Source organism: Phaeobacter sp. JH20_02 (assembly GCF_048056915.1).
GTDB classification, from domain to species: domain Bacteria; phylum Pseudomonadota; class Alphaproteobacteria; order Rhodobacterales; family Rhodobacteraceae; genus Phaeobacter; species Phaeobacter bryozoorum.
On record NZ_JAYMVP010000009.1, the window covers coordinates 1 to 56848 of the forward strand.

The following is a 56848-nucleotide window of genomic DNA, read 5'->3' on the forward strand; positions in this document are numbered from 1 at the left end:
ATAAGCCACTTACCCACAGACTCACCAAACATATCCACACCCCAGAACACCCAAAACCCGTGAATCACACCTAACACCGTCAACCTCAGACGGTCTCAGGAGGACCCGAGGCAAAATCCAGAAGAAGGGATGATGCGCCGCTCGATGACGGTACATGGCCGCGCGGGGTAAGTCTGCCGCGCAGATGAGGGTCGGACATATCGAGCCACCTGGATAGACTTCCCCCTGCCTATCGGTGCCTGCCGCAGCCCGTTCGTCATATGTGTCTACTATATGCGTCAGATGTGTGAGCCACGCAGCCGGGGTCGAAAGGCACAGTCCTTGCAGTCCAGCGGAACACGGACAGCACAATATGCTGTCCCCTCAATATGCGCACGCCGCGCCCCCGGCAGGGGACGCGGCGCTTGGCCCAACGGAATTGGGAGCTCTTCCCAATTCGGGCGGGAGGCCTCTGCGAGGCGGCAGGCATAACCCGCCGACAGCATCCGCCGATTATTGCAGTTGAGCCCAGAACAGCTCGAGATGACGTGAAACGATTTCCTGGAAGCGGCCATCCGCCTTGAGCGCCTTCAGCCCCGCATTGATGCGGTACAGATGGGAGGTGCCACGCCAATGGCGTTTCGAGATCACCACATGCAGCCCTTCTTCTGACAGTGGACGCTCCAGCGGGATCACCTGATCGCGCAGCCCTTCGGCAATCAGCGTATTGGCCCCGAGGAACAGGTTCAGCGAGACGGCATCCACCTCGCGCGCCATCAGTTTGCGGAAACAGGCACCAGGATCAGCCGCCTGCACAAGAGTGACCTGACCGCTGCTCAACCACTTGCGGTCGCTGCGTTCCAGATCATGAGTGTAGTAGCCTTCGGGGCGGCAGAGCCTCTTGCCAAGCATGTCGGCGTCGCTGTCGAAGGCAAAGGGTGCATCCGCCCGCACAAAGACCATGATCGGAATGGTCATCAGCGGTTCCGAAAAATGAAAGTTCACACACCGCTTGTCGTCAGGCGTCGCCGAACAATCCGGTTTCAGCCAGGGAAAACCCATGTCGAACTGCTTTTCATCCAGCATCGGGAACAGATGCTTTGACCAGTCCTGCTCCCAGGTGATGGAATAGGAGACCGGTGCCGGGGTCAGCTCCAGCGCCGCGTTCACCAGTTCGGTGACCATGCCCTGTCCGGGCAGCGCCTGATCGGTGAAAGGCGCAAAACCGCCACCGGTCAGAAGCTTCATTTCGGCATCATCCTTACGCAGAGGTGTGGCATCGGGTTCTGAGGCCTGCTGCGCGCAAGGGATATGCAGGGTCTTGCCCGGGATGACGCTGGGTCCTGCGAGCACATGCTGGTTGCTGTAATAAATCAGCGTCCAGCGGCTGCGGTCATTATAGTGGGTTTCGGCAATCGAGAAGAGCGTATCGCCGGGCTGAACCCGGTAATCGACGTTGCAGATGGCATGGGCCGCGCCGGGCGCAAGCCCTGTGGCCATCACCAATGCGACCGCCAGTGTTGAAAGATGTCTCAGCATGGCGCCCTCCCTCAGAAGCCGGCCCAGATCCTGGCCATGTGGTCTTCTATGATGGCCTGATACTGACCATTGCCGCGAATATTGCGCAGGCCTGTGTTGATCATCGACAGCATATCGTCAGCTTGCGGGTGGGTTTTGTGAACCACCACATGGATCCCCAGCACGGACAGGGGCAGCGGCAGCACATCGAACTGGTCCAGCAGGTCATTTTCCTTCATCACGCTGCGCCCGGTGAATTCGTTGATCGCGACGGCGTCGGCCTCTCCCCGGGCGACCATCTCGAAGCAGTCGGCCACCTTATGCGGCTGCTTCAGAGTGATTTTCTTGTCTTCCATCCAGCGGCGACCATAGCCATCCAGATCGAAGGTCAGATAACCAGCCGGGCGGCACAGGGTCTTGCCCTCGATATCGGCGTCACTCTCAAAGGTGAAGGGACGTGACTTATCCACGAACAGCAGCATCAGTGTTTCGAACATCGGGTCCGAGAACAGGAAGTTCACGCAGCGATAGCTCTCCGGCATGGTATCGCAATCCGGGCGGTACCAGGGAAAGCCGAGGTCCAGCAGCGCGTTCGACAGCAGTGGGTCGAAATGGGACGCCCAGTCATCCACCCAGTGGATCGCAAACCCCTGCGCAGGTGCCGCATCGGTCATCGCTGCATTCACCACCTCGGTGATCAACCCGCCGTTATGTGCCGTCTTGGCGGTAAAAGGCGCATAGTCGTCGCCGGTCAGCAGGTTGATCTTGCTGCGCACGGCGGCGGTACCGGGCTTCACCCTGACCGGCGCCGCGACGACGGGCTGTGCATCCGCCACCGCTTTGCCGCCGGGCAATCCGGTGGGCAGCCCGTTCAGGCAGGCCATGGTCAATTCCATCCCGACGCGGATCGCGTCTGGGCGCGGGCCGATGGCGTCGATATTGCGGCTATGGATTGCGCTCCACATGCCCACATCCTTGTAAAGCCGGTCGGCAATCAGCGACAGGCTATCGCCGGGGCGCACCTTATATGTGCCGCCGCAGGTTTCCGCCGCCACGGGTTTGGCCAGCAGGCCTGCGACGCAACACAGCGCCGCGATCAGGTGTTTTCTCATCTTGTCCCTCTTGGGTTTAGCTGGGCGTCCCGCGCCACTGATGGGCGCCGCCTCTTTGTCTCGTGATTTGTTGAAAGCAGGCATCTCTGCAAAGCATCCGTTGCGGCCAATGCAGAAAACCGGGAATCGCGGGCGCCTTGCGCCGGTATTACTGGCCGACGAACAGCGCCAGGATGGTTGCCGTGTCAACGCGCCCATCGGCCCCTATCAAAGCTGCGGGGACCGTGATCGACTGGCTGCGATAGGCATCATTCACCATCTGGTCGATATAGGCGGGCGATTGGCCCTGCCCAACGGCACGCAGTACCATACTATAAAGGGCCGTGTGCGCCTGTGATGCGGCGGGAGCCGGGGCCGCCGGCTGTGCGGCAGCGGCGGTCTGGCTGCCACGGCGCAGCGCCGCCAATGTCCCGGCAGTCATCTGCGCAACCAACGCATCCTCGGCGCTGAGGGGGGCAGCCGTTTCAACAGCTGCTGTCAGCAGCTCTTCGGCGGCGGCACGTTCGGCAGATGTCGCAGTGGGATCAAGCCCGGCCAATGCCTGCGGAGTCAGCAGCTGGGCGACACGCGGCTTGGCAGCCGCAGGCTCTGTCACCTCATCAGATCCGAACTGCAACACGGCCAGGCCAACGGCAAAAAGCGCTAAAACAGCCGCAGCGGCGCCAAGTTTCGCAATCGGGGACATCCCGGTGCCAAGCCCTCTTACCTTTGGCTTTGCCACATGGTTTCCGTGCGTGCCCGGTTTGGCGGTCGAGCTGGCAGCACCGCCTGATCGGGCCTGACCCGTGGCGACCGAGGACACTGCGGCAATATTTGCCGTGTTGCGGGTTTTTCCCGTCTGGGGCGAGCGAAGCGCACTGTTGCTAGAGGTAATCACACCATCAATCCTGACCGTGCGGGCAGACCGATCACCGGCCTCTGCGGCCTCGGAACTTGTTACACTGTCTTTCTTTAAGCTCAACATCGGCTCAAACTACCCCCGGCTGCTCCGAAAATCGCGGTCCAGCCGCGTTTTGTTAACCGATTCTTAACCTTCGAGCGATTCTGCGTCAACATTCTGCGGTAGAATGGTAAACTTCCACAGAACTTGCGATGAACCCGCCCATATAGAGAGTAAAGCGCATCGCTTCCGCTACATGCTGCCCCGAGCGATAGGCAGACCTCTGACCGCAGGAAAGGCGTCGGCGCGGAGGTGTTGCGATGATCGCAGCCTCTCAGATATGCAATCATAAGATGAACGCCCCTGCGGCTTGCGCCTGTCGAAAGCAAACCTGAATGGCTAGGTGCGAACTGCCTGCACTCAATATCCGCAACAATGACTCCTCGGTCAGGGTGGACCTGAGGGTGCAAAGGGCACTCCTGTCGGCGCTGAACCGCGCGGCCCGAGCATCCAGCCTGTCAACAGGAAGATGCCCCGCAGTGACCTGCGGGGCATCAAAGTCCGAAGGATGGAACGCGCGTCGAGGGTAAACCCGCCGCGCTATCGGATCTCTAAATGCGATCAGAAATCCAGGTTTTCCACGCTGAGCGCGTTTTTCTGGATAAATTCGCGGCGAGGTTCCACGACGTCGCCCATCAGCTTGGTAAAGAGATCATCCGCTTCGACCATATCCTCAACCCGCACCTGCAACAGGGTGCGCGCGTCGGGGTCCAGCGTGGTTTCCCACAGCTGATCCGGGTTCATTTCTCCCAGGCCTTTGTAACGCTGTAGCGCCAGACCTTTTTCACCCTCATCGAGGATCGCCTTCAGCAGACCGAGCGGGCCGTGGATGGCCTGGCTGCGGTCACGCCGCACAAGCGTGGCAGTTGAGCCGTAGATCTCTTGCAGGCTGTTGGTAAAGCTCCCTGTTTTCCGAGCCTCACCAGAGCGCAGCATCGGACCGTCCAGTGTCCTGAGCTCTTCGACGCCGCGCAGGATACGCGACAGGCGAATACCGTTATCCTGAGTGATACGGCCACGCCAGCCGCGTTCATATTCCAGCGCAATCAGGTCAAGACGCTGCGCAACCTTGTCGGCGACTCCCTGAAGATCGGCATCAACGGCGCCGGGTACAAAGGCACCGGCGACTGCCGCCTGCTCAAGGATATGGCGCGGATAATGCGTCGGGAAGGCATCCAGAACGCGCTTCAGCTGGCGCGCCTCATCAACCACACGGGCCAGATCCTGACCCACCAGCTCCTCGCCGCTGCCCAGTTTCAGAACCGCGCCGTCGACACCCTGATTGATCAGATATTCATCCAGCGCAGCCTGATCCTTGAGATAGACCTCGGATTTGCCGCGCGACACTTTATAGAGCGGCGGTTGGGCGATATAGAGATACCCGCCCTCGATCAGCTCGGGCATCTGACGATAGAAGAAGGTGAGCAGCAGCGTGCGGATGTGGGCGCCGTCAACGTCAGCATCCGTCATGATGACGATCTTATGGTAACGCAGTTTCTCGATGTTGAATTCATCGCGCCCGATGCCGGTACCAAGCGCCATAACGAGGTTGCCGATTTCCTGACTGCCCAGCATCCGGTCAAACCGTGCGCGTTCGACGTTCAGAATCTTGCCGCGGAGGGGCAGAATTGCCTGTGTCATCCGGTCCCGGCCGGTCTGGGCGGAACCGCCGGCCGAGTCACCCTCGACCAGGAAGACTTCGCTTTTGGCGGGATCTTTCTCTGAGCAGTCCTTGAGCTTGCCTGCCAGATAATTGACATCCATCGCAGTCTTGCGGCGGGTCAGTTCACGGGCCTTTCGGGCAGCCTCCCGCGCGAGGGCGGCTTCGATGATCTTGCCGACGATCTGCTTGGCCTGATTTGGGTTTTCTTCGAACCATTCGGCAAGCTTCTCATTGACGAGGCTTTCAACCACGGGCCGCACTTCTGAGGAGACCAGCTTGTCCTTGGTCTGGCTGGAGAATTTCGGATCCGGCACCTTGACCGATAAGACGCAGGTCAGCCCTTCGCGGGCATCATCGCCGGTAAAGGAGACCTTTTCCTTCTTGGCGATGCCGGAGGATTGCGCATAGTTGTTGATGGTCCGGGTCAAGGCGCCACGGAAACCCGCAACATGGGTCCCGCCATCGCGCTGTGGAATGTTGTTGGTAAACGGCAGCACGGTTTCGTGGTAGCTGTCGTTCCACCACATGGCGACCTCGACCCCGATATCATCCCGGTCACCGGTGATATAGATCGGCGCCTCCATAACAGGGGATTTTGACCGATCGAGATATTTGACGAATTCCTTGACGCCCCCCTCATAGAACAGCTCCACTTCCAGCCGTTCGGCCGGACGCTCGTCAATCAGGACGATCCGCACACCAGAGTTCAAGAAGGCCAGTTCGCGCAGGCGCTTTTCCAGCGTTTCAAAGGAGTATTCCAGGTTGGAGAAGGTATCTGTCGAGGCCAGAAAACGGACCTCGGTCCCGGTCTGATCCCCGCAGTCGCCGACCGCCTTAAGATGTTCCGCGGTATCGCCACGCTCAAACCGGGCGACATGCTCCTTGCCGTTGCGCCAGATACGCAGCTCCAGCCAATCGGAGAGCGCATTCACCACAGACACGCCCACACCGTGCAAGCCGCCAGACACCTTGTAGGAGTTGCTGTCAAACTTACCACCGGCATGTAGCTGCGTCATGATGACTTCAGCGGCTGAGACGCCTTCCTCGGCATGAATATCGACCGGGATACCGCGCCCGTTGTCGTGCACCGAAACACTGGAATCGGCGTGAATTTTCACAACCACCCGGTCCGCGTGACCGGCCAGGGCTTCATCGATGCCGTTGTCGACGACCTCATACACCATATGGTGCAACCCGGAGCCATCATCGGTGTCCCCGATATACATGCCGGGACGTTTGCGAACCGCCTCCAACCCTTTGAGAACCTTGATGGAATCCGCGCCATATTCTGCGGGGGCCTGCTCGTTTCCGGACATTCACATCTTCCTGTCTTTGCTTCAGGATTTTATACGAAGTCTGGCCGGGAATGTCACGCGCAAGCCCCTTTTTTTCTTGGTTGAATCAAGCCGCTCTGGCGCCCAGGGACGCAACCTTGCGCAGCCAAGAATTTACGGTCCCCTCAGAGGCGTCCGTGGCCGGGGCAAAGGAAGAGAACCGGGTCGGCTTGATGCCCACAAACCCAAGGATCTGACTGCTGATAATCCGCTTGATGGCATTGCCGTAGATCAGCCTCAGCCATAGAGCGGGCGTATCCGAAGTGAGCAGCACCCGCGCGGTTTTGCCGGTCAACATCGGTGCGGGTACGCCCATGAAGTTGACGTTTCGCGTGTCAAAGGCCCGCCCCGGCAATAGCGCCCGGTCAAAAACGCCCTTCAGCTTTGCCGGAACGGCCCCCCACCACATCGGGGTCGCCATTACAACGTGATCGGCCCATTCGAGATCGGTCAGAAATGCTGCCAGATCCGGCTCCAGAGGTTTCACATTCTGATACCCCGCCTGGCCATAGTCCATGTCGAAGCGCATCGCGGACAAATCGTGATACCGGACCGCGTGCCCCTCTCCCTCAGCTGCGGCCTGATAGGCCTGGCAGAGCGATTGCGACAGCGAGCTGGGCGCCGGGTGGCCATTGAGGATGATGATTTTTCGCGTGGACATGAGAACCTCTGAATCTTAAAACTGACTAAGGTCAATTTATTCAAAAACTGACCGTGGTCAATATACAAAATGACCACGGTCAAATTCTATGAAAGGTCGCCATGTCCCGCCCTCCGCAGCAACGTCGATTGGAAACCCGCGCCCGCCTGTTGGAGGTCGCCGACGCGCAGATCCTCACCGCTGGCTACAGCGGGCTGAGGGTCGAGGATGTCGTGGCTGAGGCCGGCGTTGCAAAGGGCACGCTGTTTTCGCATTTCGGCGACAAGAACGGTCTGCTCGCCGCATTGATCGGCCCGCGCATAATGGCCGTGCTCGACGAAACCGAAGCCCTCCCTACCCCCGACACTCTGGACGCGCTGATTGATCGTCTGTTGCCGGTGGTTCAGTTCGTGGCGCAGGATCGGGTGATTTTCGATCTGCTGCTGCGCTACTCAGGCACCACCGGCACCGAAACCGATGCGGTGATCACCCAGAGTTTCTTCCGCCAGATCTCTTTGTGGTCGGGATGGGTGGCAGAGCTGCAAGCCAGCGGCGCCCTGCGCCAGGATCAGCCCGCAAATGTCCTGGCCGAGGGGATGCAGGCGTTCCTCAACCATGTGCTCGCCCTGTCATTCTGTGCAGCGCATGATACGCCCAGCAGCTTCCGCGAGGATCTGCTGCTGTATCTCACACCCTGGCTGGCCCCACAGCAGTGAGCAACGCAGGGCGGAACTGATCAGACAAAGGGAATAAGACAGCCGACACCGATCAGCAGGCAGCCCGACACGATATTGATCCGGCGCAGCGTCGGCGGGGATGTGATGTGCCAGCGCACCCGGTGCACCAGAGCGGCCACACATAGATTCCCCACCAATGGCACCAGGAACGACAGCACCACAATGGCAAGGATATCGAGCCACGTCACAGCGCGCAGGTCAAAGAACCCCGGCAGGACGCCCATGTAGAACAGGATCGCCTTTGGGTTGCCCAGAATGACGGCGATGCCGGCGATAAATCCGGCCCAGAGCCCCGGACGGGTCAGGGCGCTGTCGCTTTCGATCCGGGCATCTGCATGTCGCAACAACATACCCCCCATAACCAGAAACATCGCGCTTGCGACCCAGCGCAGCAGCTCCATCAGCCCGGCAATCTCAGACACAATCCACGACACGCCCGCCACTGCAACCAGCGGCCACAGAATATCGCCGCAGGCCACGCCCAGGGCCAGCGGCCAGACCGCCTGGAACCCGCCCGACATGGCCCGTGCAATCACTGCCAGCCAAACCGGACCCGGCGTCAGGAACAGAACGAATAGCCCACCCGCATAAAGCATCAGATCCCAGACAGAGATGCTCATCCCGCCACCACCTCGGAGCCCATGGCGCCTTCCTCTACGGCAAGCATCTGCGCCTTCCCCTCAAATTCTTCAAACAATTCAGGGCCGGTGCCAGTCATCCAGGCCTGCGCCCCGAGCAGGACGATTTCCTGATAGAGCGCTGCGCGGCGTCCCACATCCAGATGCGCCGAAACCTCATCCAGCAGCAGAATAGGAGGCGCGCCGCCTTCTGCAATGAGCGCGCGTGCGTTGGCGAGGATCAGCGATACCAGCAACGCCTTCTGCTCGCCCGTCGAACATTCGCGCGCGGGCAGCGCCTTCGCCTCATAGGTGCCCAGCAGATCGGTGCGATGAGGTCCGAGCAAGGTCCGCCCCGCTGCCAGATCACGGAATCGCCCTTCCTCAAACGCCTCGCGCAGATCCGACGCATTGTCCGGCAAACCGCCGTCGGACTGGATCAACTCCAGTTCCGCCGCAGGAAAAGCCGTCTCTGCAGCCTGTTGCGCCATACGTAGCCGATCGACCGCCGCGGTGCGCGCTGCATGTATGCGATGCCCGCTCTCAGCCATCTGTGTTTCCAGAACCCGGTACCAGGCGGGGTCGCGGATCTGTTCCTTCAGCAGGCGGTTGCGTTCACGCATCGCCCTTTCATAGAGCAGCGTCGCCTCGGCGTGGCCGGGATCAAAGCTGAGCACGATCCGGTCCAGAAACCGGCGGCGCCCTTCGGCGGCCTCGATCCACAACCGGTCCATCGCAGGAATCAGCCAGACCACCCGGCAGATCTGGCCGAGGTCAATCTGGCTGGCAGATTTGTTGTCGATCTTGACCTGTCGCGCCTTCCCGCCCTCGGACCAGGTCTCGACCTCGTAGCTCCGGCGCGCAACGGTCAGCTGCCCTTTCAGCTTCCATCCCAGCTCCTCCGGCCGCCGCGCCATATCGGCGGCACTGGCCCGCCGCAGGCCCCGTCCCGGCGAAAACAGCGAGACAGCCTCAAGAATATTGGTCTTACCGGCACCATTGGCACCATGGATGGCAACCGGGCGCCCGTCCAAATGCAAATCCGCCCGCAGATGCGAGCGGAAGTGCGACAGTGTCAGCTCAGTCAGCGCCAGCATGGGGCGGGATCCGATGTCATCTTTCCAAAAATACTCAAATCGCCCGTTGCGGCGGGCGGCTCAGCCGCCAGGAGAGCAGGCCGTGCCATCGGCCACGTCAAACACGCATCGGCATCACGACATAAACGGCGCTTTCGTCGCTGCCCTCGCGCATCAGGGTCGGATCGCCGGAGGAGTTGAACATGAACACTGCATTTTCACGATCAACCTGATTGGCGATCTCCAGCAGGTATTTGGCGTTGAACCCGATTTCCAGCCGTTCATCGCGATAGGCCACGGCCAGTTCTTCCTCGGCAGCGCCGCTGTCCGGTGCATTGACGGACAGGATCAGCCGATCCTCATCCAGTTGCAGCTTCACCGCACGCGACCGCTCCGAGGAAACCGTAGCAACCCGGTCAACAGCGCGGGCAAACTCCGCCGCGTCCACTTCCAGACGGCGCGTATTGCCTGCGGGGATGACGCGTGTGTAATCGGGGAAGGTTCCGTCGATCACCTTTGATGTCAGGGTAATGCTGGGCGTGGCAAACCGGACCTTGGTCTCGGACACCGAAACCGCGATATCCATTTCGTCGTCATCCAGCAGCTTGCGCAGCTCGCCCACCGTCTTGCGCGGTACGATCACGCCGGGCATATCCTCTGCCCCCATCGGCAGATTGGCGTCGATACGCGCCAGGCGGTGGCCATCGGTAGCCACACAGCGCAGCGCCTTGCCGCCTTCGACCCCATCCGCCACGTGCATATAGACGCCGTTCAGATAATAGCGGGTTTCCTCGGTGGAGATGGCGAATTTCGACTTGTCGAACAGCCGACGCAACACTGCGGCGTTGGCCGTGAAATTGGAATGATATTCCGAAGAAGCCATGACCGGGAAATCTTCACGCGGCAGCGTCGCCAGCGAGAAATTTGATCGGCCTGCCTCAACCGTGAGACGGCCGCTTGCGGCATCGGCTGTGAGTGTGACCAGAGCGCCATCCGGTAGTTTGCGCACGATTTCATGCAGCGTGGTGGCGGCCACGGTGGTGGCGCCTGCCCGCTCGACCTGGGCCGGGGCCTTGTCGACCACCTCGATATCCAGATCGGTCGCACGGAACTGAACGATGTCCCCTTCCGCTTCAATCAGCACATTTGCCAGGATCGGAATGGTATTGCGACGCTCAACCACAGACTGGGCCTGAGCCACAGCTTTCAACAGGGTGCCGCGTTCGATGCTGATCTTCATGTCCCTAAGTCCTCTAACGTCTGGCCGGGAGAAGCAACGTAACGCTTTACCCCTTCGGCACAAGGCTTTTTATGGATTTGTCCAAGGGATTGCCCGCAGCGTCAAGGGCGGATCACCCCGGGCTCGATTTATCCCCGATAAACGTGGCGCTCTGGCATGGCTTGCCGGTTTCACCCGCCGCCGCGCGCGCCCAGCTGTCCTGACCCGGAGGGCAAAAGACCCCGGACGGGCCGGGGTCATTGCGGGACTATTGGGTTTACCGCCTGGGGCGATGATCAACGCGCGATCTGCCAGAACAACAGGAGTGTCTTACGCCTCCAGAGAGCGGCGCAGCATTTCGACATCTTCGGCGATCTGGCCGTCGATTGTCTTCAGCTCTTCGATGCGGCGCACACCGTGCATGACCGTGGTGTGATCGCGGCCACCAAAGCGCCGACCGATTTCCGGCAGGCTGCGACTGGTCAGCTGCTTGCACAGATACATCGCCACCTGACGCGGGCGCGCATAGGAACGCAGACGCTTGGGGCCGATGATATCGGACATGCGGATGTTGTAATACTCGGAGACCTTGCGCTGAATCTCTTCGACCGTGATTTTGCGCTCGGAGGCGCGCAGAACATCGGCCAGACAATCCTGGGTGAGCTCCATGTCGATCTCGCGACCGACGAGGGAGGCAAAGGCGAAGAGACGTGTCAGAGCACCTTCGAGAACACGCACGTTGGTCGAGATACGATGCGCCAGGAACTCCAGCACGCCGTCGGCGATGCGCAGATCCGGATAGGTCTGCATCTGCTGCGCCACTTTGGACTGCAGAATGCCCAGACGCAGCTCGTAGTCGGTCGGATGCAGGTCAACGACCAGACCACATTGCAGACGCGACCGGACACGATCCTCAAGATCCTTGATCTCACCCGGGGCGCGGTCGGCGGAAATGATGATTTGCTTGTTCTGGTCAACCAGCGCGTTGAACGTGTGGAAGAATTCTTCCTGCGTGCTGTCCTTGCCGGCGATGAACTGGACGTCATCGACCATCAGCACGTCCACCGAGCGGAACAGATGTTTAAAGTCCATCATCTTGCGTTCGCGCAGGGCCTGCACGAAACGATACATGAACTGTTCTGCCGACAAATAGAGCACATTCAACTCTGGATTTCGCGCTGTCAGCTCCCATGCAATCGCGTGCATCAGGTGCGTTTTACCCAGACCAACACCACCATAAAGCACCAGCGGGTTGAACGTAACAGGACCGCCATCGGCGACGCGGCGAGCGGCGGCATGGGCCAGCTCGTTCGGCTTGCCGACGACAAAGCTGTCGAAGGTAAAGCGCGGATCCAAAGGCGCAGCCTGCAGCGTGTCGCCCTGATCCTTGGCAGCGTAACCTGTGGCAGCACGGGCGCGCGGCAGTTCGGTCAGCGCCTCGTCATCCAGGTCCAGCGGCAGATCATCGGCAGCGCCCTTGGTCGCAGTGGCAGCCGGTCGCGCCGTCGTATTGGCCGCAACCTTGAAAGCCAGGCGCTGGACCGGTTCACCCGACATGTTCAGCTCATGCAGAATCAGGTCAGCAAAGTTCTGGCTGACGTAGTTGCCCATGAAGTTCGTCGGCACGTTGAAGATGGCAACGCCATTATCAACACGGGTAAACTCCAGAGGTTCGATCCAAGTTGTAAAGTTGTTTTGCCCCACGGTTTTCAACAAACGCTGTCTCAACCGTCCCCAGTTATCTTCCGTCATTCTGCGCCTCACGCGTCCCAATAGCATCGGCCCTTATTTGGCCTCTTGTTTCATCCCCAGCCTGGCCCAATCCCAGACGACGTTCACGCACAACGGATGTGTGTACTGACCCATAGTTTGGGCAGCACTGCCTTGCAGAAGGCAAAGTTCAGGATCGCGTCTAAATCAACCGGCAAGTCGCTTTGCAGCGGTCGAATGGTCGAACCAAATACATACACAATTGGAACAGGCCCGCCGTCTGGATAGATCCAGAAACACAGCAGGAGCGTGGTGCACGGTGTATCGAAATACCTGTGTACCAGCACAATCAGCCTCCTTGAGTCCCATCAAGGATACCGCGAGCAGCCTGTCCCCCCAGCGAGTGAATCGCTGTAACAGTGGTAGCAATTCGGGAGGGGTGGCAGCAACGAAACTATGATGTTGACTCAGGGATTGGGGACAAAGAATCCCCTGCGCCCGCAACCACCGCACCAGCTGTGACCAAAATGCAAAAGGCGCCGCTGAACGCGACGCCTTTGTGTTTTTTCCGGCTTGTCTAGGGGCGGCTGAACGCGGGTGCGATGGAATCAGCAGGCGCCTACGAAAGACCCGATTAGCCCAGCGCTTTGACGCGCGCTGTCAGGCGGGAGATTTTCCGCGCTGCTGTGTTTTTGTGGTAGACGCCTTTGGTCACGCCACGCATCAGCTCGGGCTGAGCTGCGCGCACGGCTGCGGCGGCTGCCTCTTTGTCGCCGGATGCGATAGCTTCTTCAGCTTTGCGAAGGAAGGTACGGATGCGCGAACGACGGGCTTTGTTGACAGCAAAGCGTTTCTCGTTCTGACGGGCGCGCTTTTTTGCCTGAGGCGAATTTGCCATGGTGTAGGACCTAACTTTGGTTTCGTGTTTTCAATAGGCGCAATGCCAGCCGAACCCGGATCCGATCCACCGGTGTGATTCTAGCCAAGCGGGCTGCACGCGCATGTATGGCGGCGGGTAGTAGCGTCAAAACCGACGGAATGCAAGCCACCTCGTCCGCGCTGGTGAGTGGCTGTCGGAATATCCGCATCTGCACGGAAACGCGCAGTCATTCTGCATAAGGTTAAGCAAGAAAACGGCAGGCCCAGGGCCTGCCGTTTTCATTCATTCGATGCTGTCGGTCACTTGTCGCGGAACTGGGCTTCGCGTTTTTCAAGAAAGGCAGCCATGCCCTCTTTCTGATCTTCGGTGGCAAACATCGAGTGGAACACACGACGTTCGAACAGCAGGCCTTCGTTCAGCGGCAGCTCGTAGCTGCGGTTCACCGCTTCTTTCACGGCCATCGCCGTCAGCAGGGATTTCTCCGCAATCTTGTGGGCAGCGGCCGTCGCCTCATCCAGCAGTTTCTTGGCGGGCACCACGCGAGAGACAAGCCCGGCGCGCTCTGCCTCCTCGGCGGTCATGAAACGACCGGTCAGGTTCATATCCATGGATTTGGATTTGCCCACAAAACGAGTCAGGCGCTGGGTGCCACCAATGCCGGCGATCACGCCCAGATTGATCTCGGGCTGACCGAATTTGGCAGTATCTGCCGCAATGATGAAATCGCAGAGCATGGCCAGCTCACAGCCGCCGCCCAGTGCGTAGCCGGCCACAGCTGCGATGATCGGCTTGCGGATCGCGCTGATACGGTCGTTCACATCGGCAAACAGATTGTTCGAGAAAACCTCGGTAAAGCTCTGTTCCGACATCTCCTTGATATCGGCGCCGGCGGCAAAGGCCTTTTCCGACCCGGTCAGGATAATGCAGCGCACCTTGTCGCTGGCATCGGCCTCTTCCAGGGCGGTGCAAAGTTCACTCAAAAGCTCGGAGTTGAGCGCGTTCAACGCTTCGGGCCGGTTCAGTTTAATTTGGCAAACGTGGTCCTGCACTTCGACGTTGATCGTCTCATAGGCCATGGTATTCGCTTTCGATTGTTCCGTTCAGGGAAGAGTCATTATCACGCGACACCTCGCGATCAAGCTATCTTTGGCATTTGCCGCAGTAGAAGGATGATCGCCCGGACTGGACGAGCCGCGCAATGCTCCCGTCACATCCGGCGCGTCGGCAGGGCTTTCCCTCGCGGCCGTATACATCAAAGCTGTGCTGAAAATATCCAAGTTCTCCATCAGCTTGTCGGAAATCCTTGAGCGATGATCCGCCCGCTTTGATGGCGTCTGCCAGGACCTCCTTGATGATCGGGACCAGGGTGGCAACCCGCTGCGAGGCGATCTGCCCGGCCTTGCGCCGCGGTGATATTCCGGCGCGGAAAAGCGCCTCGCAGACATAGATATTGCCGAGACCCGCGATGATTCCCTGATCCAGCAGCGCCGATTTCACCGGCGTATTGCGCCCCCTGAAGGCAGAAATCAGATGATCCTCGTGAAAGGCATTGCCCAGCGGTTCCGGTCCCAGAACTGCCAGCAGCTTGTGCTCATCCGCCGTGGCCGTATCCAGCAGGTCCATGGCGCCAAACCGGCGCGGATCGTTGAAGGTGATGCGCGCCCCATTATCCATATCGAAAACCACATGATCATGTTTCTGCGCCTGCGGATGATCATGAACAAACTGTCCCAAGGGATCCCCAGATACCGTCATGCGGCCCGACATGCCCAGATGCACCAGCAATGTCTCGCCACTGTCGAGGTCGGCCAGGATGTATTTTGATCGCCGCCGAAGCGCATTGACGCGGCGGCCTGTCAGCCGTTCCGCCATACGCTCCGGGAAGGGCCAGCGCAGATCCGGGCGATTTACAGTGGCCTTTTCGATCACCGCGCCCTCCATCGCGGGGGACAATCCGCGGCGCACCGTCTCGACCTCGGGCAATTCTGGCATTACATCCCTCCTGACACATTGCACCAACATGGGGCCGAAGGGCCGCATTGTACCGCCCTTCCAGCGCCCTATAACTGGGGCGACACACAACAAACGGCAAGCCGCATGACTCAGAGATCTGAAGATACCACCCATTTCGGGTTCGAAACCGTGCCCGAGTCGGAGAAGGCAGGGCGCGTGCAGGGCGTGTTCAACTCGGTCGCCTCAAAATATGACGTTATGAACGATGTCATGAGCATGGGAATTCATCGTATCTGGAAAGATGCGATGATGGACTGGCTGTCGCCGCGCCCTGGCCAGCGACTGCTGGATGTTGCCGGCGGGACCGGTGACATTTCCTTCCGGTTTCTGAAGCGCGCAGGCTATGGCCACTCTACGGTGCTCGATCTGACAGCCCCGATGCTGGAAGAGGGACGCAAACGCGCTGAAGCCGCGCAGATGGCCGATAGCCTGGATTGGGTCACCGGCGATGCCATGGCGCTGCCGTTCAAGGACAATAGCTTTGATGTCTACACCATCTCCTTTGGCATTCGGAACGTCACCCGCCCTCAGGAAGCCCTGAATGAAGCCTACCGTGTCTTGAAGCCGGGAGGGCGCCTGATGGTGCTTGAGTTCAGCCAGCTGCCGAACCCGGCCATGCAAAAGGCCTATGACCTCTATTCCTTCAACGTGATTCCCCGCATGGGGCAGATGATCGCGAACGATTATGACAGCTACCAGTATCTGGTCGAATCGATCCGCAACTTCCCCGATCAGGAGACCTTTCTGTCGATGGTGCGCGCGGCTGGTTTTGCCAATGCCAAATACCGCAACCTGTCGTTGGGAATCGCTGCGCTGCACTCCGGCTGGAAGATCTGATCCATGCGTGGACCCCACAATATTATCCGCCTGATCCGCACAGGCGCCACTTTTGAGCGCACTGGCGCCATGAACGTGGTGCTTGATGCTTTCGAGGCGCCGAAACCGCTGCGTATTCTGGCCCGCACCCTTGGCTGGCCGTTCAAATGGCTCGGCTACAAGGGCGATCCTTCGATGCCGCCCGCCACCCGAGCGCTGACCGCGCTGGGGCCTGCCTACATTAAGTTCGGTCAGGTGCTATCGACCCGACCCGATGTGGTCGGTGACGATCTGGCGCTACAGCTGCGCGTTCTACAGGACAAGCTGCCGCCGTTTTCCCGCGCCGAAGCCATGGCACAGGTCGAACACGAGTTGGGCCAGCCGGTCGAGCATATCTATTCCGAATTCAGCGAACCGATTGCGGCGGCCTCCATCGCGCAGGTCCATCGCGCAAGGCTCGTCGAGAGCGGTCGCGAAGTGGCGGTGAAGGTTCTGCGCCCCGGCATCGAACGCGCCTTCCGCAAGGATGTGGACGCATTCTATTTTGCCGCACGGATCGCCGATTTGTTTGCGCCCGGCGCGCGGCGGCTCAAGCCGATGGATGTGATCAAGCATTTCGACGGCGTGGTGCAGGGTGAGCTGGACCTGCGACTGGAAAGCGCGGCAGCCTCGGAATTTGCCGCCAATACCAAGGATGACGACGGATTTCAGCTGCCGGAAATCCTGTGGAATCACTCGGCCCGCCGGGTCATGACACTGGGCTGGGCCGATGGGCTCCCACTTGGCGACAATGCCGCGCTGGATGCCGCTGGCCACGATCGCCGGGTGTTGGCGGAGCGCGTGCTTTCGCTGTTTCTGCGCCATGCGTTGCGCGACGGCTATTTCCATGCCGACATGCACCAGGGCAACCTGAAGGTCGCCGCCAATGGCGATATCATCGCCTATGATTTTGGCATCATGGGGCACATCGACGAGTACACCCGCCGCGTCTACGCCGAGATCCTCTTTGGCTTCATCAAGCGTGATTACAAGCGGGTGGCCGAGGTGCATTTCGAGGCCGGTTACGTACCGGCCGACCGCGATGTCGATGAATTTGCCCGTGCGTTGCGCGCCGTGGGCGAGCCGATTTTTGGCATGGATGCCACCCATATCTCAATGGGTCGCTTGCTCAACTACCTGTTTGAGGTGACCGAACGTTTTGGCATGGAGACCCGCACCGAGCTGATTCTGCTGCAACGCACCATGGTGGTGGTGGAAGGCGTGGCGCGGTCGCTGGATCCGCATATCAATATCTGGAATTCAGCGCGCCCCGTGGTTGAGGACTACATCAAAAAATCCATCGGCCCGCGCGCGGTGGTCGGCGATCTGATGAGCACCGCCAAGGTGATGGCGCGCTTCGGCCCCCGCCTGCCCGCGCTGGTCGAACAGGCGCTGATCGCGCAGACCCATGAAAACGACGACCGAAGCCGACGCCGCCAAGGGGCGTCCGGCTGGGTTGTGCCCGGTCTTTGCGGATTGGGGCTGGGACTGGCCATTGCCTTTGCATCGGCTGCGCTCGGCTAGGGCCGTCAGCGCAGCCGATTCAATACCGTGAGCGAGGGGTGACCATCGGGTGTCAGACCCATCGCCAGTTGATAGGCGCGCAGGGCGGCGCGGGTTTTTGGCCCGATCCGCCCGTCCGCGCCGCCGGTGCCATATCCCGCCCCTGTCAGCCGCTGCTGGAGTTCGCGCCGCTCCTTGTAGGTCAGGGGGCGGCTATCCTGCGGCCAGCTGGCCAGAATCGGACCACCGCCCCGCAGCCGGTCGCTCAGATGACCGACGCCGATAACATAGGCATCGGCTGCATTGTAACGTTCGATGGCCGCGAAATTTCGATAGACCATGAAGGCCGCGCCCTGCGCGCCTGAGGGCAGCAGCAGCGCTCCCTCGCCATGGTCGGGCAAGGGGCTGCCATCTGCACGGGTAACGCCCAGCCTGCGCCAGCTCTCTGCGGATTTGGTGATCTTGCGATCCGCCTGCGCATAGTCGAAACCGGCTGGCAGTCGGACCTCCAGCCCCCATGGCTGACCTTTTACCCAGCCAAACCGCTTGAGATAGGCTGCGGTTGAGGCCAGCGCGTCTGTGGGATCCTCCGACCAGATATCGCGTTTGCCATCCCCGGTGAAATCCACGGCATAGGCCAGATAAGATGTCGGCATGAACTGCGTATGCCCCATGGCACCTGCCCAGCTGCCCGTCATGGCACGCGGGGAGACATCGCCAGCCTGAAGAATCTTCAAGGCGGCGATCAGCTGGCTCTCAAAGAAGGCCCCGCGCCGCCCGTCAAAAGCCAATGTGGCGAGCGAACGGATGATTTCACGCTCCCCACGAAACCGGCCATAGTTGCTTTCCATGCCCCAAACAGCCGCAACGACTTCCTTGTCGACGCCATAGCGGGCCTCGATTCGTGCCAGCGTCTGCGCATGGTCGCGCAGCGCCGCCTTGCCGTTGTCGATCCGCGCCTCGGAAACCGCGCGCTCAAGGTAGGTCCAGATAGGAGTGACAAACTCTGACTGATTGCCATCCCGCTGCACAATATCCGGGTCAAAACTCACATCGGCAAACGCACGGTCCAAAGTGGCCTGCGACAGCCCCTCGGCCCTTGCCCGGGGATGAAAGGCCGTTATCCAGGCCTGAAAGGCGCGCTGCTTGGCGGCCGAAACGCTGGGCTGTTCCGCTGCCGTTGTCTGCTGTAGCGGGCGCGTTCGAGGCCGCAATCGCGGCTCCGTCACAGCCGAAACAGCCACCGGGCGGGCAATCGGTCGTAGGGAAACCTGCGGCGGCTGCGACGTCGCCCCCTCCACCACCTGTCGGCCGGTTGCAGCCGGCGGGCTGGATTGGGCGCCAACAGCAGTCATCATCAATGCCGCAACCATCGCCGTTTTCAGGAGTATCTGCCTTCGGGCGCCAAGATCGTATCGCATCTTACACCTCATTTTTTTCTGCTCGCTGCCAGTCTACCCGCATCGCAGGTTCCCACAAAGCGCCGCTGAAGGGATGTGCGGAGGTTTGCCGATCTGCCGGGATCAAGCCTCGGACGGATCCGGGGCTGCGGTTTGGACTGGCCCGCAGGCGACACGATCGGCCCGCATCTGGGCCAGCGCATCCCGCAGCATCGGGACGCGTTGCGGGCGAAAGCTGATGTTTGTCGCCTCGAACCCGGCAATCCGATCCACCCGAAACACCCGCACATCATCGCGCAGCCCGCACCAGGCGATCAGCACCGTGGAGCGATCGAAATAGACCAGTCCGAGCGGTTTCACCTGCCGCTTGGTGACGGCGCCTTTGGCATCGCAGTAGTCCAGCAGGACCTCGACCTCGTCCCATGTGGCACGGCGCAGATCCGCCAGCGCAATACCCGGCGGCTCCGGTCTCTGAAAGCGATAGGCTGACAGGACAGCATGGCGCAGCCTGTGGGCCTGCCGGTCCGGCAATCTGGCCTGCAACTTTCGCAAGGCCTCGGCGGCGGCATCCGCCAGTTCCGGATCGCCGATCTGCTGAACTTCGCGCAGTCCCAGAACCAGCGCTTCCAATTCAGTGTCGCGAAACCCCATGGGCGGCAATGCGTTGTCTTCGATCAGGGTGAAGCCATAGCCTGCCTCTCCGTCGATAATCGCCCCCATCTCGCGCAGGGTTGCGATGTCCCGGTGCACGCTGCGGGCCGAAATTCCCAGATCCTGCGCCAGTCCGGCGGCGGTATGAGGACCGGCACCCTGGCGCAGCAACTGCATAAGCTGAAAGAGACGATGAGATCGAGACATGTCTCATACTCTCTAACTCTAATGACAGTTTCTGTCATCACGCGCCGCTAAAACAGAGAGACCATTCATCAAGGAGCCAAACGGATATGATACGCCCCTTTGCCAGCGCCGAAGTCGCTGCCGTCTTTGATCAAGCCCCCCCGGACGCGCGCGAAGGCCTGTTGCGTCTGCGGGAGCTGATCTTTGAGGTTGCAGAGAATGCCCCGGAGGTCGGGGCGGTGGCCGAGACATTGAAATGGGGTCAGCCGTCATATGCGGCGGCGCGCTCCGGGCTTGGAACACCGCTGCGGCTGGGACCATCGAAGCACGCGCGATTCGCCCTGCTCGTTCACTGCCAGAGCAGAGTGATCGACAATTTTGCCAGTCGCTATCCAGCCTGGGACAAACTCGACGGGACCCGCGGCGTATTGTTCGACCGGGTCGAAGATGTGGAGCCATTGCGCCACGGCTGGTTGATCCGTCACGCGCTGACCTATCATGCCTCCACGACCGCAGCCGGTGAGACCCGGGTTGACCCGGACCGTTTCAACTAGAGCCTAACAAGGGGCGCGCCGCTGTCAGCTGCGGCGCTTTCTCTCCACCTTGCGCTTGATCTTGCTGCGCTTGGCCTTTGCTTTGGCGGATTTGCGTTTCACCGAGCGCCCGGCCGGGCTGCGGCGTCCGCTGCCGCCCCCCGCAGGCATCGGCTTGTCGTCGATAGACAGAAGTTCAAGCTCCAACCCACCGGTCACCGGGGTCGCCTGTGCCAATCGCACCTTCACCCGCTGGCCGATGGCGATGATCAACCCGGTATCGGAGCCCATCAAGGTTCCCGCCTCGGCATCAAAGTGAAAGAACTCCCGGCCGATGGACCGGACGGGCACCAGGCCATCAGCCCCGGTTTCGTCCAGTTTCACAAAAGCGCCAAAGCGCGCGATGCCGCTGATCCGGCCTTCGAATTCATTGCCGACCCGTTCGGCCAGATAGGCCGCCAGATAACGATCGGTGGTGTCCCGTTCCGCCATCATCGACCGCCGCTCAGTCTCGGAGATATGGGTGGCGATCTGCTCCAGACGCTCAATTTCGAAGGTCGCCAAACCGTCGTCGCCCCAGCCATGGGCTGAAATCAGCGCCCGGTGCACGATAAGGTCGGCGTAGCGACGGATCGGTGAGGTAAAATGCGCATAGTTGCGCAGGGCGAGACCGAAATGCCCAAAGTTCTCAGGCGCATAATAGGCCTGCTGCATGGAGCGCAGAGTCGAGATGTTGATCAACTCAGCGTCATCGGTGCCCGCAGCCCCATGCAGCAGTGCATTCAGATGACGGGTCTGCAACACCTGCCCTTTGGCCAGCGAAAGCCCGGCCGCGCGGGCGGTTTCGCGGAGCGCTTCCAGCTTCTCTGGTGCCGGTTCCTCATGCACGCGGAACAACAGCGGAGTACGCTTCTTGATCAGGGTCTCGGCGGCCGCCACATTGGCAAGCACCATGAACTCCTCAATCAGCTTGTGCGCATCCAGCCGGTCGCGGAAATTAACCGAGACGACCGTGCCGTTCTCGTCCAGAACAATCTTGCGTTCGGGTAGGTCGAGATCAAGCGGCTGACGGTCTGCGCGCGCTTTGACCAAGGCTGCGTAGGCAGCATAAAGCGGCTTGATAACAGGCTCTAAGAAGGGGCCCGTGCGATCATTCGGCGTCCCATCCATGGCCTCCTGCACTTCCCCGTAGTGCAGCGATGCCGCAGACCGCATCAACCCGCGCACAAAGCGATGGCCGATCTTGTTTCCATGCGCATCAATCTGCATCCGAACGGCGATACAGGCGCGCGGCACCCCTTCGTGGAGGCTGCAGAGATCGCCGGACAGACGGTCAGGCAACATCGGCACGACCCGATCCGGGAAATAGCTGGAATTGCCGCGTTTACGGGCCTCGCGATCCAGCATCGACTCGGGGCGCACATAGGCCGCGACATCGGCAATCGCGACCCAGATGACATGGCCACCGGGATTCTTCGGGTCGTCATCCGCATGGGCATAGCAGGCGTCGTCATGGTCCCGTGCATCCGCCGGGTCGATGGTGATCAACGGCAGATCGCGCAGATCTTCGCGCCCCTTCAGCCCCATGGGTTTGGCCGCATCGGCCTCCGTAATTACCTCATCGGGGAAATGGTCGGGGATGCCGTGCTGATGGATGGCGATCAACGAGACCGCCTTGGGCGCTGACGGATCACCAAGACGGTCGACAACGCGGGCCCGCGGCAGGCCAAGACGCGATTTCGGTCCGGCCTGCTCGGCTTCAACCAGTTCACCGTCGCGCGCACCATGGGTGGCGTTTTCCGCGACCGCCCATTCCGTCGATGCCGATTTGTCGATAGGCACGATACGACCGCCTTCATCACCCTTGCGGAAGATCCCGATGACCCGGCGCGGGTTCGTGCCAATACGGCGGATGAGCCGTGCCTCATAGTGATATTCGGCGTCCTGAACCAGGGTTAGACGTGCCAGGATCCGATCCCCCTCGCCCAGCGCAGGATCGGACGCACGCGGCATCACCAGCACGATGGGTTCTACGCCTTCGCCGTGCCATTCCAGCGGACGCGCAAAAAGATCGCCATCGCTGTCCGGAGCCTTAACCTGAAGGACACTGACCGGCGGCAGGCGCTCCGGGTCGCGGTAGGTTTTCTTGCGCTTCTCCAGATGGCCTTCTGCCTCGAGCTCCTTGAGGATCCTTTTCAGGTCGATCCTGTCGGAGCCTTTGATGCCGAAAGCCTTGGCGATGTCGCGTTTAGAGTTATGGGTCGGATGGGCTGAGATCCACTCGAGGATTTCTGCCTTGGAAGGAATACGGGTCATAGGTCTGAGCTACCACGCCCGCTCTCCAAGGTCATCGTGAAAAGCGCGCGCCGGATGTCATTGTCCGACGCGCGCGCTCTTCATGTGCCAGATCACCTGCCGGTCACTTCCCGGCGAAGTAATCCCGCAGGATACGGCCATAAATCGATTTCAACTGATGGATCTGGGCGATCTCCACACGTTCATCAACCTGGTGCATCGTCTTGCCAACCAGCCCGATCTCGACAACCGGGCAATGGTGTTTCACAAAACGTGCATCAGAGGTGCCGCCCGTCGTGGACAGCTCTGGTCTGCGCCCGGTCTCGGCCTCAACCGCTGTGCTCACCAGATCCGACAGCGAGCCGGGCGGAGTGATGAAGCTCTCGCCCGAAATCTTGATCTCCAAACCGATCTCAACACCGAACTCCTCCGCGATGCGATCCGCTTCTGCCCGCAGCCAGTCGCTGAGACCGGCACCGGAATGGGCGTCGTTGAACCGGATGTTCACCGTCGAACGGGCCGTTGCCGGAATCACATTGGTCGCAGGATTACCGGTATCGATCGTGACCACGGCGAGGGTGGAGGCGTCGAAATGTTCGGTTCCCTGATCCAGCTCATGACTGGCGAGACGATCCATAAGGCGCGCCATTGCACTCAACGGGTTTTTGGCACGATGCGGATAGGCCGAATGCCCCTGCACACCGGTCACCGTGAACCAGGCTGACAGCGAGCCGCGACGACCGATCTTGATCATTTCGCCCATTTCATTTGGGCAGGTCGGCTCCCCGACGAGGCAAACCGACATCTGCTCACCCGCCCGGTCCATGTAATCCAGCAACGCGGTGGTGCCATCGACTGCGTCACCCTCTTCATCGCCGGTGATGGTCAGGACAATCGCTCCCTCGGGTGGCGCGGTCTGAACCAGATCGACGGCAGCCGCTACAAATGCCGCCACACCAGACTTCATGTCGGTCGCCCCCCGCCCGTACATGAAACCATCTTTCTCCTCTGCGCCAAAGGGATCGACGGTCCAGGCGGCGGTATCGCCAACCGGCACCACATCGGTATGGCCGTTGAAGCCGATGGTGCGCGGGTGCCCCTTTTGACCCCAGCGGGCAAACAGATTGCTGACCTCGCCGCGATCAACCCGGCTGCAGGAAAACCCCGCTGCGGTCAGGATTTTCTCGAGCAGGACAAGCGCGCCGCCCTCCTCCGGTGTCACCGAGGCACAGCGGATCAGGTCAGCGGTGAGCTGTTGCGGGTCAAGCGGCGAATGCGCGGGCGGCTGCGTCATTTGGGTCCTCCGGTTCTCGGGCCGGACATGGCTGGCCCCCTTCCATGACCTCTGGCTACCTCGGTTCTGTCGGCGGTGCAAATCTCCTGCTGCCGGAGAGGGAGAAGACTGCGGATCCACGTCCCCTGCCACACAGCGGCTAAATCCAAACGCCGGTTTGTGGCGCAAATGCCGCGCAGATCAGCATTATTTCCAACGCCTGTCTGCGCCAACCGGACAAGCGGGAGGTGAGAGTGTTAATAAATCCTTAAAATACGACTCGAGGCAGAGCATCAATCGCCGTGGATCCACCGTAACAGCGGGGCCACAGAGCAGATCGGACATCGCGTCGCCCTAAGGCGGCGCAGGGGCACCCCTTGCGGAGGTGTCATGTTCCAGACCATGCGCTGCCTCATCGTGAAGAGGTGAGACAAGACAATGGTTGCAGCATCCGAGCTGACATATGACATAAACGCCACTGCGGTGCAGATGGCCGAGACCATCTTTGGCGATGGCGTGCAGGTGATCAGCGCAAGCTACACCGGTGACACCCGCGCGTCGGCTATCTATTCCAACGGTGATTCTATTGCGCCCGGTGCGACGCCGTCGGACACCGGCATCATCCTCTCCACCGGGCAGGCCAGCGCCTATACCAACTCAACCGGAGAGGCCAACCAGTCCACCAATCAGACCACCGCAAGCGACGGCCCCAACGGAGATCCCACGTTCAATGCCGCCGCTGGCACGCAGACCTTCGACGCCTCCTATCTGGATGTCACGTTTGTGCCCGATGGCTCGGTGATGACGATTCAATTTGTCTTCGCCTCAGAGGAATACCCGGAATACCAGGATTCTGTCTTTCAGGATTTTGTGGGCGTCTGGGTCAACGGCGAGATGGTCAACCTGGAGTTCGGTAACGGCGATACCGATCCCGGCAACGTGAACTCCAATACGAACTCCAATATCTATCTCGACAACGCCAACGACGACTACAACACCGAAATGGATGGTCTGACCGTCACGATGACGCTGACCATGCAGGTTGATCCGGGCGTGGAAAACACCATCCGGATCGGCATCGCCGATGTGTCGGATGGCAGCTACGACAGCAATCTTCTGATCGCTGCCGATTCGGCACAAACCGATGTGATCGCGCAGACCGATTTCGCCCGTGTTGATGCCAATGGATCCCGGGTGGTCAATGTGCTGGCCAATGACACCAACACCTCCACAAGCACGCTGACGATCACTCATATCAATGGGGTCGCGGTTGTCGCCGGGGACGTTGTTACCCTTGGCACCGGCCAGCAGGTTCAGCTGAATGCAAACGGCACGCTGACCCTGATCGGCGATGGTGACGTCGAGGACTTCGCCTTTACCTATACAGCCAGCAACGGCACCAACAGTGACGTTGGCTATGTCGAGGCCACCAGCATCCCCTGCTTTGTGACCGGCAGTCGCCTGCTGACCGACAAAGGGCTGCAACCTGTCGAGACCCTGCGGCCCGGCGATCTGGTCATGACGCGCGACAACGGCTTGCAGCCGCTACGTTGGATCGGCTCAAGGCAGGTTCAGGCCGAGGGGCGGTTTGCTCCGATCTGTATCAAGGCGGGTGCGCTTGGAGATCATGAAGAACTCTGGGTATCGCCACAGCACCGCATCTTGCTCAGCGACGGGATGGCAGAGATGCTCTTTGGCGCCCATGAGGTACTGATCGCAGCAAAAGATCTGATCAACGATCAGTCGATTACCCGCCGCCCGGGAGGTCGGGTGACCTATGTGCATGTGATGTTCGATGAGCATCAGCTGGTCATCAGTGAAGGCCTGTTGACCGAGAGTTTCCTGCCGGGACCACAGACCAGCCGACATTTCGACGCTGACGTTCTGGCCGAGTTGCAAGCGCTGTTCCCGGAGCTGGATCCGCTCACCGGAAAAGGGTACGGCCCCGCGGCGCGTCCCAGCCTGCGCAGCTATGAAGCGCGGCTTCTGCGTGCCACGCTTGCAGCGCGCTGATCGGATGAGCTGGCTGGCAACACGCAGCATCGAACGGGCGTCCATCGCGGTTGCGGTGACTGAACGCGAGACCTGCCTCAACGCTCCCGACGACGTTTTGATGACACAGGGCAGCCTGTGTCTGGATCTGTCGCTGGACGAGGCCAGGCCAAGCGGCGACCTGCTGCTGCTGGACCGTTCGGTGGATGATTGCCAAGGTTGGCCGCTGCTGTTGCGGCTCAGACGCAACCTGGGCCGCGGCGTCACCCTGACGCTCAGCCAGCCCGGCTGCCATCTGGACCAACGCATCCTCGCCCCGAACCCTTCGGGCAGCGAAAGCAACGCGGCACGTCTGATCTATTCCTGGGATAGTCTGGCACGCTGGGGGCGACTTGCGCTGATGACCGCCTCGGGGAGCACTATCGCAACGGCCGACCTGCAGGCGCCGCCACCGCTGCGCATCGGCGATGCAAGAACGCTTCTCGCAGCGCTGCCCGCCTCAGCCGAGGCCTGCGGCCTGCTTTCCGCCTCTCTCAGCAGCGAAATCGTACAGATGGCACCACTGGGCGGGCTGGAGCCACACACCAAGGTTGCCACGCCGGACGGCAATATACCCTTGGGGCAGCTGCGACGCGGAGATCTGGTCCTGACACCCGAAGGAGAAGCTGTTCCGGTCCTGCATCGGCTAGATCGCCGCGTCCCCGCGATTGGCCATGATACGCCCCTGCGACTGCGCGCACCGTTCTTCGGGCTGACAGATGATCTGCTGCTGGCGCCGCAGCAGCCACTGGTGGTCTCGGGAACCGATGTCGACTACCTTTTTGGTCGTCCAGACGTCCGTCTGACTGCGGCGATGATGCTGGGGACTGCGCTGGTAACGCAAGCTGATACCGATCCTACCGATGACCCTCAGGCTCCCTGCCCGCTGGTCGATCTGGCGCAGCTCATCCTGCCACGCCATGAGCGTTTCATAGCGGCAGGCACCGCGGTCGAGAGCCTTTATCTGGGGCGTTTGCGCCGCAACCGCGCCGCCTATGACGCCAGCGCACTGGCGCATCTGGACCGCAATACGATTCCCGAACATGCAGTGGATCCGGCCCCGTTGCTGCGCAGCTTTGATGCCGCAGTTCTGGCAGAACGACGCATCGCCTGACCACGACGCTTGCCTGAGCCTGTGGGACATTCTAAGGACAAAACGAATGATGTCTCATAGGGTCCTATCGTTCAGTTGCGCCGTTTTCTTGCTCCATTTTTCCTGATCTATCTGCTGTGGGGGCTGGCAGCGGCCGCCGAGACTCTGACTGTCAGCACGGTCACGCGCCCGCCGTTTTCGATGACGGAGGGTGATCGCGACACCGGGTTTTCCATTGATCTGGTGCGCAGCCTGAGCGACCGGCTGGGCTGGGATTATCAGCTGGTGCGGACAGATACATTCGGCGAAATGCTGGATCTGGTGCGCAGCGGCCAGGTGGATATGGCAGCGGCCAATATTTCGATCACCTCGGCACGCGAAACCGAAATGGACTTCAGCCACCCGATCTTCGAAAGCGGTCTGCGGATCATGGTAGCGGCCGCCGATGTCCGTGCGCCCTCATTGATCCGGGTGCTGTTTTCCGCCGACCTGATGATTGCAATTGCAGTCGCTGTCGTCCTGCTGATGGGGGGCGGGATGCTGATGTGGGGCCTGGAGCGACGCGCCCAGCCCTATTTCGACCGCCCACTGAAAGAGGCCTGGTTCCCCTCCTTCTGGTGGGCGCTGAACCTCGTGGTCAACGGCGGCTTTGAGGAACGCGTCCCACGCACCCCGATTGGGCGCATATTTGGCGTTATCCTCGTCGTCTCATCCCTGTTCGTAGTGTCGCTTTTCGTGGCCAAGATCACAGCCGTCATGACGGTCGAGGCGATCAGCGGGTCGATCAACTCGGTGAATGACCTCTATGACAAGGACGTCGGCACACTCGACGGCTCTACGGCGGCGCGGTTTCTCGAACGCCGTGACATCAGCTATCGCGGATATTCGGATCTGGCGTCCTTGCTGAAGGATTTCGAAAGCGGTGAGACCAGGGTTGTCGTCTTCGACGCCCCGGTTCTGGACCACTACATGGAAGGCGAAGGTCGTCTGCATGGCCGCGCCGTCGGACAGGTATTCCTGCGCGAGGACTACGGCTTGCTGCTCCCCGATAGCTCCGAGCATCTGGAAGATATCAACCGCGCGCTGCTGGCCCTACGCGAAAACGGCGAATACGACGATATCTATCGAAAGTGGTTCGGCAAGGCGCCCTGACCTGACAGCCCGACACCCCGTCGCCGTTTAGGCGGCAGTCTGGTCGGCAGACGCGAGACCTGCGTGCTAGTGCAGGGTTGCAGGCCCGTCGTCAAAAAAGGGCGTCATCTGCGCAACGATCACCGAATTCTCATCCAGTGCACGTTGCATCAGCTCACGTTCCTCATCCGAGATGTCGTGATCCTCGGCCTCGCGATCGGCCAATGTGCCATAGCCGGTGACATCCAGCGGCGCGGTATCGGCCTGCTTCAGAATTGCAACGGTTTCACGCACGGCTTCAGCCTCATCCACGCCAGAGGCATAGATCATCAGGGCGGCACCAGTGGCCCCTTCGGGCAGACCATCACCTTCCTTGCGACCGATCTGAACCACAAGCGTGTAGACCTGCTGACGGGAGATTTTCTTTTTTTCCATGCGCTCGCCATATCCCTGCGGCATGGGTTTGGTCAATACGGATCGCCGCTTGGTCGGCCGATCTAATAGCGGCTGCGCATCTGGTAGCCGGGATGGAAACTCATCCGAACAAAGGTGACCGGCTGGGCCTGAAACCAGGTCGACCGCTCCATCTGGAACAGTGGCGCGCCAACCGGACAGGCAAGATACTCGGCCAATTCAGCATCCGCAGCAATGGCACCAAAGCTCAGCTCGGCGGTGGAAAACGGCACCTCGGCGAGCAGCCATTCATTTGGTCCGACCGCACTAAAATCGGCCTCTGTCACCTTTGGCACCGCGGCGATATTGATCCAGCGATCTTCATATTGGAACGGCTGGTTGTCGCCATAGTGCATGGCGCGCACGTGCAAAACGGGCGACGCTGGTGCCAGTTGCAATTGCGATGCCAGCCAGCCCGGCGCCGGACCCTCTCTCCGGTGGACCAATGCGTAACGGTAGGTGGCATTTCGGTCCTCGACCAGCTGCCGCGTTAGCGTGATCTCCAGCTTGGCTTGTTTCACGGGTAACATTGCCACCCGCGTTCCGCTTTTACGCTTGCGGTCGATGATACCTCGCTCCGCCAGCTCACGCAGCGCACGGTTCACAGTGGCGCGGGCACATCCGAATTCCTCAGCCAGTTCCTGCTCTGTCGGCAACAGGTCGCCCTGCGCCCAGACCCGGTCCTGAATGCGTTTCAGCACGTTGTCACGGACATCCTGAAAACCCATTTTTGTCCGTTCTACCATACCTGTCCCCCAGTCTGCTCGACCACTGCTCCAGCAGCCAGCGCGCAGCAGTGTCTTCTGTTAAAGCGCGTCAAGGAGCGCAGCAACCGCTGAGGCATAAGCCGCGATGATCTGATCCCGCTTTGCATGGCGCCCGCCGCTGACGACATGACGCCCTGCAGACCAGACATCGCTGACCACGGAATCATCGGAAGCGAAGCAAAGACCATCAAGGAGCTGGTCCGGGCGCAGCGCACATAGTGAGACATGCGTCGTATCAAAAGCCATCAGATCCGCCAGAGCACCGACTTCCAGACGACCGGCCTCGCGGCCAAGCGCCTGCGCACCACCCTCGGCCGCACCCAGATATAGGGTCGTTCCGACGGACCCCTCTTGCGGTACCATCACATTACGCGCCAGATCCCGCAGCCGCTGCGAATACTCAAGCATGCGCAGCTCTTCCGACAGGGAAATCCGCACGTTGGAATCTGATCCGACACCGAAGTTCCCTCCGTGGCTCAGAAACGCCGCACCGTTGAAGGGACCGTCGCCCAGGTTGGCTTCGGTAATCGGGCAGAGGCCGGCCACGGCACCGCTCTGCGCCAGATCGCGGGTTTCCTGCGCTGTCATATGGGTCGCATGGATAAGGCACCAATCTGCGCCGACACCGCAATTCTCCAGCAACCACTCTACCGGTCTCGCTCCCAGCCAAGTGCTGATATCGGTCACTTCCTGCGGTTGCTCTGCAATATGTATATGCACCGGCGCGCCCGACCGCAGCGACAGGACCTCTTTCAGATCCTGTGGTGCGGTTGCCCGCAGCGAATGCGGCGCAATGCCGACACGCGCATCTGACGGCAGGCTCTTCGTCACCATCGAACGACAATCGGACAGAAGGTCCGCATAGCGCGCCACATCATTGCCAAACCGCTGCTGACCCCCGGAAAGAGGCACCTGCCCTGCCCCGCCATAGCTGTATAAAACCGGCAGATGGGTCAGTCCGATCCCGGTCAGGTCCGCCGCCGCAAAGACGCGATTGCTCAACTCGCCCAGCGCGGCATAGGGCCGTCCCCCGGATTGGTGGTGCACATAGTGGAACTCCCCAACCGAGGCATAACCCGCCTCCAGCATTTCCATGAAGACCAGTCCAGCAATCGCCTCATAGTGTTCGGGTGTCAGGTGATCGACAAATTGATACATCAGCTTGCGCCATGACCAGAAACTCTCTTTCCCCGAGACGCGCGTTTCGGTCATGCCCGCCATGGCCCGCTGGAAACTGTGAGAATGCAGATTGGCGAGGGCCGGGACCAGCGCCATGACACAATGATCTTGAGGCTGTGCAACCGCGCCGGGTTCAAGCGTGACGATCCAACCATCCGCAACCGTCAATCGCAGATCAGTGACCCACCCCTGAGGCAGGCGCGCGTGGTGTGCAAATATTGACTGCATTTGCCCCCCTTATGTATAGACATAATAATGTTATATACATACATTCATATCATCAAGCTTTTTGCGAGGATGCCATGAACAGCCCCCGTTCCTATCTGATCTGCGACGCTACGCTAGCCACGATGGCCGATAGGGACGCCCCCTACGGTCTGATCAGAGACGGTATCGTCGCAGTGAAAGACGGCAGCATCCAGTGGGTCGGCCCAGAGGATCAGCTGCCAGAAGACTATGAAAACTGGGACCGTGTCTCGATGGGCGGGCGCCTGATCACACCGGGTCTGGTCGACTGTCACACCCATATCGTCTTTGGCGGCAACCGGGCGCTGGAGTTTGAAATGCGCCTGAATGGGGCCTCTTATGAAGAGGTCGCACGCGCTGGGGGTGGCATCGTCTCGACCGTTTCAGCCACCCGCGAGGCGTCGCTGGAGCAGCTGGTACAGGGCGCGCTGCCGCGTCTGGATGCCCTGATCGCCGAAGGTGCCACGGTGGTAGAGGTGAAATCCGGCTACGGGCTGGACCAGACCACCGAACTCAACATGCTGCGCGCCGCCCGCCGCCTGGGCGAATTGCGCCCGGTGGCGGTGAAAACCACCTTCCTCGGCGCCCATGCCACCCCGGCGGAGTACAAGGGCCGGGACGATGATTATATTGATCAGGTCTGCATCCCCGCCCTGCGCGCCGCTTTTGCGGAGGGGCTGGTGGATGCGGTCGACGGCTTCTGCGAAAACATCGCCTTTGCGCCTGCGCAGATCGAACGGGTGTTCAAGGTTGCCAAGGAACTTGGCCTGCCGGTGAAACTGCATGCCGAGCAGCTGAGCCATCAGGGAGGCACCGCATTGGCGGCAAAGTACGGTGCGTTGTCAGTCGATCACGTGGAATACGCCACCGAAGACGACGCCAGGGCGATGGCCGCCTCGGGTTCTGTTGCGGTGATCCTGCCGGGTGCGTTCTACACCATCCGCGAAACCCAGATGCCGCCGGTTGAGCACTTCCGGACCCACGGCGTGCCGATGGCGCTGGCGACCGACTGCAACCCCGGCTCCTCGCCGCTGACCTCCTTGCTGCTGACGATGAACATGGGCTGCACCCTGTTCCGGATGACCCCGGAGGAGGCGCTGGCGGGTGTCACACGCAACGCAGCCCGCGCGCTGGGGCTGGCGGACCGCGGAGAGATTTCCGCTGGGATGCGCGCCGATCTGGCGGTCTGGGACGTGGAAACGCCCGGCGAACTCGCCTACCGCATCGGCTTCAACCCGCTTTACTCCCGTATCTATGAGGGCAAACAATGATCGAGATGATCCCCGGCACGGTGACGCTGTCCACGCTGGAAGATATCTACCGCAACCTGATCCCGGCCAGGCTGGATGCCTCGGCCCGTGCGCCGGTGGAGGCCGCAGCGCAGATGGTGGCCGATGCCGCTGCCGGAGAAGAAGCGGTCTATGGAATCAACACCGGCTTCGGCAAGCTGGCCTCGACCAAGATCGCACCGGAAGACACCGCCACCCTGCAGCGCAACCTGATCCTAAGCCATTGCTGCGGGGTAGGGGAGGCGCTGCCGGAGGACAAGACCCGGCTGATGATGACGCTGAAACTGCTGTCGATGGGCCGCGGCGCCTCCGGCGTGCGCTGGCTGGTGATCGAACAGATCGAACAGATGCTGGCGCGCGGCGTGGTGCCGGTGATCCCGTCGCAGGGCTCGGTCGGCGCCTCTGGCGACCTGGCGCCGCTGGCGCATATGGCGGCGGCGATGATCGGGGCAGGGGAGGCCACGTTCGAAGGCACCCGCATGTCCAGCCTTGATGCCCTGAAAAAGGCCGGGTTAGAGCCTATTGTGCTGGGTCCCAAGGAAGGCCTGGGGCTGATCAACGGCACCCAGTTCTCGACCGCCTGCGCCTTGGCCGGTTTGTTTGACGCCTGGCGCATGGCGGAGGCGTCGATGGCGATTGCCTCGCTCACCACCGACGCTATCATGGGCTCCACCGCGCCGCTGGTCGCCGACATCCATTCCTTGCGCGGCCATGCCGGGCAGATCGACGTGGCGCGTGAAATGCGCGGGATCATGGATGGCTCGGAAATCCGCGAAAGCCACCGCGAGGATGACACCCGGGTGCAGGATCCTTACTGCATCCGCTGCCAGCCGCAGGTGGTGGGAGCGGCGCTGGACGTGCTGCGGATGGCCGCCAAAACGCTGGAGATCGAGGCCAACGCCGTTACCGACAACCCGCTGGTGCTGGTGAACGAAGGCCGGATCGTCTCCGGCGGCAACTTCCACGCCGAATACGTGGGCTTTGCCGCCGATCAGATCGCGCTCGCCGTGGCCGAAATCGGCGCCATCGCGCAGCGCCGGGTGGCCTTGATGGTGGACCCGACCCTCAGCCACGACCTGCCGCCGTTTCTGACGCCTGACCCGGGCCTGAACTCCGGTTTCATGATTGCCGAGGTGACCACCGCCGCGCTGATGAGCGAGAACAAGCACCTGGCCAACCCCTGCGTGACCGACTCGACGCCCACATCGGCCAACCAGGAGGACCACGTGTCGATGGCGGCCCATGGCGCGCTGCGTCTGGGACGGATGAACGCCAATCTGTCGGTGATCCTGGGCGTCGAAATGCTCTGTGCTGCGCAAGGGGTGGAGGCGCGTGCGCCGCTGCAGACCTCCGCGCGGCTGCAGGACGTGCTGGCAATGCTGCGGGCCGATATCCCCGCGCTGGCAGAGGACCGCTATCTGGCGCCGGATATCGAAGCTGCCAGCGCCATGGTCCGCGCAGGCCGGGTTGCTGAGGCCGCAGGCGTCAAGGTGGCGGCATGATCGAGGTCACCCAAGGGTCGTCGCCGCTGGTGCTGGGCCTGCCCCACACCGGCACCGATGTGCCAGCGGAAATCTGGGAGTGTCTGAACGAGACGGGCAAGGCGCTAGCGGACACAGACTGGCATATCCATGACCTCTATTCCGGGCTGGCGGAGGACATCACAACCGTCCGTACGCCAATCCACCGCTATGTGATCGACGTGAACCGCGATCCGGGTGGTATCAGTCTCTATCCAGGGCAAAACACCACCACTTTGGTGCCGCTGACCGACTTCGACGGGCTGCCGATCTGGCAAGAGGGCAAGGAGCCGGGTGAGGCGGAAATCGCGCGCCGCCGCGATGCCTACCACGCCCCCTATCACGCGGCGCTGATGGCGGAGCTGGAGCGGGTGAAGGCGAGCCACGGTTTTGCGATCCTTTATGACTGCCACTCGATCCGCGGCGACATCCCGTTCCTGTTCGAGGGCCGCCTGCCGGATTTCAACGTGGGCACCAACATGGGGCAGACCTGCGACCCTGAAATCGAGGCGCTGACCGTGGCCCGTTGCGTGGCGGCGGAGGGTTATACCTCCACCCTCAACGGGCGTTTCAAGGGCGGCTGGACCACCCGCCATTACGGGCGGCCCGCGGAGGGCTATCACGCCATCCAGATGGAACTGGCGCAGGCCACCTACTGCCAGGAAAGCCCCCCCTGGACCTATCTGCCGGAGCGCGCGGAAGCCCTGCGCGCCCATCTCACCAAAATTTTCACCGATCTTCAGACCTGGAGGCCCGCATGAGCGATCCCCGCAAGAACACCCGCGACATCTTCCCGCCCACCGGCCCGGAAATCACCGCCAAGTCCTGGATGACCGAGGCGCCGATGCGGATGATGATGAACAACCTGCACCCGGATGTGGCCGAAAACCCGCATGAGCTGGTGGTTTACGGCGGCATCGGCCGCGCCGCGCGCACCTGGAAGGATTTCGACCTGATCGTCGAGACCCTGAAGAACCTGGAGGAAGACCAGACCCTGATGGTGCAGTCTGGCAAGCCGGTGGGCGTGTTCCAGACCCACAAGGATGCGCCGCGGGTGCTGATCGCCAACTCCAACCTGGTGCCGCATTGGGCCAACTGGGACCACTTCAACGAGCTCGATAAGAAGGGCCTGATGATGTACGGCCAGATGACCGCTGGTTCGTGGATCTATATCGGCACGCAAGGGATCGTGCAGGGCACCTATGAAACCTTTGCCGAGGCCGGCCGCCAGCATTATGGCGGCGACCTCAAGGGCAAATGGATCCTGACCGGCGGCCTGGGCGGCATGGGCGGCGCGCAGCCGCTGGCAGCCGTGTTTGCCGGTGCCTGCTGCCTGGCGGTGGAGTGCAACCCCGACAGCATCGACTTCCGCCTGCGCACCAATTACCTGGACGAGAAGGCCGAAACCCTGGACGAAGCGCTGGAGATGATCGAGCGCTGGACCGCTGCGGGCGAGGCGAAATCGGTGGGCCTTCTGGGCAACGCGGCAGAGATCTTCCCCGAACTGGTCGAGCGCGCCAAGGCGGGCGGCATCCGCCCCGATATCGTGACCGACCAGACCTCAGCCCACGACCCGGTGAACGGCTACCTGCCGCTGGGCTGGACCATGGGCGAGTGGAAGGAGCGCCGGGTCTCAGAGCCGAAGGCGGTGGAAATGGCCGCCCGCGCCAGCATGCGCGTGCAGGTGAAGGCGATGTGCGATTTCCACGCGATGGGCGTGCCGACGGTGGATTACGGCAACAACATCCGCCAGATGGCGCTGGAAGAGGGGCTGGAGAACGCCTTTGACTTCCCCGGCTTCGTGCCCGCCTACATCCGCCCGCTGTTCTGCCGCGGCATCGGCCCGTTCCGCTGGGCGGCACTCTCGGGCGATCCGGAGGATATCAGGAAAACCGACGCCAAGATGAAGGAGCTGTTCCCCGAGAACGAGGGGCTGCACCGCTGGCTGGACATGGCGCAGGAGCGGATTGCCTTCCAGGGCTTGCCCGCACGGATCTGCTGGATCGGCCTCGGCGACCGCCACAAGGCGGGCCTCGCCTTCAACGAGATGGTCCGCAATGGCGAGCTGTCAGCGCCGGTCGTCATTGGCCGGGACCATCTGGACTCGGGTTCCGTGGCGTCCCCGAACCGCGAGACCGAGGCGATGATGGACGGCTCCGACGCGGTGTCCGACTGGCCGCTCTTGAACGCGCTGCTGAACACGGCCTCCGGCGCGACCTGGGTGTCGCTGCACCACGGCGGCGGCGTTGGCATGGGCTTCTCGCAGCATTCCGGCGTGGTGATCTGCTGCGACGGCACCGAGGACGCCGACCGCCGCATCGGCCGCGTGCTGTGGAACGACCCGGCCACCGGCGTCATGCGCCATGCGGATGCAGGCTATGACATTGCCAAGGACTGCGCGCGCGAACACGGGCTGAACCTGCCCGGTATCCTCTAACGCCAATGGGGCTCTGCCCCTCGGCCTAACGGCCTCACCCCGGAGTATTTGGAGAAAAGTGACAGCTCGGCCTACCTGTCAACTTTCCAAAAATACTCTGGGATCCGGGGCAAGGCCCCGGCGATTAGTACAAATAAAAACGCGCCCTGTGGGGCGCGTTCCATGAGCTCGAACTGAAGGGATGGGATCAGTCGCGCAGCAGCTCGTTGATCCCGGTCTTGGATCGGGTTCTTTCGTCTACCCGTTTCACGATCACCGCACAGTATAGGTTGACGCCATTTTTTGAGGGCATGGAGCCGGCGACCACCACCGAATAAGGCGGCACTTCGCCATACATGACTTCACCGGTCTCGCGGTCCACGATCTTGGTAGATTGGCCGATGAACACACCCATTCCAAGGACAGATCCTTCACGCACGATGCAGCCTTCAACCACTTCGGAGCGCGCGCCAATAAAGCAATTGTCTTCAATGATGGTCGGGCCTGCCTGCATCGGCTCCAAGACACCGCCAATACCGACACCACCGGAAAGATGAACATTCTTGCCGATCTGAGCGCAGGAGCCAACGGTTGCCCAGGTGTCGACCATCGTGCCTTCGTCGACATAGGCACCAAGGTTCACGAAGGATGGCATCAGGACCACGCCGGGGGCGATATAGGCCGATTTGCGAACAACGCAGTTGGGAACGGCCCGGAATCCAGCCTCTTTCCATTCGGATGCGCGCCACCCTTTGAACTTGCTGTCGACCTTGTCCCACCACCCAGAACCCTGGGGGCCGCCGGATTGCTCTTCCATATCCTTGATGCGGAAGCCCAGAAGAACGGCTTTCTTGGCCCATTGATTGACATGCCAATCCCCGTTGTCCTGGCGCTCGGCCACGCGCAGTTTACCCGAATCCAGGGCGTTCAACGTGTCTTCGATAGCCTCGCGCTGCTCACCTGTGGTGGCGGATGTGATGGTGTCACGGGCCTCCCAAGCGGCCTCGATTGCGGTTTCCAGCTGGGCGTTGGACATCTGGGGTTTCTCCGGCGTGTGGTTGGTTTCGCCGCTACATAACCTCATTTTACTCCGGGGTCATGTGCGGATTGCGTCAATATCCCCACCCGCAGCGGCCAATCGTGGCGGCAGCGGCGTGGTTCTAGCGGACCCGCCGCAGATGGCGGCGTAGAATATCGCAGGCGGTGGTTACATCCCGACGTCGCATGGCCTGCACGATCAGCGCATGATCGGTGTCGACACGTTGGCTCCAGCGGTGTTTCCAATTGGCAAAAAGATGACGAGCCGAGGCAATATGCAGGTCGTCAATTGTCGCCAACAAACGCGGCATTGCACAGGGCGACAAGATGACCCGGTGAAAGGCGCGGTTCTTTTGCTCCCAATCGGCCATGTCTGTTGCGGCATCGCAGGCGAGTCTTGCGGTGTCTGCCGCTTCCAGCTCCGAGGGTCCCAGATGGGCAAAGGCGTTTTGCAAGGCCAGCAGCTCGAGCGAGACGCGCATTTCGATGACTTCGCGTATTTCCGAAGGGTCCAATGCTGTCACCCGCATGCCACGCCGTGGAATCGACTGGGCAAGTCCGTGCGCCTCCAGTCTCAACAGGGCCTCGCGCACCGGAACGTGGCTGGCGTTGAACTCGCGTGCAATATGGTCCTGACGCAGCTTCTCGCCGGCAGGCAGAGCGCCGGTCACGATCCGTTCGCTCAGCGCGTGGTAAATTCGGTCGGAGATCGTAGCGCTCATGCAGCGTCGCTCCGACGTCGGGGCTCGATCACAGATCCCGGCCCAGCGCTATGCAGGATCATGAGGTGCCTCCAACTGGATCATTGGCGATATTGCCACCGCAGAGCAGCACCGCAACCCGCTCACCTGCTGCCGGCTGGTAGATGCCGCTGGTCAGAGCAGCCAATGCGGTTGCCCCTGCCGGCTCCACCAGCAGGCGGCGTTCCTGCCACAGCGCCGTCTGGGCCGCGGTGATTGCATCGTCGGGCACCGTCACCGAGGTCACCGCATGTGATTGAGCCTCAGCCAGCTCGTAGCAGATATTGCCGATCCGCCGCGCGCCGAGAGCATTTGCAGCCACGCCTGAAACCTCAACATCGACGGGCTTGCCTGCGGCAAGCGCGCTATTTAAGGCCGAACTGGTTTCCGGCTCAACCGCCACGATCTTCTTCGATCCGCCGTACCAGGCCATGGCGCCCGCTATCAGCCCGCCTCCGCCCACCGCAATCAATAGCGTGTCAGCCACGAGCCCCTGTGCGTCCCATTCCGCAAAGCAGGTACCCTGCCCGATAACCGTTGCCGGTGCGTCATAGGCATGGACCTGCATTGCACCAGTCCGCTGCTCGTAGGCCTGCGCTTTCTCAAGGGCATTGGCATAGGCGCCCGGAACAACCTCGAGATCCGCGCCGCAGGCTCTGATCAATGCGATCTTTGCCGGGCCAGCCATTTCCGGAACATATACACGCGCGCGAAAGCCGAGCCTCTTGGCAGCGTAGGCGACCGCCGCGCCATGATTGCCGCCGGATGCAGCCACCAGCCCAGCCTCCGGCACCGATCCGCCCAAAAGCGTGTTGAAGGCACCACGCGCCTTGAAGCTGCCGGTGTGCTGCATATGCTCCAGCTTCATCATGATCGGATGGTCGAAGCCGAAGCCGACGGTTTCCAATATCGGTGTGCGCTGAATATAAGGGCGGATCCGCGTTTCAGCGGCGCCAATATCTTGTGTCCAATGCATGAGCAGTCCTCTTTTCCCGTCGGCGCGCTGACCGTAAGCCCTGTGCCAGCTTGTGCAAGCCCTCCTTGCATCTTCGATGGGCTTCACCCCGGATCACCTTCATATCAAGGCGATGGATCCGGGCTAGCGTCACGCCCGCCAAAGCGGTAGAAATAGAACTCCGTATTTTTTGAAATAACATAGCAGGTTTGCAATGAATGACGATCGCCATAGCCGATTCCGGGATGCACATTCTGACAGGGATCGCGCCGAGCATATGCCATCGACACCGCAGACCGAATCTCCGGCATACCGGCTGGCCTTTGCAGATGAAGATTTTCTCTGTCGCGAGGAGCTGCGCCCGGTTCGGTTGCAGCTTGAGCTGCTGAAACCGCAGTTGATGCTGGATGAGCATGGTATCGAAAGCACCATCGTCATGTTTGGTGGTGCACGTATCCCGGCGCCAAAAGACAAGGCGCAAGCGCGCACGCAGACGCTTCGGGACCTGTCCCATTTCTATGATGAAGCTCGCAAGTTCGCCAAGCTCATGACCGAGAAATCAATGACCACAGGTGGCAGGAAAGATGTCATCGTGACCGGCGGCGGACCTGGGGTGATGGAAGCAGGCAATCGCGGCGCAGTTGACGCCGGCGGCGCCTCTGTCGGGCTGAATATCGTGCTGCCCCATGAGCAGGCACCAAATGAATTCGTCACGCCGGAACTCTGCTTTAACTTCCACTATTTTGCGATCCGGAAGATGCATTTCCTGATGCGCGCCCGGGCCATTACCGTGTTTCCCGGCGGCTTTGGCACGCTGGACGAGATGTTCGAAAGCCTGACGCTGATCCAGACCGGCCGTATGGAACGCGTACCGTTCCTGCTGTTTGGTCGTGAGTTCTGGGAAAAAATCATCAACTGGGACGCTCTGGCGGATGCCGGAACCATCTCGGAGGAAGATCTTGACCTGTTCCGGTTCGTGGAAACCGCCGAGGAGGCGATTCACATCATCGACAACTGGGAGCCGGCACCGCCCCGTGACAGCTTGCCCGGTCGTAACGGCTGATCACCCAGGAATCCCCGTCGCGCCGCCAAGCGCGCGTGGCGGGGCCTGCCGAAGGGAACCGTCCCTTGAAAGGGATGGCTCAGGCGAATTCAGGCGGCAGAACACCCAGAGGCTTGCCGTGGGGCAGACGTGTCAGAACTTGCGCGCCTTCTATATCCTTGATCGCATAACCATAGCCACGCAGGCGAAACTTCCATTCACGCGGGCTCAACGCCTTGCCACGTTCCTCGCGAACCAGATCCAATACGGTGGGCTCAATCGGCGCAGCGGCCGCTGTATGACTTGCCATGATCTCTTTCCCTTCCATCGACTGTCTACAATCTGGAAACTGTTCTGTTGGAATGGCGGAAATGTACCCGGATTGTGGAAATTTCTGGGCAGCACCGCTATTCTTGATGCGTGCAGCAGTAAATACGCGCCGGCAACGCAAGATCAGACCAGCTGGCGACGATGCAATCGGTGACCGCTCCTGTTCCCCGGTCGCGACAGTTCTCAATCATCAGAATCGGTCAAATTTAATGCTATTGTTCACAATGTGAGGCTTTGGCGCCGAAACGCCATTTTTCGCAGCCCCTAGGAGCGACATCCGAGAGGGAGCCAGGGCGATCAGGTTAAGCCTCTGAATAAACAGAAATATCAAGCGCATCACAGAACTGAAACTTGGGATACCGACCGGCCCAGTTCGTGCCCTTTCTATCTGTAGCGGCGTCGAGCGCCCCAAAAATTCCCCAAGAATCGGCCCATCAGCGCCACATTCATTGACCAGATTGACGACAACCCAAGTGGAGTTGTCGCATGCCCCGAGTTTCGGATTATTCAGCCCTTCTATACTACCTCGACGGCGACCACTTCCGTTGGAATGCCCCGGCGGATCTGGGAACGCAGGCCATCATCACCTACAGCTTTACCGAAACAGGTAGCCTCGCGGATCCGGCTGAGAGCGACCCCTATGGCGCGACCGAATATTGGGCCTTTGATGACGATCAACGCGATCTGTTTCGCGAAAGCCTGTCTCAATACGAAGATATTTCGGGGGTGCGTTTCATCGAAGTCGAAGGCCGAGGCATGATCAATGCCTTTGGCTCAACCGGTAGCACAGCGGGTGGCTGGGCCAATATTGCGATGTCCGGGGATGGCTTCACCGGTCGCGGTGACCTGACCATCGACACAGCCATCATGACCAAGGGTACCTATGGTTATGTTACGCTTTTGCATGAGGTCGGCCATGCCCTTGGCCTGCAGCATTCGCATGATGGCGGGCTGACGCTGGACCACCACGCCGACACGCCTGAAAACACGGTAATGACATACAATCACAGCCCTACATATGTAACGGAGCTGGGTTCGTTCGACATTCAGGCGATGCAGCACGTTTATGGAAGCAGCGACAGCTTCGCAGGTTGGCAGATCCTCGGCGGTGGCAGTGATCCCATTATCATCCGAAGCACAAACGCGGCGGAAACGGTGATCGGCACCGACCAGAACACCACGATCAACGCCAGAGGTGGTAATGACCATGTTCAGGGGCGCGAGGCAGATGATACCCTGCGCGGTGCCGGTGGTAGCGATACCATAATCGGGGGCTTGGGCGAAGACCGGCTGTTCGGTGGCAGTGGTGCAGATCTCTTGATAGGCGGCACCACTGATGATGCCTATTCCGGCGGTAGCGATAGCGACATCCTCCACGGCAAGCGTGGGCACGACCTGCTCCATGGCGGATCCGGCGACGATCAACTGCTGGGCGGGGTCGGCCGTGACACGCTGGTCGGCGGCGATGGCAGCGATACGCTGACCGGCGGCTCCGGTGCGGATACTTTTGTCTTCGATCAGGCAGATGCCTATGACGTCAACCGGATCACCGACTTTGGCCGTGGCGCAGATGTGATTGACGTGTCTGGCCTCTGGATCGGCAGTCTCGACCAGCTCGACATCGTCGAAGACAACGGCAGCACCACCATCTCCTATTCCAATTGGTTCGAAGTGGAATTGACCAACTACACCGACACCCTAACGGGAGCGGATTTCATATTCAGTTGAGGCAGCCGGGGACCTGCCTGGAGGTCGAGGTCAGGGGTTTAGCCCCGCCTCGGCCTCAATCTGTTTACGGCTCTTGCGCGCACGCTCGGTAGCCGATTTCAACTGACCACAGGCCGCCAGAATGTCCTCGCCCCGTGGTGTACGGATCGGAGAGGCATAGCCGGCCTGATAAATAATGTTGGCAAAGGCGTGAATCCGGTTGTTTGACGAACGCGTATAGGGCGAACCTGGCCATTCATTGAATGGGATCAGATTGACCTTCGCCGGGATCCCATCAATCAGCTCAACCAGACGATGGGCGTCTTCGTCGCTGTCATTCACGCCGTTCAACATCACATATTCAAAAGTGATCCGCTCCGAATTGGTCAGGCGCGGATAGGCGCGGAGCGCGTCCAGAAGTGTTTCGATATTCCAGCGTTTGTTGATCGGTACCAGTTTGTCGCGCACCTCATCGGTGGTCGCATGAAAGGACACAGCCAGCAGGCAGCCGATTTCCTCGGCCGTGCGCGCGATTTCCGGCACCACACCGGAAGTTGACAGGGTAATGCGACGCCGCGACAGGCTGATCCCCTCGGGGTCCATCGCGATCTTCATCGCGTCGCGCACGTTGTCAAAGTTGTAGAGCGGCTCTCCCATCCCCATCAGCACGATATTCGACAGCAAGCGTGTCTCATCCTTGGGCGCACCGGGAACTGGCCATTCGTCCAGATCGTCACGCGCCATCATGATTTGGCCAACGATCTCGGCCGCCGTCAGGTTACGGACCAGTTTCTGCGTGCCGGTATGGCAGAACGAGCAGGTCAGGGTGCAGCCCACCTGCGAGGAAATACACAGTGTACCGCGCCCTTCCTCAGGGATGTAGACCACCTCGACCTCATGGCCGCCAGCGATACGCACCAGATACTTGCGCGTGCCATCGGTAGAGACCTGTTTGCTCACCACCTCGGGAATCGCGATTTCAAAATGCTCGTCCAGCTGCGCGCGATAAGCCTTTGCGAGATTCGTCATCTCCGCAAAGTCGCGCTTGCCCCATTGATAGATCCACTGCCAGATCTGCCCGACCCGCATTTTGGCCTGCTTTTCCGGCGTACCATGTGCGATCAGTGTTTCCCGCAACTGGTCGCGGGTCAGACCTACTAGATTGATCTTGCCGCCCTCAGGCATCTTGCGAGGCAGGGTCAGGACGTCCTGGGTGATCGGCGCATTGGCGGTCATGGCAAAAAGACTCGGTCTGTTTGGGTGGATGCGGCTCTATATAGGATTCTTGCCAAAGATCAAAAGGAATCCTCCCGATTTTGCTTCGGCACTCTCTTACCGGGCGTAATCCATCAGCGCGTCGACCCGATCCCGTGTCAGGCCAATACGACAGGATAGAACCGCGATACCGGTTCCCGAACCGCCGGCAAAGGTCTCCCCGACAAACGCGCAATGCTCGTCACGGAACGTCTCCCAGGATGCCTGCCCCGCCTCCAGTGCAGGGATTGCGGCAGGTCGTCCGGTGGTATCATCAAGTTCGGCCATCGTATTGCGGGCATAATCAAACGCCTGTGAAAGAGCCATATTGGCGCGGGTTTCATCCGCCTCAAGGCAGCTGCGCAGGTCAACCTGAGAAACAGCACCGCTGCATTCCATTGCAGGATCCGCCAGAACCGGCAACGGCAATGCCAGGGCGAGTGTGACGATGTGGCGCCGCATGATGTGGAACTCCTAGGGTGTCATGACAGATGTTATCGGGCCGGGCAAAACACCTCCGACCCGTTCGACAGCTCAAAACCCGGATGCAGGCCGGGTCTCCTCGCATGTGCGCGACGCTCTGGGGGCGACCGCCGAGCGCAATCAGTTACAGCGTTTTTCGGCGTCCTCGACCGCGGCGGTAAAGCCCAGGAGCGAGAACGTGTCCTTGGTCTGTGTCCCACGTGCTGACCGGGCTGTCAGAACAGCCTGCGCGCCACGTTTCATCGCGGTGATGATCTTGGCGTCATCCGCAGCCGTTGCAGGCCAGGCCCACTCACCCTCTGTGAACAGCTCAAATTCGGTATCGCCCACTGCGAGATTCACGGTTGAGCCCGGCGCAAAGGGATAGCCGCCCGTGAAAGTCACTTGCCCCTTGTCGCCGGTTTCTGGCCGATAGAAAACGAACAGTTGGATCTTGCCACGACGCACGGCTTTCACGCGGCCGTCACGGGTGTTTACGGTCTCTTTCGGAGCGGAGACACCCCAGCATTCCTTGGGACTTTCGCCTTGAAACACGCTCCAGTCGACATTGCTCGCGACGCGATTGTCAGATTCTGCCTGCTGTGCGGATGCGCTGGTGGCCATTGCGGCCAGACACAGGCCCGCGACGCAGCGGACGAGTTTTGATGCCATTTGTCCCAACTCCAAAGACTGTCGTTACCTCAAATAAGCCAGGGTACATGCGGCGTTACCTTCGCCGTCTGGTCCCGATCCCCTCGCTTGTGTACTCATACACACTATCGTAACTATCGCCACGTGTGAAAGCCCGTTTTGGCGGGAAATTGCCAACAGGAAAGGCGTTTTGTGATGACCAAACCCGTACCGATGACTGAAGTGTGGCGCGGTCCGCTCTTGGAAAGCCTGCATCTGGGCCATGCCGTTGTCTGTAACGCCAAGGGAGAGATCGTGCGCAGCTGGGGCGATCCCGACGCGATTATTTACCCGCGCAGTTCCGCCAAGATGATCCAGGCGCTGCCTCTGATCACATCGGGCGCAGCGGCAAAATACGGGCTGACCTCTGAGCAGCTCGCCCTCGCCTGTGCTTCGCACAATGGTGCCGAGATTCACACCAGCCGCGTCAACGCCTGGCTGGATCAGCTGTCCATGACCGATCATGATTTCCGCTGCGGCCCGCAGCTGCCAGACGATATTCCGGCGCGAAACGCGCTGATCAAAACCGATACAAGCCCGTGTCAGGTTCACAATAACTGCTCCGGCAAGCATGCAGGCTTTCTGACGCTGTCCCAGCACCTGGGGGCCGGACCCGAATATGTAGAGATCGACCATCCGGTACAACAGGCCTGCCGCAGCGCCTTTGAGCAGGTGACCGACGAATCCAGCCCTGGCTATGGCATTGACGGGTGTTCAGCGCCGAATTTCGCAACCTCCGTGAAGGGTCTGGCACGGGCGATGGCCTGGTTTGCCTCCGCCTCTGACCGTTCGGACCGCGATGCCGATGCCGCGCAGCAGCTGGTGGCCGCGATGACAGCGCATCCCGAACTGGTCGCTGGCGAAACCCGCGCCTGCACCAACCTTATGCGTGCGATGGGTGGCAAGGTCGCGATCAAAACCGGCGCTGAAGCCGTCTTCATCGCCATCCTGCCCGAACAGAAACTGGGTGTGGCGCTGAAGATCACCGACGGTGCCACCCGCGCCAGCGAATGCGCAATTGCAAGTATTCTGGTGGGGCTGGGCGTTCTGGATGCCGACCATCCGGCAACACTGAAATATCGCAACGCCCCCCTGATCAATCGCCGAGGCATCGACTGTGGTTCGATCCGGCCCTCAGCTGAAATGCAGTTCTGACCAAAGATTGCCCCGGCACGCAGAACGCGGACCGGGGCAATCAAAGGCGTGTTCCAAGACAGCTATATGTGGTCACATTTCGATGATTTCGGCGACCTCAACAGAACCATCACCGCTGGTCACCATCGGGCAGCCATTGGCCATTTTACAGGCGGCATCTATGTCGACCGCTTCGACCACGGAATAGCCGGAGAGCGGATTGGCACCACCGTTGTCCGCGACGCCAGACTTCTGAACCGTCTTTGACATGCCGACAGGATTCCCCGGCACGACAAGCGCGTCTCCCATCCCGCCCATCCAGGTTTTCCAGGCATCCATGACCTTGGCGCCCTCTTCCGGTGTCTCCGGTGTCTTGCCGCCGTGATATGCAAAAATGAACTGTGGCATTGGGTACTCCTCCCCTGTTTAGGTCTTCGTTAAAACAGCTTCTCATTGTCGCAAGCCCGCAATCACGGGAGCTTGGACACCAGTTTTCGCAGAGACGATTCCCATCCGACCCGGTGGTTTTCGGCCATCTCCGAGTTGTCCAGATCCCGATGATCAACAATCAGCCGAGCACCCGTCTCAATAGCTTCAACGGTGAGGGTGACATGGCTTTCGTGCCCGCGCGCGCCTGCTTCGTCGTGCCACGCCCAGGTAAATCCGATCGACTGCGGCGGACGCACATGGGTGACCACACCTGAGACATGATAACGGTCTCCATCGGCATTCATCATGACCGTGGACCACGGCCCCTCCTGATGGAAATTCAGCGTATGCTCAGGCACGGTCAGCCCCTCTGGTCCCCACCATTGCAGGAGCTTCTCGGTATCGCTGATCCAGGCAAACAGCCGGTCCGGCGACACCTGGAATTCGCGTTCCAAGCGCAAATCCGTCATTCCATTTCCTCCCTTAGTGCTGCTTCCAGCCGATCGAGGCTGCTTTGCCAGAACGATTGCCGCGACAGGGTCCAGTCTGCGATCAGCTTCAGTCCCTCAGGCCGCGCTGAATACAATCGGCGTGTCCCATCGGCGCGCTGCGCCACCAATCCAGCCTCACGCAATACCTTGAGATGGCGCGAGATCGCCGGCGCAGTGATGCCCGATCCCCGCACCAGATCACCGGCTGGCAGTTCTCCGTGTTCCATCAGCTGTTCGATGATGGCCATACGCGTGCCGTCAGAGAGGGCGGAGAATGATTTGAGTAATGGAGTCATACCCAATATTAACACATGAGTTAATTAATGGATAGGTTAAATTCTATCGCAGCAGTGTTGTGATCCGTCTTGCCGCGTTGACGCCGACGTTCAGAAGATCACAGCATGTCCCACAGCAGCCGCAGCGCCAGAACAACTGAGATCAGAACCAGCAATGGCTTGATCATGCGAGCGCCCTGCTTCTGCGCCAACCCGGCACCGACCCGGGCACCGGCGATCTGCGCGATACCCATCGCCAAGCCAACGCCCCACCATGGCGTCGCAACAAAAGCAAAGGCCAGCAGTGCTCCGGCATTGGACGCGAAATTCAATAGTTTCGTATGTGCCGTCGCACGCAGGATGCCAAGCCCGGCCAGAGACACAAAACCAAGCATGTAGAAGCTGCCAGCACCCGGCCCCAGCAATCCGTCGTAGAAACCGCAGAGCGGCACGATGGTGGCAGCAAATATCGCTGGCGACAGGCGCCGCGCCCGATCGCTGTCATCAAGCCCCTTCTTGGTGGCAAAGAACACGGCAATTCCGATCAGCAACAGCGGCAGGATCCACCGGATCCACGTCGTCGGCAGCACCGAAATCAACAGCGCGCCGCAGATTGACGCAATACCTGCAATCAGCGCAGATCCAGCCTGCCCGCGCAAATCGACGTGACCGCCGCGCGCATAGCTGAGGGCAGCGGTGGCCGCCCCGAACAATCCCTGAATCTTGTTGGTGGCAAGGGCGGTGATTGGGTTGGCCCCAGCCAAGAGCAAAACTGGCACCGTGATCAACCCGCCGCCACCGGCTATGGCATCAATGAACCCAGCCGCAAACCCTGCTGCCAGCAACAGCAGCAGGACTTCAAACCCTACCTCGAACATAATGTCAGCCTTTGAAATCGCTCAGGGCATAGCCCTGAATATAAAGAAGCGCCGTCAGGTCACCGTGGTTGATACGAATGTCGCATTCTGCGGCAACCGATGGTTTGGCATGGAGTGCTACACCGGCCCCGGCACGCCCCAACATGCCAAGATCATTCGCACCATCGCCAACCGCCATGACATCCGCCTCGGTCAATCCCAGACGCGCAGTGATTTGCTCTAGCGCGTCGACCTTGGCCGCCCGCCCCAGGATCGGCAGACCGACCTCACCGCTGAGGACGCCATCCGCCACAAGCAGCGTGTTTGCCCGGTTCTCATCAAACCCCAACCGATCCGAAACGCATTCGGTAAAGGCGGTAAAACCACCAGACACCAGGGCGGCATAGGCTCCATCGGCCTTCATCGTTGCCAGCAGCGTGGGGCCGCCCGGCATCAGCGTGATACGGCGATCCAGAACCTGATCAATCACCGCGACGGGCAAACCTTTCAGCAGCGCGACACGCTCCCGCAGGGCACCGTCGAAATCCAGCTCACCGTTCATGGCCCGCGCCGTGATCTCCTTCACCTGCGCACCCACACCGGCCTCTTCGGCCAGTTCGTCAATGCACTCCTGCTGGATCATGGTGGAGTCCATATCCGCCAGCAGCATCTTCTTCCGGCGCCCCGCTGTCGGCTGGATCACCAGATCCACGCCGAGATCCTGCAGATCCGCCCAAACGTCCCAGTGATTATCCGGCCGCATCTGCAGAGAGAATTCAGCCGCAATATCCGGTGCCAGCCACTGCACATCACCTCCCCCCCAGGCATTGCGCAGCGATTCGGTCAGCGCGGGTGCAAGGCAGGGGGTTTGCGGATTGCAAAGCAGGGTGGCGACAAACATGGCAAGCTCCATCGGGCAAGGATGCGCCCGTCATACGCCCGCAAGCCATCCATCGCCAAGCCCCCGATTCCACCCTGCCCTCACAACTGTGCCGCAGGTGTCTCACATTGCCATCGCCCGCCGCCCAGCGTGCCATCTGTTTCCGAAAGGCGTCAGAATGCGTCGCTATTGATTCCGATATAGCCGCTATTTGTCATTTTCCCTGTTGCCCAGCCGGATTTCAGCCAGTAGCCCTATCAGCGGGACACCTCTCCCCAACGAGAGGCGCTTATCTGGAAGGATAGCATTATGGCTATTGAAGAACCGGCGTTGCACGCAACCGTGCACGAACCTACCGCGCGACCTGCCAATCCGCGTTTCTCCTCCGGCCCCTGTGCCAAACCCCCCGCATTTGATCTGACCAAGCTTGCTGGCGCTCCTCTGGGACGCAGCCACCGTGCCGCTGTCGGCAAGGACAAGCTGCTGGCCGCGATCGAAGGCACGCGCGAAATTCTCGGCGTACCGGCGGACTATAAGATCGGGATCGTTCCTGCCTCCGACACCGGTGCGGTCGAGATGGCAATGTGGAACCTGCTGGGTGCCCGCGGAACCGAAATGCTGGCCTGGGAGAGCTTTGGCGCAGGATGGGTGACCGATGTGGTGAAACAGCTGAAGCTGGACGCCACCGTCAAGACCGCTGACTATGGTGAGCTGGTTGATCTGGCCACAGTCGATTTCACCAAGGACGTCGTTTTCACCTGGAATGGCACCACCTCCGGTGTGCGCGTCCCGAACGGCGACTGGATCCCCGCTGATCGCGAGGGCCTCACAATCTGTGACGCCACCTCCGCCGCCTTCGCGCAGGATCTGCCTTGGGACAAACTGGATGTGACAACCTTCTCCTGGCAGAAGGTGCTGGGCGGCGAAGCGGCGCACGGCATGATCATCCTCAGCCCCCGCGCGGTTGAACGACAGGAAAGCTACACTCCCGCCTGGCCTCTGCCGAAGATTTTCCGCCTGACCAAGGGCGGCAAGCTGATTGACGGTATTTTCAAAGGCGCGACCATCAACACTCCCTCGATGCTCGCCGTTGAGGATTATCTTCTCGCGCTGGACTGGGCGCGGTCCGTCGGCGGCCTTGACGGGCTAAAGGCCCGCGCCAACGCCAATGCACAGGCAATCTTCAACTTCTGCGCCGCCAAGCCATGGCTTGCGAATCTGGCAGCCGACCCTGCCACCCGCTCCAATACATCGGTTTGCCTGAAGTTCACCGATGCGCGCATTGCAGATGGTGCTGCCTTCGCCAAGGCTGTTGCCAAACGTCTCGAAGCCGAAGATGTCGCCCTGGACATCGGCGCCTATCGGGATGCCCCTGCCGGTCTGCGCATCTGGTGCGGCGGCACCGTCGAAACCTCTGATATCGAGGCCATGCTGCCCTGGCTTGAATGGGCGTTTGAGGCTGAAATCGCGGCTCAATCCGCCTCAGCCTGACCCCCAAGCGCCTGCCCTGCACCAGCTGGGCAGGCATCAGACGACTTGCCGCCGACACAGGCGTTTCACCCAGACATTCGGCCCGACCGGCCCCCGCATGAAGGACCCCACTCATGGCTCCCAAAGTTCTCATCTCCGACAAACTCTCTGAAGCTGCTGTTCAGATCTTTCGTGATCGCGGCATCGATGTTGATTTCCAGCCGGACATTGGCAAAGACAAGGACAAGCTGGCCGCGATCATCGGCGATTACGACGGTCTCGCGATCCGCTCCGCGACGAAAGTTACCCAGAAAATCCTCGACAATGCCACCAATCTCAAGGTGATCGCACGCGCTGGCATCGGGACGGACAATATTGACAAGGATGCCGCCTCTCAGAAGGGCGTGATCGTGATGAACACGCCCTTTGGCAACATGATCACCACCGCGGAGCACGCCATCGCCATGATGTTCGCCGTCGCCCGACAGATCCCCGAGGCCTCGGCCTCCACCCATGCCGGCAAATGGGAAAAATCCAAATTCATGGGCGTTGAGCTGACCAACAAAACGCTCGGCGTGATCGGGGCCGGCAACATTGGCGGTATCGTCTGCGACCGCGCCCGCGGCCTGAAGATGAAAGTGGTCGCCTATGATCCGTTTCTCAGCCAGGAGAAAGCTGACAAGATGGGTGTTGAGAAGGTTGACCTGGACGAGCTGCTCGCCCGCGCCGATTTCATCACCCTGCACGTGCCGCTGACCGACCAGACCCGGAATATCCTGTCCAAGGAGAACCTGGCCAAAACCAAGAAAGGCGTGCGTATCATCAACTGCGCCCGTGGCGGTCTGGTGGATGAAGCGGCGCTGGCGGAGCTGCTGACCTCAGGCCATGTCGCCGGTGCTGCTTTTGATGTCTTCTCCGAAGAACCGGCCATGACCAACCCGTTGTTTGGCCTTCCAAATGTAGTCTGCACCCCCCATCTCGGTGCAGCCACCAGCGAAGCCCAGGAAAACGTTGCCCTTCAGGTTGCCGAGCAGATGTCGAATTACCTGCTCGACGGCGCGGTTGAGAACGCATTGAACATGCCTTCGATGACCGCCAAGGAGGCGCGCGTGATGGGCCCATGGGTGGCGCTTTCCGGGCATCTCGGTGGCTTCATCGGTCAGATGACGGATGAACCCATTCAGGCCATCAACATCCTCTATGATGGCGTGGCCGCCGAGATGAACCTTGCGGCACTGAACTGCTCGGTGGTCGCGGGCATCATGAAGAAGCTCAATCCCGATGTGAACATGGTCTCCGCGCCCGTGGTGGCCCGCGAACGTGGCATTCAGATTTCCACCACCAATCAGGACAAATCCGGCGCCTTCGACGGCTATATCAAGGTCACGGTTGTGACCAGCAAGCGTGAGCGTTCAGTGGCCGGGACGGTGTTCTCGGATGGCAAACCTCGTTTCATCCAGATCAAGGGCATCAATATCGACGCAGAGGTGGGCGCGCATATGCTCTATACCACCAACGAGGATGTGCCCGGGATCATCGGTACCCTCGGTCGCATTCTGGGCGATATGGGCGTGAATATCGCCAACTTCACGCTTGGCCGTTCGCAGGCCGGCGGTGAGGCGATCGCACTGCTCTACGTTGATGAACCGGTACCGGCTGCGGCTCGCGCGGCCTTGGCGGAAACCGAGTTTTTCAACCAGATCAAGCCGCTGCAGTTTGATGTCAGCTGATCCCTAGCCTATCAGAGATTTCAATGAATGCGCCGCCGAGCTATGAAGGCGGCGCATTTCTCGTTTGGCACCATGAATATCCCGCAGGAGAGTCCCATGACCGCCCCAATATATGCAATCGGCGATATCCACGGCCAGCTTGGGATGCTGGAAGAGGCTCTGGACCTGATCGAGGCAGATGGCGGGCGCGATGCGTCGGTGGTCTTCCTGGGCGACTTCATTGATCGCGGCCCCGACAGCCGGGGGGTGATCGATCACCTGATCACCGGGCAAAAGGACGGTCGCAACTGGATAACCCTATTGGGCAATCACGACCGCATGTTCGCCTGGTTCATGGAGGATACGCCGCGCCACGACCCGCATATGCTGGTGGGCTATCACTGGTTGCACGACCGTATCGGTGGTCTCGAAACGCTCGAAAGCTACGGAGTGACCTTCCCAGAGCGAACCCGTCTTGCCGACGTCCATGCCGAGGCGAGAGCCGCGGTCCCCGACAGCCATGTCGCCTTTCTGAAACGTTTGACGACCATGCATCAAACCAGCGATCTCGCTTTCGTCCACGCAGGAATCCGGCCTGGCGTTGTGCTGGAAAACCAGATCGAAAATGATCTGGTCTGGATACGCCAGTCCTTTCATCAGGAACGCGCCCCCCACCCCAAGCTTATCGTTCACGGTCACACTCCGGTGGAGCGCGCTACACATTATGGCAATCGTGTGAACCTCGACAGCGGCGCCGGTTTCGGCAAACCGCTCAGCACAGCCGTTTTCGAATCCGGCCTGGTCTGGTTGCTCACCAGCAAAGGCCGACAGGCCCTCACCCCATAAGCCCATCTTCTGGCTTCAAATATCCTGGGGGTGAGCGCCAGGGGCGCGAGGGGGCAAAGCCCCCTCTTCCCGACATCACGTCCAGTCCAGCACCACCTTGCCGCTGGAGCCGGATTTCATCGCCGCAAAGCCGTCGGCGAAATCATCGACGCTGAACCGGTGGGTGATGACCCGGCTCACATCCAGCCCGTTCTGTAGCATTGCGATCATCTTGTACCAGGTCTCGAACATCTCGCGCCCGTAGACGCCTTTGATGGTGATCGCCTTGAACACGATCCGTGACCAGTCGACCGGCGATTTGCCCGGCGGAATGCCCAGGAGTGCAATCTTGCCGCCCATTACCAGCGCCTCCACCATCTGGTCGAGTGCCGCCTGGCTGCCGGACATCTCCAGCCCAACGTCGAACCCCTGTTTCAACCCCAGCTCCCGCACCACGTCGTGCAGGTCTTCCTGTGCCACGTTCACCGCGCGCACGGTCGGCACCACATGTTCTGCCAGCGCCAGCCGGTCCGGGTTGATATCGGTGATCACCACATGCCGCGCGCCGGCATGTTTCGCCACCGCCGCCGCCATGATGCCGATGGGGCCCGCACCGGTAATCAGCACATCCTCCCCCAAGAGGTCAAAGCTCAGCGCGGTATGCACCGCATTCCCGAGCGGATCGAGAATGGCGCCGATCTCATCCGGGATGTCCTCCGGCAGCGGCACCACGTTAAAGGCCGGCAGCTTCAGATACTGGGCAAAGGCCCCCTGTTCATTCACCCCGATGCCGCGGGTGCCCGGGTCCAGGTGAAACTTGCCGGCCCGGCTCTGGCGCGAGTCGGTCTTGATCAGATGTCCCTCTCCGGAGCAGCGCTGCCCCACCGTCAGATCGGTGACATTGCGGCCGATCGCGACAATCTCGCCCGCGAACTCATGGCCGGTGATCATCGGCACCGGCACGGTGTGCGCGGCCCATTCATCCCAGTTCCAGATGTGGATGTCGGTGCCGCAGATGCCGGTTTTCTTCACCTTGATCAGCACCTCGTCCGGGCCGATCTCGGGCACCGGCGCCTGCACCATCCACAGACCCTCCTGCGGATGGCTCTTTTCCAGCGCCTTCATCGTGTTCGGACGGCTCATGACAGGATCCCCAATTCCTTGCCCACCTTGCCAAAGGCGGCCAATGCACGGTCCAGCTCATCCCGTGTCAGCGCCGCATTCATCTGAGTGCGGATCCGCGCCTGGCCGCGCGGCACCACAGGGAAGAAGAAGCCGGAGACATAGACGCCCTCGTCGAACAGACGCGCCGCCATGTCCTGCGCCAGCTGCGCCTCGCCCAGCATCACCGGGATGATCGGATGCTCACCCGGCAGCAGATCAAAGCCCAGTTTCTCCAGCCCCGCGCGCCAGTATTTCGCATTCTCGAACAGCTGCGCCCGCAGCCCTTCACCTTCCTCCACCAGCCGGATCGCTTCCAGCCCGGCAGCAACAATTGATGGTGGCAGCGAATTGGAGAACAGATAGGGCCGCGCCCGCTGCCGCAGCAGGTCGATCACTGGCTGCGGCCCGGCGATGTAACCGCCGATGGCCCCCCCAAGTGCTTTGCCCAATGTCCCGGTGACGATATCCACGTCCACTCCGAAATGCTCCGGCGTGCCGGCGCCTGTTGCGCCCATAAAGCCGGTGGCATGGCAGTCATCGACCATCACGATGGCATCGTATTTGTCCGCCAGCGCCCGGATCTCCGGCAGCTTCGCCAGATAACCGTCCATTGAGAACACGCCGTCGGTGGCGATCATGATATGCCGCGCGCCGTCCTCCCGGGCCTGTTTCAGCCAGGCCTCCAGATCGTTCATATCGCTGTTCAGGTAGCGGTAGCGCTTGGCCTTGCACAGCCGGATACCGTCGATGATCGAGGCATGGTTCAGGCTGTCGGAAATGATCGCATCCTCCGGCCCCAAGAGCGGCTCGAACAGCCCGCCATTGGCGTCGAAACAGGCAGCAAACAGGATTGCATCATCTTTCCCGAGGAACTTCGCCAGCCGCTGCTCCAGCTCCCGGTGAATGTCCTGAGTGCCGCAGATGAAGCGGACAGAAGCCATCCCGAAGCCTTTGTCATCCATTACGCCGCGCGCAGCAGCGATGAGGTCGGGGTGATCTGCAAGGCCAAGGTAATTGTTGGCACACAGGTTGATGACCGCCGCATCCCCAACCCTGATCTCGCCCCCCTGAGGGGAGGTGATCATTCGTTCCCGCTTGTAAAGACCATCAGCTTTGATCTCTTCCAGGGTCTTGGAGATGTCGGTCAGAAAATCAGTAGACATGCGGAAACTCCTTCTCGTTCGAGTCGGAGTTCTAGCATAGCGGATAAATTTCCGAAATAGGGGATTTCAAGATAGTGGACAAAAATCCGTCAAAATGGAAGGCACGCCTATTCTGGCCAATCACGCATTCTTCACGATCAGAAACAGACGTGCCGGACCGTCCTGTGCAGCGATGGAATGCGTCACATCTGCAGCATAGCGGGCGGTATCCCCTGCGTGCAGCCGTTCGGTCGCACTGCCCGAACAGAGCGCAACAGTCCCGTCGAGAACCGTCAGGTGTTCGACCGTTCCGCGCCCATGAGGCTGGCTGTTCAATGCGCCCCCTTCTTTGAGCCGGATATCGTAGACCTCGTGGCCGCCGGCGTCTTCAGGTGGAGAAAGAATGCGGATCAGACAGCCCTCCCCCATGTTTTCAATGGAGGGGACATCGCCATCGCGCAGGACTTCGATCCGGTCCTGTGCCTCTTGACTGTCCAGCAGCCCCGCAAAATCCACCTGTAACGCACGCGTCAGGTTCCACAGGGTCGCAATCGTTGGTGAGCTCTCGCCGCGTTCAATCTGGCTCACCATGGAGCGGCTGACACCGGAGAGATTGGCCACAGCCTCCAGGCTGAGGCCCTGGGCACGACGCGCCTCTTTCAGGCGGGCGGGCAGAAGCGTCAGGATATCGTCTACATTTTCCGTCATGGCGGAATCTCTGCGCCTTTGAAATCCATTTGTCAAACAGGAGCGGCATCAGGGCTAAACTATTATGACGGCACGTTTCGCAGGACAGGCCATGCTGCATCTGCATAATCAGCGCGAAACTCATGAGGAGAGAGACCATGACCGATATCGTGATCCTGGATGGCGCCCGTACCGCCATCGGCACCTTTGGTGGATCGCTGGCGGGCACCACCCCAATTGATCTGGCAACCGTGGCATCCAAAGCCGCTATGGAACGTTCCGGCGTTGAGCCGGGGCAGATCGGCAATGTGGTCTTTGGCCATGTGATCAATACCGAACCGCGCGACATGTACCTGAGTCGTGTCGCTGCGATGCAGGCCGGCATTCCGAACGGTACGCCTGCGATGAACGTGAACCGCCTCTGCGGCTCAGGTGCACAGGCGATTGTCTCCGGCATCCAGTCGCTGATGCTGGGCGACGCGGAATTTGCCCTCACCGGTGGCGCCGAAAACATGTCACGCAGCCCCTTCATCGTACCAAGCGCCCGCTGGGGGCAGAAAATGGGCGATGCCCGCGCGCTCGACATGATGCTGGGCGCCTTGAACTGCCCCTTTGGGACCGGTCACATGGGGGTGACCGCAGAAAACGTCGCGGATGAGCATGACATCACGCGCGCCCAGATGGATGAATTTGCGCTGACCAGCCAGACCCGCGCCGCTGCGGCAATCGAGGCCGGGCATTTTGCCAGCCAGATCACGCCGGTCGAGGTCAAGGTGAAGCGTGACATGGTGACCTTTGAGGTGGATGAACACCCCAAGGCCAGCACAATGGAAACACTTGGCGGCCTGAAACCGGTGTTCAAGAAGGACGGCCGTGTCACTGCTGGCAACGCAAGCGGCATCAACGATGGTGCCGCCGCAATCGTCATGGCCACAGCTGAGGCTGCCCAGAAAGCTGGCCTGAAGCCCAAGGCCCGTATTCTGGGCTACGCCCATGCGGGTGTCCGCCCTGAAGTAATGGGAATCGGTCCGGTGCCTGCTGTGCAGAACCTGCTGAAGAAAACCGGGCTCTCCGCCAGCGACTTTGACGTGATCGAATCGAACGAAGCCTTTGCCGCGCAGGCGCTGGCCGTGAACAAGGAATTGGGACTGGATCCGGCCAAGGTAAACCCGAATGGCGGCGCGATTGCGCTTGGCCATCCGGTGGGCGCAACTGGCGCGATCATCACGCTGAAGACACTTTACGAGCTGGAGCGGATCGGCGGCTCCAAGGGGCTCATCACCATGTGCATTGGTGGCGGCCAAGGTA

The 56848-nt window shown here is 60.7% G+C and carries 52 protein-coding genes (1 of these 52 cut by a window edge); 18 read left to right on the forward strand and 34 right to left on the reverse strand.

From position 1 onward, the window contains the following. Positions 1-492: 492 nt before the first annotated feature. From VWY34_RS01655 to VWY34_RS01675, 5 genes are all read right to left on the reverse strand, one after another. A complete protein-coding gene (locus VWY34_RS01655) occupies positions 493-1518 on the reverse strand; it encodes a transporter substrate-binding domain-containing protein (RefSeq protein WP_416534280.1) in 1026 nt (341 codons plus the stop codon). An 11-nt stretch (positions 1519-1529) separates the two neighbouring features. Next, positions 1530-2609 carry a peptidoglycan-binding protein LysM gene (locus VWY34_RS01660; protein WP_416544591.1) on the reverse strand — a complete coding sequence of 360 codons (1080 nt, stop codon included), beginning with the start codon at positions 2607-2609 and terminating at the stop codon, positions 1530-1532. Positions 2610-2757: 148 nt separating this feature from the next. After that, entirely contained in the window at positions 2758-3294 is a 537-nt protein-coding gene (locus VWY34_RS01665) for a hypothetical protein (RefSeq protein WP_416544590.1), read from the reverse strand. Between the two features lie 816 nt (positions 3295-4110). Then, the gene (gyrB, locus tag VWY34_RS01670; RefSeq protein ID WP_416544589.1) at positions 4111-6528 is read right to left on the reverse strand and encodes a DNA topoisomerase (ATP-hydrolyzing) subunit B; all 2418 of its coding nucleotides are present in this window, start codon (positions 6526-6528) and stop codon (positions 4111-4113) included. A gap of 85 nt (positions 6529-6613) precedes the next feature. Beyond that, entirely contained in the window at positions 6614-7207 is a 594-nt protein-coding gene (locus VWY34_RS01675; RefSeq protein ID WP_416542751.1) for an NAD(P)H-dependent oxidoreductase, read from the reverse strand. Positions 7208-7308: 101 nt separating this feature from the next. Here VWY34_RS01675 and VWY34_RS01680 point away from each other — a divergent pair, with 101 nt between their 5' ends. After that, positions 7309-7902, forward strand: a complete 594-nt coding sequence (locus VWY34_RS01680) for a TetR/AcrR family transcriptional regulator (protein WP_340547237.1) — start codon at positions 7309-7311, stop codon at positions 7900-7902. Positions 7903-7922: 20 nt separating this feature from the next. Here VWY34_RS01680 and VWY34_RS01685 read toward each other — a convergent pair whose 3' ends face one another. The 7 genes from VWY34_RS01685 to mutM form a co-directional block, all read right to left on the reverse strand. Then, on the reverse strand, positions 7923-8543 hold the full coding sequence (locus VWY34_RS01685) for a LysE family translocator (protein ID WP_340547236.1): 621 nt from the start codon (positions 8541-8543) through the stop codon (positions 7923-7925). Then, positions 8540-9637: a DNA replication/repair protein RecF gene (gene recF, locus VWY34_RS01690; protein WP_416544588.1), complete on the reverse strand. Its 1098-nt coding sequence runs from the start codon at positions 9635-9637 to the stop codon at positions 8540-8542. The genes VWY34_RS01685 and recF overlap by 4 nt, the downstream gene beginning before the upstream one ends. 97 nt (positions 9638-9734) lie before the next feature. After that, positions 9735-10856 carry a DNA polymerase III subunit beta gene (dnaN, locus tag VWY34_RS01695; protein ID WP_340547234.1) on the reverse strand — a complete coding sequence of 374 codons (1122 nt, stop codon included), beginning with the start codon at positions 10854-10856 and terminating at the stop codon, positions 9735-9737. Positions 10857-11165: 309 nt separating this feature from the next. Beyond that, positions 11166-12587 carry a chromosomal replication initiator protein DnaA gene (dnaA, locus tag VWY34_RS01700; protein WP_340547233.1) on the reverse strand — a complete coding sequence of 474 codons (1422 nt, stop codon included), beginning with the start codon at positions 12585-12587 and terminating at the stop codon, positions 11166-11168. 592 nt (positions 12588-13179) lie between these two features. Beyond that, on the reverse strand, positions 13180-13443 hold the full coding sequence (gene rpsT / locus VWY34_RS01705; protein WP_340547232.1) for a 30S ribosomal protein S20: 264 nt from the start codon (positions 13441-13443) through the stop codon (positions 13180-13182). A 281-nt stretch (positions 13444-13724) separates the two neighbouring features. Further along, positions 13725-14501, reverse strand: a complete 777-nt coding sequence (locus VWY34_RS01710) for an enoyl-CoA hydratase (protein WP_340547231.1) — start codon at positions 14499-14501, stop codon at positions 13725-13727. 64 nt (positions 14502-14565) lie between these two features. Continuing rightward, complete coding sequence (gene mutM, locus VWY34_RS01715) at positions 14566-15417, reverse strand: bifunctional DNA-formamidopyrimidine glycosylase/DNA-(apurinic or apyrimidinic site) lyase (protein WP_416544587.1); 852 nt, start codon at positions 15415-15417, stop codon at positions 14566-14568. Between the two features lie 105 nt (positions 15418-15522). Between mutM and ubiE the strand changes: the two genes are divergently transcribed. Both ubiE and ubiB read left to right on the forward strand, forming a co-directional pair. Then, positions 15523-16275 (forward strand): bifunctional demethylmenaquinone methyltransferase/2-methoxy-6-polyprenyl-1,4-benzoquinol methylase UbiE, encoded by a 753-nt coding sequence (gene ubiE / locus VWY34_RS01720; protein WP_340547229.1) that lies wholly within the window; start codon positions 15523-15525, stop codon positions 16273-16275. Between the two features lie 3 nt (positions 16276-16278). Beyond that, positions 16279-17817 carry a 2-polyprenylphenol 6-hydroxylase gene (gene ubiB, locus VWY34_RS01725; protein ID WP_416544586.1) on the forward strand — a complete coding sequence of 513 codons (1539 nt, stop codon included), beginning with the start codon at positions 16279-16281 and terminating at the stop codon, positions 17815-17817. A 5-nt stretch (positions 17818-17822) separates the two neighbouring features. Here the strand turns inward: ubiB and VWY34_RS01730 are convergent, their stop codons facing one another. After that, positions 17823-19217, reverse strand: a complete 1395-nt coding sequence (locus tag VWY34_RS01730; protein ID WP_416544585.1) for a lytic murein transglycosylase — start codon at positions 19215-19217, stop codon at positions 17823-17825. Positions 19218-19319: 102 nt separating this feature from the next. Beyond that, positions 19320-20054 carry a helix-turn-helix transcriptional regulator gene (locus VWY34_RS01735; protein WP_416539834.1) on the reverse strand — a complete coding sequence of 245 codons (735 nt, stop codon included), beginning with the start codon at positions 20052-20054 and terminating at the stop codon, positions 19320-19322. 86 nt (positions 20055-20140) lie between these two features. Between VWY34_RS01735 and VWY34_RS01740 the strand changes: the two genes are divergently transcribed. After that, positions 20141-20587: a DUF1801 domain-containing protein gene (locus tag VWY34_RS01740; protein WP_416551595.1), complete on the forward strand. Its 447-nt coding sequence runs from the start codon at positions 20141-20143 to the stop codon at positions 20585-20587. A gap of 24 nt (positions 20588-20611) precedes the next feature. On the opposite strand, the gene rnr is transcribed toward VWY34_RS01740, so the two are convergent. Together rnr and dapE are read right to left on the reverse strand one after the other, a co-directional pair. Next, positions 20612-22882, reverse strand: a complete 2271-nt coding sequence (rnr, locus tag VWY34_RS01745; RefSeq protein ID WP_416544584.1) for a ribonuclease R — start codon at positions 22880-22882, stop codon at positions 20612-20614. A gap of 103 nt (positions 22883-22985) precedes the next feature. Beyond that, positions 22986-24155 carry a succinyl-diaminopimelate desuccinylase gene (gene dapE, locus VWY34_RS01750; protein WP_340547223.1) on the reverse strand — a complete coding sequence of 390 codons (1170 nt, stop codon included), beginning with the start codon at positions 24153-24155 and terminating at the stop codon, positions 22986-22988. 417 nt (positions 24156-24572) lie between these two features. On the opposite strand from dapE, the gene VWY34_RS01755 reads away from it, so the two are divergent. The 3 genes from VWY34_RS01755 (at position 24573) to VWY34_RS01765 (ending at position 28410) form a co-directional block, all read left to right on the forward strand. Next, positions 24573-26147 carry a Hint domain-containing protein gene (locus VWY34_RS01755; RefSeq protein ID WP_340547222.1) on the forward strand — a complete coding sequence of 525 codons (1575 nt, stop codon included), beginning with the start codon at positions 24573-24575 and terminating at the stop codon, positions 26145-26147. 4 nt (positions 26148-26151) lie between these two features. Further along, a complete protein-coding gene (locus VWY34_RS01760; protein ID WP_416544583.1) occupies positions 26152-27279 on the forward strand; it encodes a Hint domain-containing protein in 1128 nt (375 codons plus the stop codon). Positions 27280-27354: 75 nt separating this feature from the next. After that, entirely contained in the window at positions 27355-28410 is a 1056-nt protein-coding gene (locus tag VWY34_RS01765; RefSeq protein ID WP_416534292.1) for a transporter substrate-binding domain-containing protein, read from the forward strand. Between the two features lie 66 nt (positions 28411-28476). On the opposite strand, the gene VWY34_RS01770 is transcribed toward VWY34_RS01765, so the two are convergent. The 3 genes from VWY34_RS01770 to VWY34_RS01780 all read right to left on the reverse strand — a co-directional run bounded on the left by VWY34_RS01770 (position 28477) and on the right by VWY34_RS01780 (position 31016). Then, positions 28477-28824, reverse strand: coding sequence for a hypothetical protein (locus VWY34_RS01770; protein WP_340547219.1), 348 nt, complete (start codon positions 28822-28824; stop codon positions 28477-28479). 62 nt (positions 28825-28886) lie between these two features. Further along, positions 28887-29588: a GntR family transcriptional regulator gene (locus VWY34_RS01775; protein ID WP_340547218.1), complete on the reverse strand. Its 702-nt coding sequence runs from the start codon at positions 29586-29588 to the stop codon at positions 28887-28889. Between the two features lie 60 nt (positions 29589-29648). Then, positions 29649-31016 carry a formimidoylglutamate deiminase gene (locus tag VWY34_RS01780; protein ID WP_416544582.1) on the reverse strand — a complete coding sequence of 456 codons (1368 nt, stop codon included), beginning with the start codon at positions 31014-31016 and terminating at the stop codon, positions 29649-29651. Between the two features lie 74 nt (positions 31017-31090). Between VWY34_RS01780 and hutI the strand changes: the two genes are divergently transcribed. From hutI to hutU, 4 genes are read left to right on the forward strand one after another with little or no spacing between them, the layout of a single operon-like run. Continuing rightward, a complete protein-coding gene (gene hutI, locus VWY34_RS01785; protein WP_416544581.1) occupies positions 31091-32305 on the forward strand; it encodes an imidazolonepropionase in 1215 nt (404 codons plus the stop codon). Beyond that, entirely contained in the window at positions 32302-33825 is a 1524-nt protein-coding gene (hutH, locus tag VWY34_RS01790; protein ID WP_416544580.1) for a histidine ammonia-lyase, read from the forward strand. The genes hutI and hutH overlap by 4 nt, the downstream gene beginning before the upstream one ends. Beyond that, entirely contained in the window at positions 33822-34604 is a 783-nt protein-coding gene (gene hutG / locus VWY34_RS01795) for an N-formylglutamate deformylase (protein ID WP_416544579.1), read from the forward strand. The genes hutH and hutG overlap by 4 nt, the downstream gene beginning before the upstream one ends. Continuing rightward, the gene (hutU, locus tag VWY34_RS01800) at positions 34601-36280 is read left to right on the forward strand and encodes a urocanate hydratase (protein WP_416544578.1); all 1680 of its coding nucleotides are present in this window, start codon (positions 34601-34603) and stop codon (positions 36278-36280) included. Before hutG ends, hutU begins: the two co-directional genes overlap by 4 nt. A 187-nt stretch (positions 36281-36467) precedes the next feature. Here the strand turns inward: hutU and dapD are convergent, their stop codons facing one another. From dapD to VWY34_RS01815, 3 genes are all read right to left on the reverse strand, one after another. After that, on the reverse strand, positions 36468-37295 hold the full coding sequence (gene dapD / locus VWY34_RS01805; RefSeq protein ID WP_340547212.1) for a 2,3,4,5-tetrahydropyridine-2,6-dicarboxylate N-succinyltransferase: 828 nt from the start codon (positions 37293-37295) through the stop codon (positions 36468-36470). A gap of 124 nt (positions 37296-37419) precedes the next feature. After that, on the reverse strand, positions 37420-38019 hold the full coding sequence (locus tag VWY34_RS01810; protein WP_340547211.1) for a GntR family transcriptional regulator: 600 nt from the start codon (positions 38017-38019) through the stop codon (positions 37420-37422). Positions 38020-38077: 58 nt separating this feature from the next. After that, positions 38078-39013, reverse strand: a complete 936-nt coding sequence (locus VWY34_RS01815) for a threonine/serine dehydratase (protein ID WP_340547210.1) — start codon at positions 39011-39013, stop codon at positions 38078-38080. Between the two features lie 193 nt (positions 39014-39206). Here VWY34_RS01815 and VWY34_RS01820 point away from each other — a divergent pair, with 193 nt between their 5' ends. After that, positions 39207-40055, forward strand: coding sequence for an LOG family protein (locus VWY34_RS01820; protein WP_340547209.1), 849 nt, complete (start codon positions 39207-39209; stop codon positions 40053-40055). 79 nt (positions 40056-40134) lie between these two features. Here the strand turns inward: VWY34_RS01820 and VWY34_RS01825 are convergent, their stop codons facing one another. Then, positions 40135-40344 carry a hypothetical protein gene (locus tag VWY34_RS01825; protein WP_340547208.1) on the reverse strand — a complete coding sequence of 70 codons (210 nt, stop codon included), beginning with the start codon at positions 40342-40344 and terminating at the stop codon, positions 40135-40137. Positions 40345-40850: 506 nt separating this feature from the next. Between VWY34_RS01825 and VWY34_RS01830 the strand changes: the two genes are divergently transcribed. Further along, a complete protein-coding gene (locus tag VWY34_RS01830; protein ID WP_340547207.1) occupies positions 40851-42092 on the forward strand; it encodes a metallopeptidase in 1242 nt (413 codons plus the stop codon). Between the two features lie 30 nt (positions 42093-42122). On the opposite strand, the gene rlmN is transcribed toward VWY34_RS01830, so the two are convergent. The 3 genes from rlmN to VWY34_RS01845 form a co-directional block, all read right to left on the reverse strand. Next, complete coding sequence (rlmN, locus tag VWY34_RS01835; protein WP_340547206.1) at positions 42123-43307, reverse strand: 23S rRNA (adenine(2503)-C(2))-methyltransferase RlmN; 1185 nt, start codon at positions 43305-43307, stop codon at positions 42123-42125. Between the two features lie 96 nt (positions 43308-43403). Beyond that, on the reverse strand, positions 43404-43787 hold the full coding sequence (locus tag VWY34_RS01840) for a lysozyme inhibitor LprI family protein (RefSeq protein ID WP_416548906.1): 384 nt from the start codon (positions 43785-43787) through the stop codon (positions 43404-43406). Between the two features lie 141 nt (positions 43788-43928). Then, positions 43929-44459 (reverse strand): invasion associated locus B family protein, encoded by a 531-nt coding sequence (locus VWY34_RS01845; protein ID WP_340547204.1) that lies wholly within the window; start codon positions 44457-44459, stop codon positions 43929-43931. Between the two features lie 174 nt (positions 44460-44633). Here VWY34_RS01845 and VWY34_RS01850 point away from each other — a divergent pair, with 174 nt between their 5' ends. Continuing rightward, positions 44634-45632, forward strand: a complete 999-nt coding sequence (locus tag VWY34_RS01850) for an asparaginase (RefSeq protein ID WP_416534301.1) — start codon at positions 44634-44636, stop codon at positions 45630-45632. Positions 45633-45704: 72 nt separating this feature from the next. Here VWY34_RS01850 and VWY34_RS01855 read toward each other — a convergent pair whose 3' ends face one another. The 5 genes from VWY34_RS01855 to serB form a co-directional block, all read right to left on the reverse strand. Continuing rightward, positions 45705-46019, reverse strand: coding sequence for a hypothetical protein (locus tag VWY34_RS01855; protein WP_340547202.1), 315 nt, complete (start codon positions 46017-46019; stop codon positions 45705-45707). 62 nt (positions 46020-46081) lie between these two features. Continuing rightward, positions 46082-46510 carry an SRPBCC family protein gene (locus tag VWY34_RS01860; protein ID WP_416538109.1) on the reverse strand — a complete coding sequence of 143 codons (429 nt, stop codon included), beginning with the start codon at positions 46508-46510 and terminating at the stop codon, positions 46082-46084. Continuing rightward, positions 46507-46827: an ArsR/SmtB family transcription factor gene (locus tag VWY34_RS01865; protein ID WP_340547200.1), complete on the reverse strand. Its 321-nt coding sequence runs from the start codon at positions 46825-46827 to the stop codon at positions 46507-46509. The genes VWY34_RS01860 and VWY34_RS01865 overlap by 4 nt, the downstream gene beginning before the upstream one ends. Before the next feature lie 98 nt (positions 46828-46925). Next, the gene (locus VWY34_RS01870; protein WP_416544577.1) at positions 46926-47684 is read right to left on the reverse strand and encodes a TSUP family transporter; all 759 of its coding nucleotides are present in this window, start codon (positions 47682-47684) and stop codon (positions 46926-46928) included. Between the two features lie 4 nt (positions 47685-47688). Further along, on the reverse strand, positions 47689-48564 hold the full coding sequence (gene serB, locus VWY34_RS01875; RefSeq protein ID WP_416544576.1) for a phosphoserine phosphatase SerB: 876 nt from the start codon (positions 48562-48564) through the stop codon (positions 47689-47691). 288 nt (positions 48565-48852) lie between these two features. Here serB and VWY34_RS01880 point away from each other — a divergent pair, with 288 nt between their 5' ends. The 3 genes from VWY34_RS01880 (at position 48853) to VWY34_RS01890 (ending at position 52568) form a co-directional block, all read left to right on the forward strand. Next, positions 48853-50034, forward strand: coding sequence for a phosphoserine transaminase (locus VWY34_RS01880; RefSeq protein ID WP_416544575.1), 1182 nt, complete (start codon positions 48853-48855; stop codon positions 50032-50034). Positions 50035-50147: 113 nt separating this feature from the next. Further along, the gene (gene serA, locus VWY34_RS01885) at positions 50148-51743 is read left to right on the forward strand and encodes a phosphoglycerate dehydrogenase (RefSeq protein WP_416544574.1); all 1596 of its coding nucleotides are present in this window, start codon (positions 50148-50150) and stop codon (positions 51741-51743) included. Between the two features lie 96 nt (positions 51744-51839). Next, positions 51840-52568, forward strand: coding sequence for a metallophosphoesterase family protein (locus VWY34_RS01890; RefSeq protein ID WP_416544573.1), 729 nt, complete (start codon positions 51840-51842; stop codon positions 52566-52568). A gap of 75 nt (positions 52569-52643) precedes the next feature. On the opposite strand, the gene tdh is transcribed toward VWY34_RS01890, so the two are convergent. From tdh to VWY34_RS01905, 3 genes are all read right to left on the reverse strand, one after another. Continuing rightward, a complete protein-coding gene (gene tdh / locus VWY34_RS01895) occupies positions 52644-53672 on the reverse strand; it encodes an L-threonine 3-dehydrogenase (RefSeq protein WP_416544163.1) in 1029 nt (342 codons plus the stop codon). A 14-nt stretch (positions 53673-53686) separates the two neighbouring features. Continuing rightward, positions 53687-54874, reverse strand: a complete 1188-nt coding sequence (locus tag VWY34_RS01900; protein WP_416544100.1) for a glycine C-acetyltransferase — start codon at positions 54872-54874, stop codon at positions 53687-53689. 120 nt (positions 54875-54994) lie between these two features. Further along, positions 54995-55561 carry a helix-turn-helix domain-containing protein gene (locus VWY34_RS01905; protein ID WP_340547193.1) on the reverse strand — a complete coding sequence of 189 codons (567 nt, stop codon included), beginning with the start codon at positions 55559-55561 and terminating at the stop codon, positions 54995-54997. A 137-nt stretch (positions 55562-55698) separates the two neighbouring features. Between VWY34_RS01905 and VWY34_RS01910 the strand changes: the two genes are divergently transcribed. Further along, positions 55699-56848: the 5' portion of an acetyl-CoA C-acyltransferase family protein gene (locus VWY34_RS01910; RefSeq protein ID WP_416544101.1), read on the forward strand. The gene runs 26 nt beyond the window's last position; the window shows 1150 of its 1176 coding nt (coding positions 1-1150); its start codon is at positions 55699-55701; its stop codon lies off the right edge, out of view.

Coding starts and splice junctions, on each gene's coding strand:
- VWY34_RS01680 (WP_340547237.1), top strand. CDS start 7,309: ATGTCCCGCCCTCCGCAGCAACGTCGATTGGAAACCCGCGCCCGCCTG.
- rpsT (WP_340547232.1), bottom strand. CDS start 13,443: ATGGCAAATTCGCCTCAGGCAAAAAAGCGCGCCCGTCAGAACGAGAAA.
- VWY34_RS01730 (WP_416544585.1), bottom strand. CDS start 19,217: ATGCGATACGATCTTGGCGCCCGAAGGCAGATACTCCTGAAAACGGCG.
- hutU (WP_416544578.1), top strand. CDS start 34,601: ATGAGCGATCCCCGCAAGAACACCCGCGACATCTTCCCGCCCACCGGC.
- VWY34_RS01655 (WP_416534280.1), bottom strand. CDS start 1,518: ATGCTGAGACATCTTTCAACACTGGCGGTCGCATTGGTGATGGCCACA.
- VWY34_RS01870 (WP_416544577.1), bottom strand. CDS start 47,684: ATGTTCGAGGTAGGGTTTGAAGTCCTGCTGCTGTTGCTGGCAGCAGGG.
- VWY34_RS01850 (WP_416534301.1), top strand. CDS start 44,634: ATGACCAAACCCGTACCGATGACTGAAGTGTGGCGCGGTCCGCTCTTG.
- VWY34_RS01855 (WP_340547202.1), bottom strand. CDS start 46,019: ATGCCACAGTTCATTTTTGCATATCACGGCGGCAAGACACCGGAGACA.
- VWY34_RS01865 (WP_340547200.1), bottom strand. CDS start 46,827: ATGACTCCATTACTCAAATCATTCTCCGCCCTCTCTGACGGCACGCGT.
- hutG (WP_416544579.1), top strand. CDS start 33,822: ATGATCGAGGTCACCCAAGGGTCGTCGCCGCTGGTGCTGGGCCTGCCC.
- dnaN (WP_340547234.1), bottom strand. CDS start 10,856: ATGAAGATCAGCATCGAACGCGGCACCCTGTTGAAAGCTGTGGCTCAG.
- rnr (WP_416544584.1), bottom strand. CDS start 22,882: ATGACCCGTATTCCTTCCAAGGCAGAAATCCTCGAGTGGATCTCAGCC.
- dapE (WP_340547223.1), bottom strand. CDS start 24,155: ATGACGCAGCCGCCCGCGCATTCGCCGCTTGACCCGCAACAGCTCACC.
- VWY34_RS01845 (WP_340547204.1), bottom strand. CDS start 44,459: ATGGCATCAAAACTCGTCCGCTGCGTCGCGGGCCTGTGTCTGGCCGCA.
- VWY34_RS01710 (WP_340547231.1), bottom strand. CDS start 14,501: ATGGCCTATGAGACGATCAACGTCGAAGTGCAGGACCACGTTTGCCAA.
- VWY34_RS01840 (WP_416548906.1), bottom strand. CDS start 43,787: ATGCGGCGCCACATCGTCACACTCGCCCTGGCATTGCCGTTGCCGGTT.
- VWY34_RS01810 (WP_340547211.1), bottom strand. CDS start 38,019: ATGAGCGCTACGATCTCCGACCGAATTTACCACGCGCTGAGCGAACGG.
- VWY34_RS01860 (WP_416538109.1), bottom strand. CDS start 46,510: ATGACGGATTTGCGCTTGGAACGCGAATTCCAGGTGTCGCCGGACCGG.
- VWY34_RS01820 (WP_340547209.1), top strand. CDS start 39,207: ATGAATGACGATCGCCATAGCCGATTCCGGGATGCACATTCTGACAGG.
- VWY34_RS01880 (WP_416544575.1), top strand. CDS start 48,853: ATGGCTATTGAAGAACCGGCGTTGCACGCAACCGTGCACGAACCTACC.
- serA (WP_416544574.1), top strand. CDS start 50,148: ATGGCTCCCAAAGTTCTCATCTCCGACAAACTCTCTGAAGCTGCTGTT.
- VWY34_RS01735 (WP_416539834.1), bottom strand. CDS start 20,054: ATGTCTCGATCTCATCGTCTCTTTCAGCTTATGCAGTTGCTGCGCCAG.
- VWY34_RS01755 (WP_340547222.1), top strand. CDS start 24,573: ATGGTTGCAGCATCCGAGCTGACATATGACATAAACGCCACTGCGGTG.
- tdh (WP_416544163.1), bottom strand. CDS start 53,672: ATGAAGGCGCTGGAAAAGAGCCATCCGCAGGAGGGTCTGTGGATGGTG.
- dapD (WP_340547212.1), bottom strand. CDS start 37,295: ATGTCCAACGCCCAGCTGGAAACCGCAATCGAGGCCGCTTGGGAGGCC.
- VWY34_RS01740 (WP_416551595.1), top strand. CDS start 20,141: ATGATACGCCCCTTTGCCAGCGCCGAAGTCGCTGCCGTCTTTGATCAA.
- ubiE (WP_340547229.1), top strand. CDS start 15,523: ATGACTCAGAGATCTGAAGATACCACCCATTTCGGGTTCGAAACCGTG.
- recF (WP_416544588.1), bottom strand. CDS start 9,637: ATGCTGGCGCTGACTGAGCTGACACTGTCGCACTTCCGCTCGCATCTG.
- hutH (WP_416544580.1), top strand. CDS start 32,302: ATGATCGAGATGATCCCCGGCACGGTGACGCTGTCCACGCTGGAAGAT.
- VWY34_RS01830 (WP_340547207.1), top strand. CDS start 40,851: ATGCCCCGAGTTTCGGATTATTCAGCCCTTCTATACTACCTCGACGGC.
- VWY34_RS01775 (WP_340547218.1), bottom strand. CDS start 29,588: ATGGTAGAACGGACAAAAATGGGTTTTCAGGATGTCCGTGACAACGTG.
- VWY34_RS01780 (WP_416544582.1), bottom strand. CDS start 31,016: ATGCAGTCAATATTTGCACACCACGCGCGCCTGCCTCAGGGGTGGGTC.
- hutI (WP_416544581.1), top strand. CDS start 31,091: ATGAACAGCCCCCGTTCCTATCTGATCTGCGACGCTACGCTAGCCACG.
- VWY34_RS01815 (WP_340547210.1), bottom strand. CDS start 39,013: ATGCATTGGACACAAGATATTGGCGCCGCTGAAACGCGGATCCGCCCT.
- gyrB (WP_416544589.1), bottom strand. CDS start 6,528: ATGTCCGGAAACGAGCAGGCCCCCGCAGAATATGGCGCGGATTCCATC.
- VWY34_RS01905 (WP_340547193.1), bottom strand. CDS start 55,561: ATGACGGAAAATGTAGACGATATCCTGACGCTTCTGCCCGCCCGCCTG.
- ubiB (WP_416544586.1), top strand. CDS start 16,279: ATGCGTGGACCCCACAATATTATCCGCCTGATCCGCACAGGCGCCACT.
- VWY34_RS01675 (WP_416542751.1), bottom strand. CDS start 7,207: ATGTCCACGCGAAAAATCATCATCCTCAATGGCCACCCGGCGCCCAGC.
- VWY34_RS01825 (WP_340547208.1), bottom strand. CDS start 40,344: ATGGCAAGTCATACAGCGGCCGCTGCGCCGATTGAGCCCACCGTATTG.
- rlmN (WP_340547206.1), bottom strand. CDS start 43,307: ATGACCGCCAATGCGCCGATCACCCAGGACGTCCTGACCCTGCCTCGC.
- mutM (WP_416544587.1), bottom strand. CDS start 15,417: ATGCCAGAATTGCCCGAGGTCGAGACGGTGCGCCGCGGATTGTCCCCC.
- VWY34_RS01665 (WP_416544590.1), bottom strand. CDS start 3,294: ATGTCCCCGATTGCGAAACTTGGCGCCGCTGCGGCTGTTTTAGCGCTT.
- VWY34_RS01760 (WP_416544583.1), top strand. CDS start 26,152: ATGAGCTGGCTGGCAACACGCAGCATCGAACGGGCGTCCATCGCGGTT.
- VWY34_RS01900 (WP_416544100.1), bottom strand. CDS start 54,874: ATGTCTACTGATTTTCTGACCGACATCTCCAAGACCCTGGAAGAGATC.
- serB (WP_416544576.1), bottom strand. CDS start 48,564: ATGTTTGTCGCCACCCTGCTTTGCAATCCGCAAACCCCCTGCCTTGCA.
- VWY34_RS01685 (WP_340547236.1), bottom strand. CDS start 8,543: ATGAGCATCTCTGTCTGGGATCTGATGCTTTATGCGGGTGGGCTATTC.
- dnaA (WP_340547233.1), bottom strand. CDS start 12,587: ATGACGGAAGATAACTGGGGACGGTTGAGACAGCGTTTGTTGAAAACC.
- VWY34_RS01660 (WP_416544591.1), bottom strand. CDS start 2,609: ATGAGAAAACACCTGATCGCGGCGCTGTGTTGCGTCGCAGGCCTGCTG.
- VWY34_RS01890 (WP_416544573.1), top strand. CDS start 51,840: ATGACCGCCCCAATATATGCAATCGGCGATATCCACGGCCAGCTTGGG.
- VWY34_RS01770 (WP_340547219.1), bottom strand. CDS start 28,824: ATGGAAAAAAAGAAAATCTCCCGTCAGCAGGTCTACACGCTTGTGGTT.